Origin of the sequence: Novosphingobium sp., assembly GCF_041905565.1 — a bacterium.
Lineage (GTDB): Bacteria > Pseudomonadota > Alphaproteobacteria > Sphingomonadales > Sphingomonadaceae > Novosphingobium.
In genome coordinates this window covers 1-42,985 of the sequence record NZ_JAYRKX010000023.1, presented here as the reverse complement: position 1 = coordinate 42,985, position 42,985 = coordinate 1, and the positions used below count along the sequence as shown (strand labels likewise).

42 protein-coding genes, 2 tRNA genes and 2 pseudogenes are annotated in these 42,985 nt (G+C 65.0%); 24 read left to right on the top strand and 22 right to left on the bottom strand.

Annotated elements, in window-relative coordinates:
• Positions 1–127: 127 nt before the first annotated feature.
• The 5 genes and pseudogenes from ACE3N9_RS15225 to ACE3N9_RS15205 form a co-directional block, all read left to right on the top strand.
• Positions 128–976: pseudogene (locus ACE3N9_RS15225) on the top strand (IS21 family transposase); the annotation flags it as partial.
• Complete coding sequence (locus ACE3N9_RS15220; protein ID WP_374285066.1) at positions 966–1,364, top strand: DUF3732 domain-containing protein; 399 nt, start codon at positions 966–968, stop codon at positions 1,362–1,364. The pseudogene ACE3N9_RS15225 and the gene ACE3N9_RS15220, both read left to right, overlap by 11 nt.
• Before the next feature lie 215 nt (positions 1,365–1,579).
• On the top strand, positions 1,580–1,873 hold the full coding sequence (locus ACE3N9_RS15215) for a DUF3489 domain-containing protein (protein WP_374285064.1): 294 nt from the start codon (positions 1,580–1,582) through the stop codon (positions 1,871–1,873).
• Positions 1,874–1,890: 17 nt separating this feature from the next.
• Positions 1,891–2,310, top strand: a complete 420-nt coding sequence (locus ACE3N9_RS15210; RefSeq protein WP_374285062.1) for a DUF2924 domain-containing protein — start codon at positions 1,891–1,893, stop codon at positions 2,308–2,310.
• Positions 2,307–3,944, top strand: coding sequence for a recombinase family protein (locus tag ACE3N9_RS15205; protein WP_374285060.1), 1,638 nt, complete (start codon positions 2,307–2,309; stop codon positions 3,942–3,944). Before ACE3N9_RS15210 ends, ACE3N9_RS15205 begins: the two co-directional genes overlap by 4 nt.
• Positions 3,945–4,157: 213 nt before the next feature.
• On the opposite strand, the gene ACE3N9_RS15200 is transcribed toward ACE3N9_RS15205, so the two are convergent.
• Positions 4,158–4,244 (bottom strand) — tRNA-Leu (locus ACE3N9_RS15200).
• A 229-nt stretch (positions 4,245–4,473) separates the two neighbouring features.
• On the opposite strand from ACE3N9_RS15200, the gene ACE3N9_RS15195 reads away from it, so the two are divergent.
• Positions 4,474–4,647: a hypothetical protein gene (locus ACE3N9_RS15195; RefSeq protein ID WP_374285058.1), complete on the top strand. Its 174-nt coding sequence runs from the start codon at positions 4,474–4,476 to the stop codon at positions 4,645–4,647.
• Between the two features lie 10 nt (positions 4,648–4,657).
• Here ACE3N9_RS15195 and ACE3N9_RS15190 read toward each other — a convergent pair whose 3' ends face one another.
• Together ACE3N9_RS15190 and ACE3N9_RS15185 are read right to left on the bottom strand one after the other, a co-directional pair.
• Positions 4,658–5,353, bottom strand: coding sequence for a thioredoxin (locus ACE3N9_RS15190; RefSeq protein ID WP_374285072.1), 696 nt, complete (start codon positions 5,351–5,353; stop codon positions 4,658–4,660).
• A 168-nt stretch (positions 5,354–5,521) separates the two neighbouring features.
• Positions 5,522–5,617, bottom strand: a pseudogene (locus ACE3N9_RS15185) (MJ0042-type zinc finger domain-containing protein); the annotation flags it as partial.
• 146 nt (positions 5,618–5,763) lie between these two features.
• On the opposite strand from ACE3N9_RS15185, the gene ftsE reads away from it, so the two are divergent.
• The 5 genes from ftsE to ACE3N9_RS15160 are packed head-to-tail and all read left to right on the top strand — an operon-like array spanning position 5,764 to position 9,919.
• Entirely contained in the window at positions 5,764–6,486 is a 723-nt protein-coding gene (gene ftsE / locus ACE3N9_RS15180; protein WP_374285070.1) for a cell division ATP-binding protein FtsE, read from the top strand.
• A gap of 5 nt (positions 6,487–6,491) precedes the next feature.
• Positions 6,492–7,430 (top strand): cell division protein FtsX, encoded by a 939-nt coding sequence (locus tag ACE3N9_RS15175; RefSeq protein ID WP_374285056.1) that lies wholly within the window; start codon positions 6,492–6,494, stop codon positions 7,428–7,430.
• Positions 7,431–7,434: 4 nt separating this feature from the next.
• Complete coding sequence (locus ACE3N9_RS15170) at positions 7,435–7,965, top strand: YdcF family protein (RefSeq protein WP_374285054.1); 531 nt, start codon at positions 7,435–7,437, stop codon at positions 7,963–7,965.
• Positions 7,966–7,970: 5 nt separating this feature from the next.
• Positions 7,971–8,666, top strand: coding sequence for a lysophospholipid acyltransferase family protein (locus ACE3N9_RS15165; RefSeq protein ID WP_374285052.1), 696 nt, complete (start codon positions 7,971–7,973; stop codon positions 8,664–8,666).
• Positions 8,663–9,919, top strand: coding sequence for an NRAMP family divalent metal transporter (locus ACE3N9_RS15160; protein ID WP_374285050.1), 1,257 nt, complete (start codon positions 8,663–8,665; stop codon positions 9,917–9,919). The genes ACE3N9_RS15165 and ACE3N9_RS15160 overlap by 4 nt, the downstream gene beginning before the upstream one ends.
• 8 nt (positions 9,920–9,927) lie before the next feature.
• Here the strand turns inward: ACE3N9_RS15160 and ACE3N9_RS15155 are convergent, their stop codons facing one another.
• Both ACE3N9_RS15155 and hisC read right to left on the bottom strand, forming a co-directional pair.
• Positions 9,928–10,839, bottom strand: a complete 912-nt coding sequence (locus tag ACE3N9_RS15155) for a prephenate/arogenate dehydrogenase family protein (protein ID WP_374285048.1) — start codon at positions 10,837–10,839, stop codon at positions 9,928–9,930.
• Positions 10,836–11,930 carry a histidinol-phosphate transaminase gene (hisC, locus tag ACE3N9_RS15150; protein ID WP_374285046.1) on the bottom strand — a complete coding sequence of 365 codons (1,095 nt, stop codon included), beginning with the start codon at positions 11,928–11,930 and terminating at the stop codon, positions 10,836–10,838. Before hisC ends, ACE3N9_RS15155 begins: the two co-directional genes overlap by 4 nt.
• A gap of 108 nt (positions 11,931–12,038) precedes the next feature.
• Between hisC and ACE3N9_RS15145 the strand changes: the two genes are divergently transcribed.
• Both ACE3N9_RS15145 and metW read left to right on the top strand, forming a co-directional pair.
• Positions 12,039–13,142 (top strand): homoserine O-acetyltransferase, encoded by a 1,104-nt coding sequence (locus tag ACE3N9_RS15145; RefSeq protein WP_374285045.1) that lies wholly within the window; start codon positions 12,039–12,041, stop codon positions 13,140–13,142.
• Positions 13,139–13,741, top strand: coding sequence for a methionine biosynthesis protein MetW (gene metW / locus ACE3N9_RS15140; RefSeq protein WP_374285043.1), 603 nt, complete (start codon positions 13,139–13,141; stop codon positions 13,739–13,741). The genes ACE3N9_RS15145 and metW overlap by 4 nt, the downstream gene beginning before the upstream one ends.
• On the opposite strand, the gene fdhD is transcribed toward metW, so the two are convergent.
• The 4 genes from fdhD to ACE3N9_RS15120 all read right to left on the bottom strand — a co-directional run bounded on the left by fdhD (position 13,738) and on the right by ACE3N9_RS15120 (position 16,828).
• Complete coding sequence (gene fdhD / locus ACE3N9_RS15135) at positions 13,738–14,499, bottom strand: formate dehydrogenase accessory sulfurtransferase FdhD (RefSeq protein ID WP_374285041.1); 762 nt, start codon at positions 14,497–14,499, stop codon at positions 13,738–13,740. The two genes, metW and fdhD, sit on opposite strands and share 4 nt — an antisense overlap.
• 1 nt (position 14,500) lies before the next feature.
• Complete coding sequence (locus ACE3N9_RS15130; RefSeq protein ID WP_374285039.1) at positions 14,501–14,878, bottom strand: VOC family protein; 378 nt, start codon at positions 14,876–14,878, stop codon at positions 14,501–14,503.
• Positions 14,879–14,949: 71 nt separating this feature from the next.
• Positions 14,950–16,302 carry an MFS transporter gene (locus tag ACE3N9_RS15125; protein WP_374285037.1) on the bottom strand — a complete coding sequence of 451 codons (1,353 nt, stop codon included), beginning with the start codon at positions 16,300–16,302 and terminating at the stop codon, positions 14,950–14,952.
• Between the two features lie 49 nt (positions 16,303–16,351).
• Positions 16,352–16,828, bottom strand: a complete 477-nt coding sequence (locus ACE3N9_RS15120) for a MarR family winged helix-turn-helix transcriptional regulator (RefSeq protein ID WP_374285035.1) — start codon at positions 16,826–16,828, stop codon at positions 16,352–16,354.
• A gap of 54 nt (positions 16,829–16,882) precedes the next feature.
• Here ACE3N9_RS15120 and ACE3N9_RS15115 point away from each other — a divergent pair, with 54 nt between their 5' ends.
• Together ACE3N9_RS15115 and ACE3N9_RS15110 are read left to right on the top strand one after the other, a co-directional pair.
• Positions 16,883–18,364 carry a carotenoid oxygenase family protein gene (locus ACE3N9_RS15115; protein ID WP_374285033.1) on the top strand — a complete coding sequence of 494 codons (1,482 nt, stop codon included), beginning with the start codon at positions 16,883–16,885 and terminating at the stop codon, positions 18,362–18,364.
• Positions 18,361–18,822, top strand: a complete 462-nt coding sequence (locus tag ACE3N9_RS15110) for a DUF3237 domain-containing protein (RefSeq protein WP_374285031.1) — start codon at positions 18,361–18,363, stop codon at positions 18,820–18,822. Before ACE3N9_RS15115 ends, ACE3N9_RS15110 begins: the two co-directional genes overlap by 4 nt.
• Here ACE3N9_RS15110 and mdlC read toward each other — a convergent pair whose 3' ends face one another.
• The 6 genes from mdlC to ACE3N9_RS15080 all read right to left on the bottom strand — a co-directional run bounded on the left by mdlC (position 18,823) and on the right by ACE3N9_RS15080 (position 26,844).
• The gene (gene mdlC, locus ACE3N9_RS15105) at positions 18,823–20,370 is read right to left on the bottom strand and encodes a benzoylformate decarboxylase (RefSeq protein ID WP_374285029.1); all 1,548 of its coding nucleotides are present in this window, start codon (positions 20,368–20,370) and stop codon (positions 18,823–18,825) included.
• The gene (locus ACE3N9_RS15100) at positions 20,370–21,962 is read right to left on the bottom strand and encodes an MFS transporter (RefSeq protein ID WP_374285027.1); all 1,593 of its coding nucleotides are present in this window, start codon (positions 21,960–21,962) and stop codon (positions 20,370–20,372) included. The genes mdlC and ACE3N9_RS15100 overlap by 1 nt, the downstream gene beginning before the upstream one ends.
• On the bottom strand, positions 21,959–23,098 hold the full coding sequence (locus ACE3N9_RS15095) for an amidohydrolase family protein (protein WP_374285025.1): 1,140 nt from the start codon (positions 23,096–23,098) through the stop codon (positions 21,959–21,961). Before ACE3N9_RS15095 ends, ACE3N9_RS15100 begins: the two co-directional genes overlap by 4 nt.
• The gene (locus ACE3N9_RS15090; RefSeq protein ID WP_374285023.1) at positions 23,095–24,525 is read right to left on the bottom strand and encodes an NAD-dependent succinate-semialdehyde dehydrogenase; all 1,431 of its coding nucleotides are present in this window, start codon (positions 24,523–24,525) and stop codon (positions 23,095–23,097) included. The genes ACE3N9_RS15095 and ACE3N9_RS15090 overlap by 4 nt, the downstream gene beginning before the upstream one ends.
• Before the next feature lie 116 nt (positions 24,526–24,641).
• Positions 24,642–25,397: a nuclear transport factor 2 family protein gene (locus ACE3N9_RS15085; RefSeq protein ID WP_374285021.1), complete on the bottom strand. Its 756-nt coding sequence runs from the start codon at positions 25,395–25,397 to the stop codon at positions 24,642–24,644.
• Between the two features lie 58 nt (positions 25,398–25,455).
• A complete protein-coding gene (locus ACE3N9_RS15080) occupies positions 25,456–26,844 on the bottom strand; it encodes an MFS transporter (protein WP_374285018.1) in 1,389 nt (462 codons plus the stop codon).
• A gap of 115 nt (positions 26,845–26,959) precedes the next feature.
• Here ACE3N9_RS15080 and ACE3N9_RS15075 point away from each other — a divergent pair, with 115 nt between their 5' ends.
• From ACE3N9_RS15075 to ACE3N9_RS15055, 5 genes are all read left to right on the top strand, one after another.
• A complete protein-coding gene (locus ACE3N9_RS15075; RefSeq protein WP_374285015.1) occupies positions 26,960–27,880 on the top strand; it encodes an SDR family NAD(P)-dependent oxidoreductase in 921 nt (306 codons plus the stop codon).
• 3 nt (positions 27,881–27,883) lie between these two features.
• Positions 27,884–28,801 carry an SDR family NAD(P)-dependent oxidoreductase gene (locus ACE3N9_RS15070; RefSeq protein ID WP_374285012.1) on the top strand — a complete coding sequence of 306 codons (918 nt, stop codon included), beginning with the start codon at positions 27,884–27,886 and terminating at the stop codon, positions 28,799–28,801.
• Positions 28,802–28,932: 131 nt separating this feature from the next.
• Positions 28,933–29,673, top strand: coding sequence for a ParA family protein (locus tag ACE3N9_RS15065; RefSeq protein WP_374285010.1), 741 nt, complete (start codon positions 28,933–28,935; stop codon positions 29,671–29,673).
• Between the two features lie 101 nt (positions 29,674–29,774).
• Positions 29,775–30,668 (top strand): hypothetical protein, encoded by an 894-nt coding sequence (locus tag ACE3N9_RS15060; RefSeq protein ID WP_374285008.1) that lies wholly within the window; start codon positions 29,775–29,777, stop codon positions 30,666–30,668.
• Between the two features lie 65 nt (positions 30,669–30,733).
• The gene (locus ACE3N9_RS15055; RefSeq protein WP_374285006.1) at positions 30,734–31,405 is read left to right on the top strand and encodes a glutathione S-transferase family protein; all 672 of its coding nucleotides are present in this window, start codon (positions 30,734–30,736) and stop codon (positions 31,403–31,405) included.
• A 4-nt stretch (positions 31,406–31,409) separates the two neighbouring features.
• Here ACE3N9_RS15055 and ACE3N9_RS15050 read toward each other — a convergent pair whose 3' ends face one another.
• Entirely contained in the window at positions 31,410–32,366 is a 957-nt protein-coding gene (locus ACE3N9_RS15050; RefSeq protein WP_374285004.1) for a complex I NDUFA9 subunit family protein, read from the bottom strand.
• 231 nt (positions 32,367–32,597) lie between these two features.
• Between ACE3N9_RS15050 and ACE3N9_RS15045 the strand changes: the two genes are divergently transcribed.
• Together ACE3N9_RS15045 and ACE3N9_RS15040 are read left to right on the top strand one after the other, a co-directional pair.
• Positions 32,598–32,684 (top strand) — tRNA-Leu (locus ACE3N9_RS15045).
• Positions 32,685–32,849: 165 nt separating this feature from the next.
• Positions 32,850–34,076, top strand: coding sequence for a tyrosine-type recombinase/integrase (locus ACE3N9_RS15040; protein ID WP_374285002.1), 1,227 nt, complete (start codon positions 32,850–32,852; stop codon positions 34,074–34,076).
• 209 nt (positions 34,077–34,285) lie between these two features.
• On the opposite strand, the gene ACE3N9_RS15035 is transcribed toward ACE3N9_RS15040, so the two are convergent.
• Complete coding sequence (locus ACE3N9_RS15035; RefSeq protein WP_374285000.1) at positions 34,286–34,624, bottom strand: hypothetical protein; 339 nt, start codon at positions 34,622–34,624, stop codon at positions 34,286–34,288.
• Positions 34,625–34,638: 14 nt separating this feature from the next.
• Positions 34,639–35,031, bottom strand: coding sequence for a hypothetical protein (locus ACE3N9_RS15030; RefSeq protein WP_374284998.1), 393 nt, complete (start codon positions 35,029–35,031; stop codon positions 34,639–34,641).
• A 321-nt stretch (positions 35,032–35,352) separates the two neighbouring features.
• On the opposite strand from ACE3N9_RS15030, the gene ACE3N9_RS15025 reads away from it, so the two are divergent.
• Complete coding sequence (locus tag ACE3N9_RS15025) at positions 35,353–38,967, top strand: SIR2 family protein (protein ID WP_374284996.1); 3,615 nt, start codon at positions 35,353–35,355, stop codon at positions 38,965–38,967.
• On the top strand, positions 38,960–39,907 hold the full coding sequence (locus ACE3N9_RS15020; protein ID WP_374284993.1) for a hypothetical protein: 948 nt from the start codon (positions 38,960–38,962) through the stop codon (positions 39,905–39,907). The genes ACE3N9_RS15025 and ACE3N9_RS15020 overlap by 8 nt, the downstream gene beginning before the upstream one ends.
• An 83-nt stretch (positions 39,908–39,990) precedes the next feature.
• Here the strand turns inward: ACE3N9_RS15020 and ACE3N9_RS15015 are convergent, their stop codons facing one another.
• The 4 genes from ACE3N9_RS15015 to ACE3N9_RS15000 all read right to left on the bottom strand — a co-directional run.
• Positions 39,991–41,547, bottom strand: coding sequence for a hypothetical protein (locus tag ACE3N9_RS15015; protein WP_374284991.1), 1,557 nt, complete (start codon positions 41,545–41,547; stop codon positions 39,991–39,993).
• Between the two features lie 433 nt (positions 41,548–41,980).
• Positions 41,981–42,184 (bottom strand): hypothetical protein, encoded by a 204-nt coding sequence (locus ACE3N9_RS15010; RefSeq protein WP_374284990.1) that lies wholly within the window; start codon positions 42,182–42,184, stop codon positions 41,981–41,983.
• Complete coding sequence (locus ACE3N9_RS15005) at positions 42,175–42,759, bottom strand: thermonuclease family protein (RefSeq protein ID WP_374284987.1); 585 nt, start codon at positions 42,757–42,759, stop codon at positions 42,175–42,177. The genes ACE3N9_RS15010 and ACE3N9_RS15005 overlap by 10 nt, the downstream gene beginning before the upstream one ends.
• A gap of 63 nt (positions 42,760–42,822) precedes the next feature.
• Positions 42,823–42,985, bottom strand: a 163-nt coding sequence (locus ACE3N9_RS15000) for a lytic transglycosylase domain-containing protein (RefSeq protein ID WP_374285068.1), incomplete at its 5' end; no start/stop codon positions are given.

Here is a 42,985-nt window from a genome sequence, read left to right as displayed (position 1 = left end):
CAAACTCCACCATAACGATGAGCCCGGTGGCCACCAGCGACGCCGCATTCCGGGGTGGGGCATGCCCCACCCCGGAATACACCGTCACATACACCGGAAATTACACCACGAGCGCGGACGCTAGCGATTGTCGCGTAACACGATCCGCAAATACCTGCGTGCGGATACGGTCGAGCCGAAGTTCAAGGTTCCAGCGCGGCCGAGCAAGCTGGACCCGTTTGCGGAGAAGCTGTCAGCTTGGCTGCGGATAGAAGCCAGCAAGTCGCGCAAGCAGCGGCGCACGGCCAAGCAGATGCACGCGGATCTCGTGGTTCTGGGCTACGACGGTTCCTACAACCGCGTTGCCGCGTTCGTACGGGTTTGGAAGGCCGACCGCCAACGCGACGCCCAGACCAGCGGGCGCGGCACTTTCGTGCCGTTGGTGTTCCAGCCAGGCGAGGCATTCCAGTTCGACTGGAGCGAGGACTGGGCGATGATCAGCGTGCGGATCTACCCCGAACGCATTGTCGTCGCGGCCGAAGGGCAGATCCTGTGCGAACATGAACGGGTAATCCAGCGATCCCATGATCAGCCGGGACGGACGATCTATGACTGGCGGCATTACCTCGCGGTGATCCAGCGCAAGCCCGGTGCCCTGCGCAACGGCGCTCCCTTCACCGAGATGCCGACAGCGTTCCGGCAACTGCAGGGCCATCTTCTGCGGCATCCCGGCGGCGACCGGGAGATGGTGGAGGTACTATCGCTGGTCCTGCACCATGACGAACAAGCCGTGCTGTGTGCCGTGGAACTGGCGCTCGACGCCGACGTGCCGACCAAGACTCATATCCTCAACATCCTGCACCGCCTGCTCGACGGCAAGGACGCTACGCCGCCAAGGATCGATGCTCCGCAGGCCCTGATCCTGCGGCGCGAGCCCAAGGCCAACGTCGCGCGCTACGACACACTGCGGAACAAGGACCTGCGTCATGCGTCATGATCCCGCCAGTGCCGCCGTCGTGGTCATGCTACGCGCACTCAAGATGTACGGCATGGCTCAGGCTGTCAGCGACCTCGTCGAGCAGGGTGCACCTGCCTTCGATGCCACGGTTCCGATCCTCTCCCAGCTGCTCAAGGCCGAGCTTGCCGAACGCGAAGTCAGGTCCATTGCATACCAGATCAAGGCAGCCATCCGCGCAGTGTTTGAAGCTCTTGGCGCTGAGGTGACGCGGGCGGCGGGAAGACTTCAGGTAATCGTACTGGATCATGCCGGGCCCGACGTTTGGGGCGAAATACTTGGCGTAACGAGGATCCAGGATTGGCGCGGCGACGATAAGCTCGTTCCGGTCGACTGGCTCAGTCCGCCGGCAATCTATCCGGCGAGCTGAACGAACCTGCGCTAATGTAGGCTGACGACAGCAATCCGGACAGGCCTCATCGTCGAACAGAGCAGACATTCCATTGGACTTAACAGTCTGTGCAAGCATGGGTGCTGTCAGTGAAACGCGGCCCTCTTAGGTTGGCGCAGCCCTAACCGGCGCGACCGGCAGGGCTTTGGGTGGTGGGAGCGGCGATGGTCGCTGCTCCGCATGGAGAACCACCCATGATTGCCAATGCCGACACCAAGCTAGCCACCAAGCGCCCGCGCAAGATGGCCCGCGAACCAAAGCCCGAAGAGGCCAACAAGGCCACGCCCAAGCGGGAGAGCAAGACGAGCCTCGTGCTTGGCATGCTCCAGCGACAAGAAGGAGCAACCGTCGACCAACTGGCGGTCGCAACCGGATGGCTACCGCATACCACCCGCGCAGCGCTGACGGGCCTCAAGAAGAAGGGCCACGCAGTCACCAGCGACAAGGTCGAAGGGCAGGGCCGCATCTACCGCGTGGTGGGGCCCTGATGGGACGCAGGCCTTACATGAGCCTCGGGCGGCTGGCTGAATTGCCCGCCGAGGACCTCAAGGCCGAGTGGGCGCGCCGCTATGGCGCGCCTTCTCCGGCGCTCTCGCCTGAACTCCTGCGCTTGGGGATTGGCTACAAGCTGCAGGAGCAGCGTCTGGGCGGGATCAGTCGCTCGACCCGGACGCTGCTTCGGCAGGTCGCAGTTAGCGAAGGGGAGGCCGGTGAGAAGAAGCCGCTTCCCCGCAAGCTCACCCTAGGAACCCGCCTGGTCCGCGACTGGCACGGGGTCGGCCACACCGTGATCGTGCTGGAGGACGGCTTCGAGTACGATGGCAAGCACTGGAAGTCGCTTACTGCCATCGCCAAGGCCATCACCGGTAACCAGTGGAACGGCCCGCTGTTCTTCGGCCTTGCCGAGCGGAAGAGGAAGCCGTGAAGGCGCTCCGCTGCGCGGTCTATACCCGCAAGTCGACCGAGGATGGGCTTGAGCAGGAGTTCAACAGCCTCGATGCCCAGCGCGAGGCCTGCGAAGCCTATATCACCAGCCAGCGCCACGAAGGCTGGACTCTGGTGCCGAACAGGTACGACGATGGCGGGTTCTCAGGCGGCAATATGGAGCGACCTGGCCTCAAGGCGCTGCTGGCCGATGTCGATGCAGGACTGGTCGACGTCATCGTCGTCTACAAGGTTGACCGCCTGACCCGCAGCCTTGCTGACTTCGCCAAGATCGTCGAGCGGCTCGATGCAAAAGAGGCCAGCTTTGTGTCGGTCACTCAAGCCTTCAACACCACGACCTCTATGGGCCGGCTAACCCTCAACGTGCTGCTGTCGTTCGCCCAGTTCGAGCGCGAGGTCACGGGCGAGCGTATCCGCGACAAAATCGCCGCCTCCAAGAAGAAGGGCATCTGGATGGGCGGGCCGGTACCGCTCGGCTACCAGGTCGTCGAGCGTAAGCTGGTCCCGGTGCCGGAAGAAGCCGAGCGGGTGCGCGCGATTATGCAGCGCTACCTCGAGGTCAGAAATGTTCCAGCCCTGATCGAGATCCTTCGCGCCGAAGGCGTTGTCACCAAGGTCCAGCATCGCGCCAGCGGCCCGCACCGCGGTGGCATCCCGTTCGCCCGGGGCAGCCTGTTCCATCTGCTCAAGAACCCGATCTATCGCGGCAAGATTGTTCACAAGGGCAAGGTCTACGATGGCGAGCAAGAGCCGATCGTTGATGAGGATTTGTGGGAGCGGGTGCAGATGTACCTCGCCGAGAAGGCACCGCCAAGAAAGCGCCCGACCAATGAGCCGCAGCGGGCGATGCTGCGGGGTCTCATCATCGACCCGCTCGGACGGCCGATGGTCCCGACCTATGGCTCGAGCAAGATCAAGCGCTATGCATACTACGAGACCCGCAAAGACCTGTCCCGGCCCGGCGATCCGCCGGGAATCCGGTTCCAGCGTGGCCATCTCGAGCAGCACCTAATTACGCATCTCGAGCAACTCCTGAACGACGAGCATGCCCTCCGGCGCCTGTCCGGCATCGAGGACGCAGGTACCTTGCGCACCATGTTCGCGACCGCCCACCTCCTTGCCCTGCAACTGCGCGAGACTGGGAAGATCGAACATGCAGTGCGGAGCTTCGTCTCCTCGATCATGATTGAGGAACGGGACATCGCGGTTAAACTCAGTTCCAGTGTGCTGAGCATCGCGTTGGATGCAGGCTGGGCCTTGTCTATCCCGCTTCCAGTGCGGCGCCCGTTCAGGGAAGCCCGCCTTCGAATCGATAGCGGGTCCGATCACAAACCAGCATCCAATGAGCTGCTTGGCCTCATCGCTGATGCTATGGCGGCGCAGCGCCTCGTCCTGGAATCGCCCGAGTTGAGCCTTGCCCAACTCGCCAAGCGGGAAGGGCGGTGCCGGACCCAGCTGACAAGACTGCTGCGGCTCTCCTGGATGAGCCCAAGGATTATCGAAGCAATCGCCACCGGCACCCAGCCCAAGGGGCTAACCCGGCGCGCCCTCCTGATCTGCGATATGCCGATCGACTGGGCCGAGCAGGAGCGCCAGTTCGGTCTCGCTGCCTGATCGGCCAATCAACCAGCAAAGTGAGGTGAAGCCGGGTTCTCGCGGGCAGAGAATCCGGCATATTTTTGCCCTCTGCCGCCGCCGGGCAGAGAGTCTCTAGCTTCACCTAGGTTTTGATGCGCCGCCAAACCCTGCGGAACTGCGCCATTCCACAGGCCATTCCACAGGCGCAGTCCGCCCGGAGGCGAAAATCTGTTACCTTGTCAGACTGATTGGTGCGGTCGAGAAGACTCGAACTTCCACGGGCTTTCGCCCACAACGACCTCAACGTTGCGCGTCTACCAGTTCCGCCACGACCGCTAAATCAACAGGACGGCGAAATCGCTAGGATTCGGGCCGCCCCGGGGGGGGTAGGAGCGCGCCCTTAGCAAAGGGGCGGGGCCCCTGCAAGCGTTCTAACCGTGTTTCACCCCTGTATAGGCGTTTGCGCGGATTGCGCCGCGGCGCGAACGGGCCTTTACCCTGTGGGATGTTGGCTGCACTGGCCCTTTGCGTCGCACTTGGCGGTCCCGCCGCCGCCGTGTCTCCGATGGCGGCCCCTTCCGGGATCGGCGGGGCGCGGCAAGGGGAGGCGCGGATCGCAGCAATCGCTACGGTCGTGATCCTTGAACCCGTGACCAATGCTGCGCGCGAAAACAGCCCCGGCCCCTTGCGCGTGGTCAGCCAGACCCGCGATGGGCGGCACTTCATCGAATATCAATAAGGCATCGGGGTCAGCCGGGCTTCCAGCCGAATTCGGCCTTCACCCCGCTCTTGGGGACGGGCACAAGCGCTTCATAGATCGCCACGCTCTCGCCCGGCGCCAGCACACGCTTGGCCGGGCGCAGTTCGGCGCGGTGGACGATCCGGCCGCGCGCATCGCGCAGCACAACCAGCACGGCTGGCACGCTGCGCTGGCTTTGCGAAATGTTGGTGACCGAACCGTTGATCCCGAAGAACCAGGTGCCGTTGGCCAACTGGCGGCGATCCTGCCGCTTTTCAGGGAAATCGAGCTTCAGGCCGGGCTGGTCTTCGGCAAAGACCGGCTTGGAGAACGGCATCCAGTCCGGCAGACCGTACCACGCGGTGGCGCCAACCGCGCCAAGGGCAACCACGGCGAACAGCAGGGCGGCAATGGTCCACATCCTGGCAGGATTGCGGCGGGGCCGGAATGGGGGTTCATAGTCGAAAGTCGACGGCGCCTGATCGTAATCCGAGCCATTGGCCGGGTCGGCCTGAACCGGCACTGGCGGCAGATCCTCGTCGCCGCGCAGCGGCGGCGGCGGGATCGGCACGCTGTCGGCCTCGGCACCTTCATCCTCGGCCCGGGCAAAGGAAACGGGCGGCGGGGCGGCCGGCTCGGCTTCGTCAGGCTGGGCGAACGAGACGGGCGGGGCGGCGATGCCGGCTTCGTCCTCGACCGCGGTCATTCGCGGGGGTGGAGGTGGTGTTTCCGCTGGGGCCTGCTCAAACGGCGGAGCCTTTTCAACCGGCGTTGCTTCGGGTTCAGGGGCCTGGCGCGGTTCCGGCTGAGGCTGGGGTGGCACTGCGGGCGCGGCCGGGGGCTCGATCCGCGGACCTTCCTGGAACCAGCTGTGGCGGCACTTCGCGCAGCGCACGGTGCGGCCGTCGACTCCGACGGCGCTGTCCGGCACGACATAGCGGGTGGCGCAGGCTGGGCAGGAGATGATCATGATAGCACCGTTAATCATGTTGTGCGCCGCGGCAATAGCCCGGCCCGTCGACAGCCGCGTGCAGAGGCTTTTTTCCACATGGATTGGCCGCTATAGCCCCGCGACGCACATTTGCCGCTGACTGGACCCTGTACCCGCCCATGACCATGACCGCCGCCGGGGAAATCGTCCAGTTCGACAATGTCGGCCTGCGTTACGGCACCGACCGCGAGGTGCTGAGCGACGTGTCCTTCACGCTCTATCCCGGCAGCTTCTATTTCCTGACCGGCGCCAGCGGTGCGGGAAAGACCTCGCTGCTCAAGCTGCTGTACCTGGCCCAGCGCCCCTCGCGCGGGGCGATCCGCATGTTCGGGACCGATGCGATCACCCTGCCGCGCGAACGCCTGCCGATGCTGCGTCGCCGCCTGGGGGTGGTGTTCCAGGACTTTCGCCTGGTGCCGCACCTGTCCGCCTATGACAACGTCGCGCTGCCGCTACGCGTGGCCGGCGTGACCGAGCGGGAACTGGCCAAGCCGGTGGCCGACATGCTCGAATGGGTTGGCCTGGCCGACCGGATGCATGCCCAGCCGGCCCAGCTGTCCGGTGGGGAACAGCAGCGCGTGGCGATTGCCCGTGCGGTGATCGGCCGCCCGGAAATGCTGGTCGCGGACGAGCCGACCGGCAACGTCGATCCGGACATGGCGATAAAGCTGCTGCGATTGTTCGAAGCGATGAACCGGCTGGGCACGACCGTGGTGGTGGCCACCCACGACGTCCACCTGCTCAAGAAGGTGCCGGATTCGCTGATCATGCGGCTCGACAAGGGGCGGCTCAGCGATCCGACCGGGGCGCTGCGCTATCCGCCGCGTCCCCACGTGGCGAGGGGGTGAGCGCCGTGGGCCTGTTTTCCTCGCAATCCGAAGGTTCCTTTGCCCAGCGCTGGCGCAGCCTGACCGGGCAGGGCGGCAGTGAACTGATCCCGCAGGCGCGTCTTTCGGGGCCGACGCCGTGGGTGATCGCGATCATGGTGGCGCTGACGGTGATTGCTGCGGCGGCCGGGCTGTCGTTCAGCAACACGGCGCGCAGCGCGTCGGACGAGCTGTCCGGCGGCGTGACCGTGCAGGTGGTCGAGGCCAATTCCGAGCTGCGCGCCCGCCAGGCCGAGGCTGCGGCCCAGCGCCTGCGCCAGACCCCGGGCGTGACCGAGGCCCACGTGGTCGCCCCGGACGAGGTTCAGCGCCTGATCGAGCCGTGGCTGGGCGCGCGCATTGACGGGGACGATGCGATCCCGGTGCCGGCGCTGGTCGATGCGCGGCTGCGCGATCCGGTCGATGCCGAAGTGCTCGGTGCGCTGCGCCGCTCGGTGCGCGAAGTCGCGCCGTCCGCGCGGGTCGATGCGCAGTCCAGCTGGCTGAAGCCCGTATTCGGTGCGATCGATTCGCTGCAATGGCTGTCGCTCGCCCTGGTCGGCCTGCTGGCCTTTGCGATGTCGGCGGCGGTGCTGCTGGCGGTGCGCACGGCGCTGGGAGCCAACCGCGACACGATCGAGATTGTCCACCTGCTGGGCGGCACCGACGTGCAGATCGCCCGCATCTTCCAGCGCTCGATCGGGTTCGAGGCGGTCGGCGGCGGGGCGCTGGGACTGGGGCTGGGCATGGTCGTGGTGCTGTTCCTGGGGCAGCGGTTCGCGGATCTTGGCGCGGGACTGGTCAACAGCGGCGCGCTGGCCTGGCTTGACTGGGTGCTGCTGGCGCTGGTTCCGCTGGCCGGGGTTGCGTTGGCGATGATCACGGCGCGGATCACCGTGCTGCGCACCCTGCGGCGAATGCTGTAGCGCCGTGCTGCGCCGGGTCGCCGCCACCATCCTGATCGCCTGGGCGCTCGGCTTCGTCTGGTTTTCCATGGCGCTGCCCCAACCTGCCGGCGAGCAGCGGACCGATGCGGTGGTGGTGCTGACCGGCGGAACCGGGCGGGTGGTGCGCGGGGTCCAGGTGCTGCGCGAAGGCTATGCCGAACGCCTGTTCGTGTCTGGCGTGGGCAAGCAGGTCAAGCCGCACGAATTCGCGGTGGAATACAAGGTGCGCTCGGCGCTGATGGCCTGCTGCGTGACCCTGGGGTTCCAGGCGGTTGATACCCGGTCGAACGGGCTCGAAACCGGCGCCTGGGTGCGCGCGCAGGACGTGCGCTCGCTGCGCCTGGTGACGAATGACTGGCACATGCGCCGCGCGGTGCTGGAATTGCGGCGCCATTTGCCCCAAGGGGTCGAGGTAGTGGAAGACGCGGTGCCAACCCAGCCGAGCTGGCGCACCCTGTTCACCGAATATCACAAATTGCTGGCCCGGTGGATCGCCGGGCTGTGGGGAGGCTGACCCTCGTGCTGTTGCTGCGCAACCTGTTGTTCTATCCGGTCTTCTACATCGGCTCGATCTGGCACGTCGTCGGATCGGTGCTGCTGGTGTCGCTGGGCTCGCGCCGGCACTTTCAGAAGCTGGTCGGCGATTGGTCGCGCTGGCACCGCTGGTGCGCGCGGGTGATCCTGGGCATCCAGCTCAGGATCGAAGGCGAAATGCCTGATGGGCAAGTGCTTTATGCGATCAAGCACGAAAGCTTCTACGAAGCGATCGACATGCCCGGCCTGTTCCATCTGCCGTCGGTCTTCGCCAAGGCGGAACTGCTGCGCATCCCGCTGTGGGGCACGGCCGCAAGCCGGTTCGGCGTGGTCCAGGTCGAGCGTGACCAAGGCGCCAAGGCCCTGCGCGCGATGTTGAGCGCGGCGCGGGCCATGGCAGCCGAGGGACGGCCGCTGGTGATCTTTCCCGAAGGAACCCGCGTGCCGCACGGCACCCACGCTCCGTTGCAGGCAGGCTTTGCCGGGCTTTACAAGCTGCTGGGCTTTCCGGTGGTGGCCGTGGCGGTGGATTCCGGCCCGCCTTATCATCGCTGGCTGAAGCGGCCCGGGGTCATCACCTATCGCTTTGCCGAGCCGATCACGCCCGGTCTCCCGCGCGAGGAGGTTGAGGCGCGCGTGCAGGCCGCGATCAACGCGCTCAATCCGGTAACTTCGGCGTGAGCCCAGCCGAAATGAAGCGCTCGGTCGGCGAAGTGCTGGGGCCGGGGCTGGTCACCGGCGCGGCGGATGACGATCCCAGCGGGATTGGCACTTACAGCCAGGTCGGCGCGCAGTTTGGCTTTGGCCTGGCCTGGACGATGTTCTTCGGTTTTCCGCTGCTCGCCTCGATCCAGGCAATCTGCGCGCGGATCGGGGCGACCACCGGACGTGGCATCGCCCAGAACCTGCGCCAGCACTATCCCCCCGCCGTATTGCGGGTTGTGGTGGTGCTGCTGCTGATCGCCAATGTCATCAACCTGGGGGCAGACCTGGGGGCGATGGGCGCGGCCCTGGCGCTGCTGCTGCCGGGCAAGGCGCTGGTCTACACCGTCTGCTTTGGCGTGGTCAGCGTCCTGCTCGAGGTGTTTCTCAGCTATGACCGCTATGCCCGCATCCTGAAGTGGACCACGCTGTCGCTGTTTTCCTATGTCGGGGTGGTGTTCGTCGCCGAAGTACCGTGGGGCACCGCGGTCTATGACATCCTGGTCCCGCGTTTCACGTTGGACCGCGAACACGCCATGGCGCTGGTCGCGATCTTCGGCACGACGATCAGCCCCTACCTGTTCTTCTGGCAGGCAGGGCAGGAAGTGGAAGAGCAGCATCGCCGGCATATCAAGCCGTTGCACGTGTCGCCGCGCTCGGCGGGGCCGGAACTGCGGCGGATCCGCACCGATACGATCGTCGGCATGGGCTTTTCGCACCTGGTTGCGCTGTTCATCATCGTTGCCACGGCGGCTACGCTGCATGCCAACGGTGTGCGCGATATCGCCAGCGCTGCCCAGGCGGCCGAAGCGCTGCGCCCGATTGCCGGCGACCTGGCCTTTGCGCTGTTCGCCATCGGGATCATCGGCACCGGGCTGCTGGCCGTGCCGATCCTGGCCGGAAGCGCCGCCTATGCGGTGAGCGAGACTTTCGGATGGGTCGAAGGTCTGGATCGCAAGCCGCGAGAAGCAAAGGCATTTTATGCCGTTATCGCGCTGGCCACGGCGGGCGGGATCGCGCTCAACTTCATCGGCATCGATCCGATGAAGGCGCTCTACTGGGCCGCTGTGGTCAATGGCCTGCTGGCCCCGCCGCTGATGGTGGTGACCATGCTGATCGCGCGCAACCGGGCAGTGATGGGCGAGCTGGCGATTTCCCGCCGACTGGCCTTCTGGGGCTGGCTGTCCACGGCGGTGATGTGGCTTGTCGCCGGAACGTTCCTGCTGAGTTGACCGACCGACTAGGCTGAATGATCGCTGCGGCCGAAGTCCGGCCGGGCGTCGTCCTGCCCTTCCTCGATGATCGAGCGGCGGATGTCGCGGGTGCGGGTGAAGTGGTCGAACAATTGCTGGCCGTCGCCCACCCGGATCGCGCGCTGCAGCGCGGTCAGGTCTTCGGTGAAGCGCTGCAGCATGCTGAGCACCGCGGCCTTGTTGCTCAGGAACACGTCGCGCCACATCGTCGGGTCGCTGGCGGCGATGCGGGTAAAGTCGCGGAAGCCGCCGGCCGAATACTTGATCACTTCGCTTTGCGTCACGCCTTCCAGATCATCGGCGGTGCCGACGATGGTATAGGCGATCAGGTGCGGTAGGTGGCTGGTGACGGCCAGCACCATGTCATGGTGCTGCGGGGTCATCACTTCCACCTTGGCACCCAGCGCTTCCCAGAACTGGCCCAGCGCTTCGACCTTGGCCGGATCTGCGTCGGCTGGCGGAGTGATGATGCACCAGCGCTGCTGGAACAGGGCGGCAAACCCGGCATCCGGGCCGGAGCGCTCGGTGCCGGCCACGGGGTGGGCGGGGATCACGGCCATGCCGGGCAGGGCCTGGGCCAGCGCATCGGCCACGGTCTGCTTGGACGAGCCGACATCGCTGATCACCGCATCGGCCTTGAGCGCCGGGGCGATCAGCCGCGCCACATCGCCCATCGCGCCCACCGGCACGCACAGGATCACCAGGTCGGCATCGGCCACCGCTTCGCCCGCCGTGTCGCAGACCCGCGCCACCAGGCCGCGCTCAGCCGCGCGGGCGCGGGTTTCGGGATTGGCATCCCAGCCGGTTGTGGCGCATTGGGGTAGATATTGCCGCACCGCCAGCCCGGTCGATCCGCCCAGCAGGCCCAGCCCGATGATCGCGACCGAACCGAAGCTCACTTCGCGGTCTCCGCCATGGTGCGCAGTGCGGCGGCAATGGCGTCCATCTGCTCGGCCGTGCCGATGGTGATGCGTAGCGCCTGGGGCAGTCCCTGGCCCGGCAGCCAGCGCACGATGTAGCCCGCTTCGGCCAGGCCATTGTAGGCCGCCTCGGCGGTCAGTGCGCCCTCGAACAGGATCAGGACAAAGTTCGCCTCGCTCGGCAGGGGGCGCAGGCCGTGGTTGCCCAGCGCATTCAGCGCGGCGACAAAGCGCTCGCGCTCGGCCCGGTTATGCTCGCGCGCGTGGACCACGAACGCCTGGTCGTGCACCGCCGCCAGGCCCATCGCCTGCCCGGTGTTGGACACGTTGAACGGCCCGCGAATGCGGTTGAGCGTGTCGACCAGCGGCGCGGCGCCGGTCGCCCAGCCGATCCGTTCGCCCGCCAGGCCATAGATCTTGGAAAAGGTCCGGGTGACCAGCACGTTGCCGTGGGCCCGGGCCAGGTCCATCGCGCCGTCCTCGTCTTCCGGGGCGACATATTCGCCGTAGGCCTGGTCGACGACCAGCAGCACATCGGCGGGCAAGCCTGCGTGGAGGCGGGCCAGTTCGCCCTTGGCCAGGTAGCTACCGGTGGGATTGTTGGGATTGGCGATGAATACCGCGCGGGTCCGCTCGCTCACCAGTGCCAGCAGCGCATCGACATCGGTGCCGTAATCGGCATCGGGCGCGACCACCGGGTTTGCCCCGCAGCGCCGCGCGGCAATGTCGTAGACCGAGAAGGAATAGCGCGGGAACAGCACTTCGTCGCCTGGCCCGGCATAGCCCTGCGCGGCGAGGTGCAACAACTCGTCCGAGCCGGTACCCATCACCACCAGCGCCGGATCAAGCCCGTGCAGCGCGGCGATTCCGGCGCGCAGGTCCTTGCTGTCGGGATCGGGATAGCGCGACGGTTCAACCGCGCGCACGGCCAGCGCCGCCGGGCTGGTGCCCAGCGGGTTCTCGTTCGCGGACAGCTTGATCAGGGGCCGCCCGTCCGCGCCGGTGCTCTTGCCGGGGACATAGGCGTGGATCGCCTCGATCCAGCTCTTGGGGGTGGGCGTCTTGGTCATCGCGCGTGGCCCTTAGCAGGCTTGGGGCGGTTTGACAGCATTTGATCCTTGGCCGCTGCGCCGCGCTGGTTGACAGGCCGCGCCGGCTCGCCCAAGTCGAGCAATAATATGTCTCAAGCCGCGATCATGAATGCCAGCCGCGTGCTGGAACTTGCGCAGCCGCTGCCGCTGGATGGCGGGCAGCAGCTTGGCGGCGTGCGCATCGCCTATGAAACCTATGGCACGCTGAACGCCGACAAGAGCAACGCGATCCTGATCTGCCATGCCCTGACCGGCGATCAATGCGTGGCCAGCCCGCATCCGGTGACCGGCAAGCCGGGCTGGTGGGTGCGGATGGTCGGGCCGGGCAAGCCGATCGATACCGACCGCATGTTCGTGGTCTGCGCCAACGTGCTGGGCGGCTGCTATGGCTCGACCGGTCCGGCGAGCATGGCGGCCGATGGCCAGCCCTATGCCATGCGTTTCCCGGTCATCACGATCCGCGACATGGTCCGCGCGCAGGTGGCGGTGCTCGACGCGCTGGGGATCGAACAGCTGCACGCCGTGGTCGGCGGGTCGATGGGCGGGATGCAGGCGCTCAGCCTCGCCGCCAACTGGCCGGAGCGGGCGCGGGCCGTGCTGGTGATTGCCTCCACCGCGCGGCATTCGGCGCAGAACATCGCCTTTCACGAAGTCGGGCGGCAGGCGATCATGGCCGATCCCAAGTGGCAGGACGGCAATTACGGGGCCAGCAAGGGCCCCGAAAACGGCCTGGCAGTAGCGCGCATGGCGGCGCACATCACCTATCTTTCCGAAGAAGGGATGCACGAGAAGTTCGGCCGCAAGCTGCAGGACCGCGATGCCAAGACCTTTGGCTTCGATGCTGATTTCCAGGTGGAAAGTTATCTGCGCCACCAGGGTCTGAGCTTTACCGATCGGTTTGATGCCAACAGCTATCTCTACATCACTCGGGCGATGGATTATTTCGACCTGGCCGAAGAACACGGCGGGCGGCTGGCCGATGCCTTTGCGGGCACGAAGGCGCGGTTCTGCCTGGTCAGCTTCGATACCGACTGGCTCTATCCCACGGCGGAAAGCCGGACCATCGCCCATGCGCTGAGCGCGGTCGGCGCGCCGGTCAGCTTTGTCGAACTCAGCGCGCCGTTCGGGCATGACAGCTTCCTGCTGGATGTGCCCGCGCTTGACCGGGTGATCGCGGGGTTCCTGCAATGAGCGCGCCCCAGAATGAGTTGCGTCCCGACCTGGCGATCATTGCCGCCAATGTCGCCCCGGGCAGCAAGGTGCTCGACGTCGGCTGCGGCGATGGCGATCTGCTGGCGGCGCTGCGCGACACCCGCCAGGCCGATGCGCGGGGGATGGAGCTGGATCCGATGGGCGTCGCCGAATGCGTGGCGCGCGGCCTGTCGGTGATCCAGGGCGATGCCGATACCGACCTGTCGTTCTATCCGGACGGTGCGGTCGATTACGCGATCCTCAGCCAGACGCTGCAAACCACCAGACGCCCGGACCTGGTGCTGGATGAACTGCTGCGGATCGGTGGCAAGGCCTTTGTCAGCTTCCCCAACTTCGCGCACTGGCGGGTGCGGCTCAGCCTGCTGTGGCATGGGCGCATGCCGGTGACCCGGCTGCTGCCGATCGCCTGGTACGAAACCCCCAACATCCACCACGTCACGGTCAGCGATTTCCGCGATCTGGTGGCGGCCAAGGGGCTGAAGGTGGAAGGAGCCTGGTTCCTCTCGGGCGACCGGCTGACCAGCGCGGCGGCGGCCAGCTGGCGCGCCGAACACGCGGTGTTCCTGCTCTCGCGCTAGCAGACCTGCAGCACGCTGTCCGAGCGGGCCAGCGCCCACAGGCTGAGCCCTGCGCCGCGCGCGCGCTCAACCGCCATGCTGGTCGGCAATGATACGCAGACCAACGTGGTCGCGCCGCCGCGGACCGCCTTTTCGACGATTTCGTAGCTGCACCGCGCGGTCGACAGGATGAAACCGGGGCTGAGCGTCCGTCCGGTGCGGGCCATCGCGCCGATCAGCTTGTCCATCGCGTTGTGGCGGCCCACGTCCTCGCGCGCGCAGCCGATCGTGCCGTCTTCGGCGACCCAGGCGGCGGCATGGGCCGCGCCGGTTTTGCCGGACAGCGGCTGATGGCCGGGCAGGGCATGCAGCGCGGCAAAGATCGCGGCGGGTTCAATCGGCGGGTGGGAAGCAACCGGGGGCAGGGCGCGCGCCACTTCGGCCAGGTTCTCGATCCCGCACAGCCCGCAGCTGGATTCGGCCACGCGGGTGCGGACCCGTTCGGTCAGCCGTTCAACCCCCAGCCCGGACAACGCGGTGCGCACGATCCAGCCCTGGTCGACTTCGGCGATGGCGATGTCGGTGCATTCGGCGGCACTGGCGGCCAGCCCTTCGCTGAGCGCGAAGCCGATCGAGAAGTCTTCCAGATCCTGCGGGCTGGCCATCATCACCGCATAGGACAGGCCGTTATATTCGAGCGCCACAGGCACTTCGGGCACCCAGTCACGCATGATCGCGCGCCGGGTGCCCTGCGGTGTTACTTCAACCGGATCGGTCAAATCACATGCGCTTGAGTGCGCAGAGCTTGTTGCCATCGGGATCGCGCAGGTAGGCGAGGTACAGGCTCATCGCCCCGCCTTCGCGCACGCCCGGCGGGTCTTCGATCGCCTTGCCGCCGTTGGCCACGCCCGCGGCGTGCCAGGCATCGGCCTGTTCGGTGGTGTCCATGGCAAAGCCGATGGTCATGCCGTTGCCGGGGGTCGCGCCTTCGCCGTCGATCGGTTGGGTGACCAGGAACAGCCCGCCGTTGTGCATGTAGATCAGGCGGCCCTTGTCATCGGTGATGCCGGGGTTGCCGCCGATTGCGGCGAAAGTGGCATCGTAGAACTTCTTCGACCGGTCGATGTCGTTGCTGCCGACCATCATGTGCGAATACATGGGTTGCCTCTCCTTTGGATTCGGTTGCGACGCGCTACTGTATGGCGCGCAAGGCGCGGGTCAATCGGCCATCACCCGCGCGCCGCCATTTCGCTGTCGCCATCGCGCATCGGCAGCAGCAGGAACAGCACCAGCGCGGCCAGCGAACCCAGCCCCATGCAGAACGAAACCAGCAGCAGTTGATCGGCCCCGAACAGCTTGAACAGGTAGCCCGCGATGATCGGCGAACCCGCCGCGCCCAGCCGCCCTACGCCCAGCACAAAGCCGGTTCCGGTGGCCCGGGCAAAGGCCGGAAAGCCTTTGGCGAAGGCGGCATAGAAGCCCACGATCGCGCCGTTGCCAAAGAACATCGCGACAAAGGCGGCGGCGCGCCAGGCATCGATGCTGTCATAGCCGATGCCGAAGGCCGTCACGCCGACCAGCGCCAGCAGCAGCATGATCACGGTTGGCAGCTTGATGTCCCAGCGCTTCATCAGGAAGCCCAGCAGCAGGCCGCCCAGCGCGCCGCCGATGTTGGCATAGGTCAGCACGCTGGCCGCCACCGGCGGGGCATAGCCGGGGGGATAGTCGGACACGATCTTCACCGCCCATTTCAGGATGAAATAGAACGTGATGGTATGGAACATGTAGCCGAAGGCCAGCAGCAGCGTGACCGGGCGCAGCCGCGGGTTGGACAGGATGTCGAGCAGCTTCGGCTTCGGTGCGTCCGCCACCACCGCCGGCAGCGCGGCAATCGCCGCCTTGCCGAAAGCCGCCAGCGACCGGTTGATCTTCGCTACCGCATCGGCGGGCCGGGTGGCGCTATAGAAGGCCGGGGTTTCGGGCACCAACAGCATGACCAGCGGGATCATCACCGCTGTCACCACCGCGCCGAACAGGAACACCGCACGCCAGTCGTAATTGGGCAGCAGCCACGTCTGCGCGGCGATCCCGCCGATCACTCCGCCCAGCGGATAGCCGATGACATAGATCGCCATCGACAGGCTGCGCGCCGAAGTGCTGGTGCATTCCGCAGTCACGGCATTGGTCGAGGTCAGCATGCCGCCGATGCCAAGGCCGGTGATGAACCGCCAGATCGACAGTTCGGTCAGGCCCGTCGCGGCGTGGGCGAAATACATGCCGACCGCCATGATCGCGAGGCAGACCAGCATGGTCGGCTTGCGCCCGCGTGTGTCAGCCATGCCGCCCAGGATCACCGAGCCGAACCCCATGCCGACCAGTTCGGCCGACAGCATCACGCCCAGCGCCTCGCGCGCGACGCCCCATTCCTTGGCAATGCCGGGCGAGGCGAAAGCGCTCGACAGCACGTCGAACCCGTCCAGCGCGTTCAGCAGCACCATCAGCAGCACGACCACGTACTGCCGCCAGTTCATCGGCGCATCGTCGATGATCCGCTGCGGATCGCTGCCCTGGGCTTGCGTCATTGTCTGTTGAATCCTCGTCCCGATCGTTCTGTTCTGTGCGCTGCGCGCGCTATTCGTGGATCCGCGCCAGCAGTTCCATCAAGGTTTTCACTTCGGCATCGGTGAAGCGGCTCTTCACCCAGTTTTCGTGTTCGCGGATCGCGCGCTTCGCCTCGGCCAGTGCGGCTTCGCCGGCCGGTTCGAGGTAGAGCGCCTGCTTGCGGCCATCGGTGGGCGATTTTTCGCGGCGCAGGTAATGGCGGGCCTGCAGGCGGTTGACGATGGTCATGGTCGTCGCCCGGTCCATCCGCAGCTTCTGGCCCAGGTCGATCTGCGAAATGCCGGGGTGGTCGGCCACCAGCCACATGACCGACACCTGCTTCTGCGTCAGTTCCAGTTCGACGAAGGTTTCGGTGAAATGGCGATAGCACGCGCCGTGGGCCAGACGGATGTGGAACCCGACGATATCGTTGATTTCGCCCAGATAGGCGTCGTCTTCATGCTCGACGGTGGTCACCGCATCCAGGTCGTCGTCTCTCACCCGCATTGCTCTTGCCTATTCGTTTGTATTGCATACAATCCCAGAAAACGAGAGGATGCAATGGCCCATTTTCCGGATACCCCCAGCTTTACCGGTTTCAACACGCCTTCGCGGATCGAGGCCGACATTGCCGATCTTGTTCACCAGGGCGAAATCCCGCGCGAACTCAACGGCGCCTTCTACCGCGTCCAGCCCGATCCGCAATTCCCCCCGCGGCTGGGCGATGACATTGCCTTCAACGGCGACGGGATGATTACCCGCTTCCACTTCCACGACGGCCAGTGCGATTTCCGCCAGCGCTGGGCCAAGACCGACAAGTGGAAGCTGGAAAACGAGGCCGGCAAGGCGCTGTTCGGGGCCTATCGCAACCCGCTGACCGATGACGAAAGCGTGAAGGGCAAGATCCGCTCCACTGCTAACACCAACGCCTGGGTCCACGGCGGCAAGCTCTATGCCCTGAAGGAGGACAGTCCGGCGCTGGTGATGGACGCGGCCAGCATGGACACGGACGGGTTCACCGATTTCGCCAGCAAGGCTGGCCTGAAGATGACCGGGCAGACCTTCACCGCCCATCCCAAGATCGACCCGAAGACCGGTAACATGATCGGCTTCGGCTATGCCTCCAGCGGCCTGTGCACCGATGATTGCACTTTCTACGAGATCACGCCCGAGGGCGAACTGGTCCACGAAATCTGGTTCAAGGTGCCCTATTACTGCATGATGCACGACTTCGGGATCACCGAGGATTACGCGGTGTTCAACGTCATGCCCTCGATCGGGTCGTGGGAGCGGCTGGAGAAGGGGCTGCCGCACTTCGGCTTTGATACCAGCATGCCGGTCTATCTCGGCGTCCTGCCCCGCCACAGGGGCGCAACCGGCGATGACATCCGCTGGTTCAAGACCGGCAACAGCTTCAACAGCCACGTGATGAACGCCTTTCAGGAAGGCACCAAGGTCCACTTCGATATTCCGGTGGCGAAGAACAACATGTTCCCGTTCTTCCCGGACGTGAACGGCGCGCCGTTCAACGGGATGGAGGCGATGAGCTATCTGACCCGCTGGACGGTCGACATGGCCAGCAATTCCGACGCCTTCGAAAGCGAAGTGCGGCTGACCGACACGGCGGGCGAATTTCCCCGGATCGACGATCGCTTCACCGGCCAGCCGTACCGCTATGGCTGGATGCTGGAAATGGACATGAAGCGCCCGGTCGAACTGAAGGGCGGCAGCGCCGGCGGCCTGCTGATGAACTGCCTGTGCCTGATCGACCATGAGACGAAGCGCGAGCAGCACTGGTGGTGCGGACCGGTCAGTTCCTTGCAGGAACCCTGCTTCATCCCGCGCTCCAAGGACGCGCCCGAGGGCGACGGCTGGATCGTGCAGGTCTGCAACCGGCTGGAGGAACACCGCAGCGACCTGCTGCTGTTCGACGCGCTCGACATCGAAAAGGGGCCGATTGCGACGATTAACGTGCCCATCCGCCTGCGCTTCGGCCTGCACGGCAATTTCGCCGGCGCCGATCAGATCGGGCTGCCCGCATGATCAAGCCGGAGCTCGAATTCGTCTACGAAGCGAGCGGCGATCTGGGCGCGCCGATCCCGATTGGCGAGACGGCGGACGGGACCCGGCGGATCATCCCGATCTTTTCGGGCGGGCGGGTCGAAGGCCCGCTGATCAAGGGCAAGCTGATGGGCAATGCCGCCGACTGGCAGCTGACACGGCATGACGGCGTGACCGTGGCCGACGCGATCTATGCGCTGGAAACCGATGACGGGGTGATCATCCAGATCCGCAACAAGGGGCTGCGCCACGGCCCGCCTGAAGTGATGCAGCGGCTCGCTGCGGGTGAGGACGTGGACCCGGCGCTCTACTATTTCCGCACGGTGCCCGAATTCATCGCGCCCAAGGGCAAGTATGACTGGCTGAACAGGTCGATCTTCGTGTGCAGCGGCGCGCGCTATCCCGCCGGGATCAAGCTGTGGGTCTGGCGGGTGGCCTGATCAGTCGATCAGCAGTTCGACCAGGGTGGGGCCAGTCGCCGCAAAGCTCCGCGCCAGCGCCGCATCGAGATCGGCCACCGCATCGACCCGCCGGGCGGTGACGCCCATGCTCTGCGCCAGGCCGACGAAGTCGATCCCGCCAAGCTCGGTCCCTGGCAGGCGGTTCATCCCGAACACCTTGGCGAAATGATCCAGCGCGGCATAGCGGCGGTTGTTGAGGATCAGGAAGCTGATGTTCGCGCCCTGCTCGGCCGCGCTCCACAGTGCGGGCACGGTGTACATCGCCGAACCATCGCCCAGCAGGGCCAGCACTTTGCGCTGCGGCACGGCGCGCGCCGCGCCCACGGCGGCGGGCAGGCCATAGCCGAGGCCGCCGCTGGCGCAGGTCAGGAATCCGCCCTGGCAGGTAATCGGCAGGTGATCGTGCATCGGCGTGCGCGCGGTCGGCGCTTCCTCGACCAGCACGGCATTGTCCGGGCGCAGCGCCGCCACGCGCGAGAGGACGTAGTTTGCCTCCATCGCCGGGGCAGGCGCGGCGGCGCGCGGCGGCGGGGTGGGGGCAGGGCGGCGGCGGACCTGCCCGGCCAGCGCGGCGAGGCCCGCCGCGACATCGCCCAGCACGCCCAGCCCGCCTGGCAGGAACGAGAGATGCTGCGGATCGACGCTCAGCGCGCCGAGTGCGGCGTGCTCGGGCCAGTGCGGCCCGCTGCCTTCGGCGTGATAGGTGAACACCGGAGCGCCCGCGACCAGCAGCGCGTCATAGGGGGCGAGCAGGCGCACGATCTGCTCGCGGAAAGCGGGCAGGAACCCGGCGAACTGGGGGTGATCCTCGGGGAAGCATTCGCGCGCGGCGAACGGGGCGATCCACACCTGCGCGCCGCTCGCTTCGGAGAGGTCAATCGCCGCTTGCCAGCCGCCGCAATCCGCCGCCCCGGTCCCCAGCACCAGCGCGGGCTGCTCCGCCGCATCGAGCATGGCGGCGAGGCGGGACAGGCCAGCCGGATCGGGCAGGGTTTTCAGCGACAGGTCCGGCAGCGCTGGCATGGCGCATTCGCGGTCCCAGTCATCGACCGGAACCGAGACGAATACGGGGCCCATCGGCGGGGTCAGCGCCACGTGAAAGGCGCGAACCAGCGCGGCGGGGACGTCCTCGGCTCGGGCCGGTTCGCAGGCCCATTTGACATAGGGCTGGGGAAATTCGGTCGCGCGCGTGGCGCCCAGGAACGGGTCCATCGGCAGCAGGCTGCGTGCCTGCTGCCCGGCGGTGACCACCAGCGGCGTGTTGTTGCGATAGGCGGTGTAGAGGTTGCCCAGCGCATTGCCGGTACCCGCCGCGCTGTGCAGGTTGACCAGCGCGGGCTTGCCGCTGGCGCGGGCAAAGCCATCAGCCATGCCCAGCACCGCCGCCTCGTTCAGCCCCAGCACGTAATCGAACCCGTCGGGCAGGGCGCGCAGCATCGGCAACTCGGTCGACCCCGGATTGCCGAACAGGCAATCGACGCCGAAATGGCGGAACACGGCAAAGGCGGCATCGCGAACGGTGAGCATCAGGCGGCGCGCTCCATCAGGGCCTGTTCATCGCGCTGGGCGCGGCGGCCGACTAGCAGCATCAGCACGACGATGGGAATGGCCACCACGTTGATCGTCAGCATCGAACCGCGCAGATCGCCGGTGGCATCGGACAGCACCCCGACCACATAGGGGCCGATCCCGAGGCCCAGGATGGTCGAGACCAGCAGGTAGACGCTGGCGGTGATCCCGCGCATGCGCGGCAGCACCTGATCGTACATGATCGCGTAAAGCGGCGGCAGCCATCCGGTCAGGATGAAGCTGTACAGCAGGAACCGGGCGTAGAAGCCGGTAGCGTCGGGCGCCCAGTAGACCCAGAACGACAGCAGCGGCGACAGCCCCATGCACACCAGCGCCACCCAGGCCCGGCCCACGCCCGGAAAGCGCGCCTGCAGCCAGTCCGATAGCGGCCCCCACAGCAGCGGGCCAACAATCCCCATGCCGGCCGAAACCAGCCCGAATTGCAGCGCCGTATCCTTCATCGACAATCCGTAGGTCTTCATCAGGAAGCTGGGGTTGAAGCTCATCATCCCGTAATTCAGCACCGATTGCAGCGTGCCGACCGCCATGACCATCAGCAGCGTCGGGCTGCGGGTGATGACGCGGTAGGCCTGCCCATCGGTCAGCGCCATGTTCTGCATCAGGTTGACGATCACGAACAGGCCGAACCCCGTGACGCCCCATTGCAGCGCATGCGGGCTGAACGCGACGGGGCCGAAAGCGAGCAGCGGGCGCGGGGCAAGCGTGCTGCACAGATGGTAAAGCGCGGCCATCGCCAGCACGATCCCGGCCAGCGCCAGCAGGTTGAACCGCCAGAACCGGGCGTCCGCGCCCTTGCGTCCCAGCGCCAGCCAGTTGAACCCCGGCGTGACGGCGGCCAGCACCGCGCCGCTGGCGGCGAAGGGGGCGGGATCGGGCGGGGTGGCGATCCCGTCCATCGCGCCGCGCTCTGGCTCGCGCAGGCGTCCCATGAACAGCGCCAACACGAATCCGGGCAGGGCTGCCACCAGGAAGGCGAACTGCCAGCCCTTCAGCGCGAGCGGCGCGGTGCCGGCGGCCAGCCGCGCGTCCCACCAGGCCGCCGCCACGCCGCCCAGGATCAGCGACCCGCCCAGCCCGAGCGCAATAGCCGAGGCCAGCACCGCCATGACAAAACCGCGCCGGTGCTTGGGCCAGTAATCATAGATCAGCGAGGTTCCGGCCGGCTGCGAGGCCGCTTCACCAATCCCCACGCCCAGCCGCGACAGCGCGAGCAAGGCAAAGCCCCCCGCCAGACCGCCCAGCGCCGTGGCTGCCGACCAGAACCCGATCGCGATTGCCAGCAGCCGGGTTCGCACCCAGCCATCGGCCAGCCGCCCGAGCGGGAGCGAGAACAGCGCATAGAACAGCGCAAAGACCGTGCCGTAAAGCAGCCCCATCTCGGCATCGCCGATCCCCAGGTCGGCCTTGATCCCCGGGGCGAGGATCGCCAGCACCTGGCGGTCAAGCAGGCTGATCGCATTGGTCAGCGCGACCAGCAGCAGGGCATAGCGCGCGCCCTTGGGAACGGCGGTCGGCAGGGCCGGGGTCACAGGTTGAACCACCTCTCGGCATTGGTCTGGAAGAACTTCTTCTTCGCTTCCCTGGAAATGGCAAGATTGTCCATCGCCAGCACCTCGCTCGCCTCGTACTGGTAGGGATAGTCCATCGCGTACATCACGCGGTCCTCGCCCATCACGTCGAACATCAGCTTGACCGCCGGCTCCCAGCACAGCCCGCTGGTGGTGCCGAGGAAGTTGTTGCGCATGTAGTGGAACAGATCGTGCTGCAGCGGCTTGAGCCGTTCATACCGCTTCGAGCGGATCCCCGCCTTGTGCATGTAATCAGTGCGGTAAAGCCAGTAGGGCAGCGCCTCGAGCCCGTGGCCGGCCATGATCTGCAGACCCGGATAGCGGTCGAAGATCCCGGTCGTGACCAGCCGCAGCAGGTGATAGCTGGTTTCGACGCCGAACCCGAACACCGCGCCGTCCAGCCCGGCGCCGATCATGTCGCCCATCATGCTGTCGGGCAGGGTGGCGGGATGGATGTAGAGCGGCTGGCCGACGTCGGCGAGCGCGCGGAAGATCGGATCGAACTGCGGCTCGTCGAGGTAATGGCCCTGGGTGTGGCTGTTGATCTGCACGCCCTTGAAGCCCAGTTCCTTGGCCCCGCGGCGGATTTCGGCGGCGGACCATTCGGGGTCCTGCGGGGCAACGGCGGTCATGCCGATGAAGCGGTCGGGGTGGGCCTGGCAGCGCTCCGCCAGGTAATCGTTGGCGCGCCCGGCGATGCCCTTGGCTTCCTCGACATCGGTCAGCGGCTGCACGCCGGGGCTGGTCAGCGCCAGGATCGCCTTGTCGATCCCGGTCGCGTCCATGTGCGCCAGGCGCTGTTCGCCAAGGTCGAGCAGGCGGTCCATGATCTGGGTCGCGCGTTCGCTGGGGCTTTGCGCATAGAAGCCCCACAGGCTGACCATGCCCTTGTCCGCCGTGCCATCGCGCACCATCCGCAGGAACACGTCGACCTGTTCGCGCGTGGCAAAGGCTTCCTCGGTGGCGATGCGCAAGTAACCGCGGTCCCCGCCGGTCTTGAGTTGATGGGTCATTGCCTTCCTCTCCTTCGCCCGCGCGGGCAGGGCCATCGCGGCCAGGCTGGCGGCCAGCCCCGCGTTGACCTGCCGCCGCTTCATCCTTCGTGTATCGCCTTGGTCACCATGCAGGCGAGCACGCCTTCCGGCCCGTCCTCGCTGCCGTGGCCCGACCATTTTACCCCGCCAAACGGCGAATCCGCCCCGCCGATCATCGTGGTGTTGAGCCCGACCATGCCCGCTTCGAGGTAACGCCCCAGCCGCTGCTGCCGCTTGGCATCACCAGTCCAGGCATAGGCGGCGAGGCCATAGGGCAGCCGGTTCGCTTCCTGGATCATCGCGGCTTCGTCCTCGAAGCGGTTGATGATCGCGACCGGGCCGAACGGTTCCTCGTTCATGATCGCGGCGTCCAGCGGCACTTCGCTCAGCACCGAGGGGGCATAGAAATAGCCCTGGTTACCGATCCGCTCGCCGCCGCAGTGCAGTTTCGCCCCGCGCGCCACGGCATCCTTGATCAGGCGGTCCATCGCCTCGGGCCGGCGGGGATTGGCCATCGGGCCCATCTGGGTGCCCGCATCCAGTCCGCTACCGACCTTGATCCGCCTTGCGCGCTCTGCGAACCCGTCGCGGAAGGCCTCGAACACGCCGCGCTCGACAATGAACCGCGTCGGGCTGACGCAGACCTGCCCGGCGTTGCGGAACTTGTGGCCAACCACGGTGTCGAGCGTCTTCTGCAACTCGGCATCATCGAACACCAGCACCGGGCCGTGGCCGCCCAGTTCCATCGTGGTGCGCTGCATGTTCTCGGTCGCCAGCCGGGCCAGGTGCTTGCCGACCACGGTCGAGCCGGTGAACGACAGCTTGCGCACGATGGGCGAACCCAGCAGGTGGCGGCTGACCTCGTCCGGCACGCCGAACACGGCCTGGGCCACTTCCTTGGGCAGGCCCGCGTCATACAGGCATTGCAGCACGGCAAGCGCACTGGCCGGGGCTTCCTCGGCGCTTTTCAGGATCACCGAGCAGCCCGCCGCGATCGGCGCGCCCAGCTTGCGGCCCGGGTTGCCGATGGGGAAGTTCCACGGGGCAAAGGCGGCGACCACGCCCACGGGTTCATGCACCACGGTGCTGCGCATCCCGTTGGGGCGCACCAGGCTGCGGCCATAGAGCCGCTGGCATTCCCCGGCGTAAAAGTTGAACAGGCCGACGTTCATCATCACTTCGATGCGGCTTTCGGCCAGCGGCTTGCCCTGTTCCAGCGTGGCGATCCGGGCGATCTCCTCCTGCCGCTCGTGCATCAGCCGCGCCGCGCCTTGCAGCACGGCCGCACGCTGCTGCGCCGGGGCATCGCGCCACAAGGCAAAGCCGCGCGCCGCCGCGTCCAGCGCGCGGTCAAGGTCCGCCGCGTCCGCCAATGGCAGTTCGCCCAGCGCCTCGCCGGTGGCGGGATTGACCACGGTGTGCGTGCGGCGGCTGCCGCCGGAGACTTGTTCTCCGTCGATCAGCATGTGGAGGGAGGGGTATTCGGACATTTTCAATCTACTCCGTCACCTCGGGCCTGGCCCGGGGTCCAGCTTGTTCTTTCCAGCTCGCCAAGGAAGCGGGACCCCGGATCAAGTCCGGGGTGACGTGGCCTTTGAAGTGTGAATCAGCCCGCCTTCGCCGCCGCTTTCTTGCGGGTGCGTTCTTCGTCACCCTGCCAGCGCTGGGCGACCATTTCCTGGCCCGTGATCGGGTGCTTCATGTGGAACGGCAGCAGCTTGTGCGTCGGCCACAGCCAGTGGTCTTCGATCAACGCGTCGGGGCCGCTCGGGTCTTCGGGGTAGAGCACCTTGGGGAAGGGCACGTATTCCTCGGGGGTATAGGCCCAGCCCTTTTCAAAGTCGGCGTGCCAGTGCGGGAAATAGTTCAGGCACTTGATCCGCCACTTGCCATCATCGCCCTTGACGTAGGTGTTCTCGTAAAGGCCGCCTTCCCACCACTGGCGCGCCTTGAGGTGCGGTTCGTCGCCTTCATAGTCCTTGTGCCGCCCGGCCTGCATGGTCGAACGCCCGCGCAGCCGCGCGGTCTTGCCGTCAGCGTCGATGTCGATGATCGTCTGGATCTGCGGGTGATCGAGCAGGAAGCCGTCGATCGGCCCGTTGTTGCCATAGGTGAAACGCTTCTGGAAGCGTTCGACATAGAGCCGGCGCACGCCTTCCTTGCCCTTCCACACCCCGCCGAAGAAGCGCACTTCGCCATCGTCGGCGAACAGGTCGACCACTTCGTTGTACATGCATTTGTCGATCAGGTAGCCGTAGAGGTACTGGAGCTTCTTCACGTCCAGCTCGCCCTCGCGCACGGTCAGGCGGCGCTCCATGTCGGCCAGCTTGGCCTCCAGCGCGGCGATACGGTCTTCAGCCATCGACTCTCTCCCAATATTGTATGTGTTGCTTACAGAATGCGGGGCCAGCGCGGGCCTGTCAACGCCCCTCCGCTTCCAGCCGTTCCACTTCCTCGCGGTAGGGGCGGATGGCGCGGAACATCAGGAAGGCGGCCAGCGGCAGCAGCGTGCAGGCGGTAAACAGGATCGCCTGGCCCAGGTTGCCGGTGACCTTGTCGGAAATCGCGCCGATGAACCAGCTGCCCATCGCCCCGAAGAAAGTGAACATGAACAGGTAGAAGGCGGTGATCTGTCCGCGCATGTCGTTGGGGGCGACGCGCTGGATCGCGGCGTTCTGCGGCACGGCCCCGGCAATCCCGAAGAAGGCCGCGCAGCCGAAGGTCACGCTGGACCAGAACGGATCGGGGATCAGCAGCGCGGTGATGATCACCACCGTGGTCCCGCAGAAGCACAGGAACGCGGCGCGGATGTTGGCGTCCTTGTGGCGCTTGGCCAGCCATTCGACGAACACGCCGCCGACGACCATGCCCAGGATCGAGGCGATCAGCGCGGTCAGCCCGATGGCATCGCCGATCTGCTTGGCGTCCCAGCCGAATTCGCGCATCAGGTAGGGCACGCGCCAGAACATGATCCCGAAGCTTTCGACCGCGCTGAGCGCGAGGGCGGCGAACATCGGGTAATAGACCTTCCCCCCGGCGTGGATCGCGCGGGCCGCGTCGAACCCCATGAAGGTGATGATCTTGCGCAGCAGGCCCGCGTCCTGCGGCACGTGCACGCCTTCGCCGCGCGGGGCCAGGCGCTGCGGTTCGTGCACGGTCAGGAACAGCACCGAGGCGATGACCGAGGGCAGGGCGAGATAGATCAGCACCCATTGCCAGCTGTAGATCGGCAGGCCGAGGAACGGTTCGGCATTCCAGCCCGACGAAGCCTTGACCAGCCGCCCGCCGATGATCGGCCCCAGCGTGGTCCCGCCGATGAAGCCCAGTTGCAGCAGGGCAAAGGCGCGGGTCAGCACGCGCGGCGGAAAGGCATCGGTCAGCAGCGAATAGGACGACAGCGCATGGGCCGATCCGCCCGCCGCGAGAAACACCCGCGTGCCGACGAACTGGGCAAAGCTCTGCGCCATCCCGCTCAGCGCGATCAGCAGCCCGACGATCCCCGCGCTGGCCGACAGCACGAGCTTGCGGGGATAGATGTCGGCCAGCCGCCCCAGCGGGATGCCGACAAAGAAATAGCAGATGATCGTTGCCGGGCCGGCCAGGAAGCCAAGCTGGGTGTCGGTCAGCTGGAAGTCGCGCTTGATGTTCTCGGCCAGCATGCCGAACACCACCTGGTCGAGGAACGACATGAAAGTGGCGAGAATGATCACGAACAGCGCCCAATAGGCTGCTCCGGTCGACGGCCAGACTTTCCCCGCTGCCGAAGTCACGCCGGAATCGCCACCGGGGGCGACCACTGGTCCCGCCATATCCGCATCCCTCTCCATACGCGGGCCGTTAGTCGGTCCCGTCGAATCCTCTTGGCAATTTGTAAGTAACATATACAAAAAGGCCAGCGGGAAAATGCTCGCAAGGGAGAGTGACATGCAGAATCTGGAAGGCAAGACCGCCTTCGTCACCGGCGGAGCCTCGGGCATCGGCCTCGGGATTGCCAAGGCGCTGCTCGGCGCGGGGATGAATGTGGCGATCGCCGACATCCGCCAGGACCACCTTGATGCCGCCACGGCCGAACTGGCCGGGGGCGAGCGGGTGCTGGCCCTGCAACTGGACGTCACCAACCGCGCGCAATTTGCCGAGGCGGCCGACGCGGCCGAAGCGCGGTTCGGCAAGCTGCACGTTCTGATTGCCAACGCGGGCGTGGGGCTGGGCGGGCCGACCGAACAGGCGACCTATGCCGACTGGGACTGGGTCAACGGCGTCAACGTCGGCGGGGCGATCAACGCGGTCGTCACGCTGCTGCCGCGCATCCTCAGCCACGGCGAGGGCGGGCACATCGTCTGCACCGCTTCGATGGGGGCGCTGGTGCCGGTGCCGGGATCGACGATCTACTGCGCGGGCAAGGCCTATGTCACCAGCATGATGGAATGCATGCGGCTGGAACTGGAACCCAAGGGCGTGATCTGCAGCGCCTTCTGTCCGGGCGCCGTCCAGACCCAGATCGCCAAGTCGGGCGAAACCCGTCCGGCGGAACTGGCCGACACCGGCTATGCCGAAACCGACAAGCGCCGTCAGGCCAGCGGCGACCTGTCGCACCTGTTCCAGACCAAGGAGGAGGTCGGCCAGCGGGTGCTGCAGGGCATCCTCAACGATGAACTCTACATCCTCACCCACCACGAATTCCTGGATGGGGTGCGCGAGCGGGGCGAGGCGACGACCCTGGCGGTGCAGGACCACCTGCCCGAAAACCCCGAATACAAGGCGACCTTCCCGTTCCTGTTCCGCAACCCCGCGATCACGCAGGAAATTGCGCGGCAACAGGCGCTGAAGGCGGCAAGGAAGGGCTGAACCATGAAGGATTTTGCGGGCCGGACGGCCTTTGTGACCGGGGGCGCCAATGGCGTCGGGATCGGGCTGGTGCGCGCGCTGCTGAACGAAGGGTGCAAGGTCGCCATCGCCGATGTGCGCCAGGACGCGATCGACCGCGCGATCAAGAGCCTCGACAACCGGGAAGTCATGGGCGTCCAGCTCGACGTGTCCAGCCGCGCCGATTTCGCCGCCGCCGCGGACGAGGTCGAAGCCCGCTTCGGTCCGGTGTCGATCCTGTGCAACAACGCCGGGGTCAACCTGTTCCAGACGATCGAGGACAGCTCCTACGACGATTGGGACTGGCTGCTGGGGGTCAACCTGCACGGGGTGATCAACGGCGTGCAGACCTTCGTTCCGCGCATGGTCGAACGGGTCAAGGCCGGCACGCAGGTGGGCGGGCACGTGCTCAACACCGCGTCGATGGCGGCGTTCCTGTCATCGCCCAGTCCGGGGATCTACAATACCACCAAGGCGGCCGTGCGCGCCCTCTCGGAATCGCTGCGCTACAGCCTGCTGCAACATGGCATCGGCGTGTCGGTGCTGTGCCCGGGGCTGGTGAAAAGCGTGATCTACGCCAGCGATGATGTCCGCCCCGATGCGCTGAAGGGCGCGATGAAACCGGTCGACAAGGCGGCGGTGGAGCGGCTCCAGGGCGTCCACGAATACGGCATGGAACCCGACGTGATCGGCGCCCGCGCGATCGAGGCGATCAAAGCCAACCGGCTCTACATTTTCAGCCATCCCGATCACAAGGAAGAGCTGCGCGAAGTGTTCGACTATATCCTGGATCACTACCAGGATTACCCCGAGGACCCCGGTTACGACCAGCGCATCGCCTTCGAGAAGTTCCGCTATGATGCCGGGGCCGAAGCGCGGCGCAAGTCGCTGGCTGCGGAATAGGCCTGGTCCCACCGCTTAACCGCTAGGCCAGTCGCGGTCCCGTTTCGGGGCAGGTGACGACAAGCGATTGCAATAATTGCGAGTTAAGGCATCTTAGCGACAATTGTTAAGCATACGGGTGGGTCGCAAAGGTGGCGGTAATAGCCATAGCCAGCATGAAAGGGGGCGTCGGCAAGACGTCCCTGGCGGTTGATCTAGCGTGGCGATGTGCCGCGCTGGGCGGCCAGCGCACGCTGCTGTGGGATCTCGATCCGCAAGGCGGCGCTGGCTTCCTGATAGGGCATGACGAACCTTCCGTGCCGCGGGCCGTCGGCATGTTCCAGCGCGAAGGCCGCCCCCGCCAGCTGATCGAACCCACGGCCTATGCCGACCTGGCGCTGTTGCCGGCCGATGCCAGCCTGCGGCTGTTGCCGTTCCAGCTGGCCCGGCTCGGCCCGCGCCGCCTGGCCCAGGTGGCGGGCGTGCTGCGCGGCGATTACCAGCGGATCGTGATCGATTGCCCGGCCGGCTTCACCGAATTGACCGAACAGGTGATCGCCGCCGCCGATCTGGTGATCGTGCCAATGCCGCCATCGCCGCTGTCGGCCCGCTCGCTAGAGCAGATGCGGCGCGAACTGCTGCGCATCCATCACCGTCATCCGCCGATCCTGCCGGTGCTGTCGATGTACAATTCGCGCCGCCCGCTGCACCGCGAGCTGGCGCGGGACAGCGCCCAGGGCTGGCCGACGATCCCCTATTCCGGGCAAATGGAACAATCGGCGGTGCGGCGCGTGCCGCTGGGCGCCTTCGCGCCCCGGTCCGAAGCGGCCCGGTTCCTCAACCGGCTGTGGCTGGGGATCGAAGCCAAGATCGGGCAACGGCGCGCTGCCTGAGGTACGTACGGGCCTGATCATCCATCCGGCGGCAAAGGCGGCTGCGGAATAGTGCGCCGTGCCACTGGCCCTGCGCAGCCGCCGTGCCTATGACGGTGGGCATGGGCAAGCACGGCCGCCAGGCGATCATCGACATCGGTTCCAATTCCATCCGGCTGGTGGTGTTCGGGGGGGATCCCCGCACGCCGACGGTGCTCTATGACGACAAGGTCCAGGCCCAGCTGGGCCGGGGCGTGGTGGCGCGCGGCAAGCTTGACCGGCGCGGCGTGGCGCTGGCGCTGGCCACGCTGGGCCGGTTCGCCGCGCTGCTGCGGCTGATCCCGCTTGATAGCCTGCACGTCGTCGCCACGGCGGCGGTGCGCGATGCGGCCAATGGCCCCGAATTCCTGGGCCAGGTCCGCGCGCTGGGCCTGCCGGCTGAACTCCTCTCCGGCGAGGACGAGGCACGGGCATCGGCCTGGGGCGTGATCGGCGCCCATCCCGGCGCGGTCGGCCTCGCGGCGGACCTGGGCGGCGGCAGCCTGGAACTGGCGCGGATCGGTGGGGAACGCGTGCATGAATGCGTGTCGTTCCGGCTGGGCGTGATGCCGGTCGCGGCGATCCGCGCCCAGGGGCGCGGGCGGCTGCGCAAGACGCTGGCGGACCTGCTGGCCCCGCTCGACTGGACCCGGATGGCGCGCGGCCAGCAGCTTTTCCTGGTCGGCGGGTCGTGGCGCGCGCTGGAACGGCTCTACATGCACCTGACCGGCGCGAGCGAGGGGGCGCCGATCCCTGCCGCCGAAGCCCGCGCGCTGAAAACGGTGACGCGCGATCTTGGCGCGCGGCGGCTGGCGGCAGTGCCCGGCATCTCCAGTTCACGCGCGGCGCAGCTGCCCGATGCCGCCGCGTTGCTCTCGGCCCTGATCGCCGAAACCGGCCCGGCCAGCGTGGTGGTTTCCCACACCGGGCTGCGCGAAGGGCTGCTGCTCGAGCGTTCGCGCGACTTTTCCACCTGATTTGTCGGCCTACCCGCGCGGCTACGGGTTGAAGCGCGAATCAGGCACGGGCATGGGGGTTGACCATGTGGCAACTCTACCAGTTCCCCCTCTGCCCCTTCAGCCGCAAGGTTCGCCTGCTGATGAGCGAAAAGGGCATCGCCTACGAAATGTGGCGCGAAAACCCGTGGGAAGGGCGCGACGAATTCCTGGCGATGAACGCCGCCGGGCGCACCCCGGTGCTGCACGAGCCGGCCAAGGGGATCACGCTGGCCGATAGCCGGGCGATCTGCGAATATTTCGAGGAAACGGTCGAAAAGAACCAGCTGATCAACGGCACCGCCGCAGGCCGCGCGGAAATCCGCCGCCTGGTTGCCCTGTTTGACGAGAATTTCTTCGGCGACGTCACCGGCCCGCTGCTGCACGAACGGATGAAGAAGCGGCTGGTCTATCGCATGGCGCCCGACAGCAAGGTGCTGCGCGAGGCGATGAAGCTGGCGCACGAACACCTCTATTACATCGATCACCTGATCGACCATCGCCCCTGGCTGGCCGGCGCGACGATGAGCCTGGCGGACCTGGCGGCGGCGGCGCAGATCTCGGTCGCCGACTACCTTGGCGGGCTGGACTGGACCGGGCACGACCAGGCGCGTGACTGGTATGCCGTGTTCAAGAGCCGGCCGAGCTTCCGCCCGCTCCTGTCCGAGCGGATGGAAGTGATCCAGCCGCCCAGCCACTATGCCGATGTGAACGCCTGACCGGTCAGGCTGCCAGCCGGTCCTCGAACCGGCCGTGCTTGCGATAGCGCACCATCCAGCGCTCCAGGAACAGGCCGAGCGGACGGGCGCGCACGCCCAGCGCCTCGATCCCCGGATGCTGACCCGACGCCACGTTGCCGGCGCGCAGCAGCTGCCACTGCTGGCGGCTGAGCGGCGCCCCCGGCAGCCACCCGGTCATCGTCGCGAACAGGCCGGACAGGCCGTCGGGCATTTCGGCCAGCAGCACCTTGCGCTCCGCCGCGGCGGCGATCCGCTGGTTGAGGTCGAGCACGCTGATCTGCTCCGGCCCGCCCAGTTCATAGGTCTTGCCGCCATGCGCTGCCGGATCGACCAGGGCATTTGCGATCGCTTCGGCCAGGTCATCGACGAACAGCGGCTGGAACTTGGCCTGCGGCGCGAACACCGGGATCACCGGGAACAGGGCAATCAGCCCGCCGAACAGGTTGAGGAAGTGATCGTCCGGCCCGAACAGCACCGACGGGCGCAGCACCGTGGCCGTGGGGAAGGCCGCCAGCACCGCCGCTTCGCCCGCCGCCTTGCTGCGGGCATAGGCGGTCGCGCCTTCGGCATCGGCACCGATCGCGGACACGTGGACAAAGGCGCTGGCCCCGGCTGCCGCCGCCGCCGCCGCCGCGCGGCCCGCGCCGCTGCCCTGGACCGCATCCAGATCGCCGGAGAAGGCGCCGACCAGGTTCACCACCAGGTCCGATCCCGCAACCACGCGGGCGATCGATTCGGCATCGGTCATGTCGCAGCGCGCCAGCTGCACCTGGCCCAGGTTGCCCAGCGGCTTGATCCGGCCGGCCACTTCGGTCCGGCGGCAGGCCACCCGCAGCCGCGCCCCGCGCGCCAGCAGTTCCTGCGCCAGGTGCCGGCCAACAAACCCGCTGCCCCCCAACACCGTCACCAGCTTGCCCGAAAGATCCGCCTTGCCAGCCATCGCTTGCACCCCGTGATGTGAATCATCGCCCCGCCTATGCAGAGCTAAGGCCAGCGCATTGGCACAGCCCGGGCCCGCCCGGCAACCGTGAAGTCCCGGAATCCCGCCGGAAACGCATCCATGTTCAAGAAATCTTGTCCCAGTGCCAACAGCGCCGTTGACAACCCCCCACATGCCCCGCTAGTGGCGCCCTCCTACCCGGCGGCGGGCTCTCTGGCCCACCGCCTCCGTGCCCAGATGGCGGAATTGGTAGACGCACCGTCTTCAGGTGGCGGCGCTGGTAACGGCGTGGAGGTTCGAGTCCTCTTCTGGGCACCATTTGTTCTTTTCAGAACATCCCAAAAAGTCTATAAAAACCGCAGGAATCCTAGGGAATTGGCCCTTGGATGGTTCCGGATCGTCCCGGCTGTTCCCGGGGGTTCCTGACATTTTTGCGGGCCTTTTGCGGGCCTTTTGCAAAAAGCCGGAAAAAAAGGCCCGCACATGCCCCTGACCGAGACTCGGCTCCGCGCACTCAAGGCGAAGGACAAACCTTACAAGGTCGCCGACCAGCGCGGCCTCTATGTCGAGGTCACGCCGTCGGGCGGCAAACTCTGGCGGTTCCGTTACCGCATCGGCAAGGTCGAGAAGAAGCTTTCCATCGGAAGCTATCCCGACATCAGCCTGAAGCAAGCGCGAGAAGCGACCTACGAGGCACGCCATTCCATTGCGTCCGGTGGCGACCCGGCGTTCGAGAAGCGCAAGCAAAAGATCCGGGAGGAGTTCCTGGCAGCCCAAACATTCGAGGCCGTGGCGCGCGAGTACATCGAGCAGATGATGGTGCAGAATGGCAGGGCAGATGCGACCTTGGTGAAGGCCAACTACTTCCTCGAGCAATTGGCCCCGGCGATCGGTAGCCGACCTATCAAGGAAATCGAGCCGTTCGAGGTCCTGGCACCGCTCAAGCGTCTTGAAGCAACGGGCAAGCACGAGACGGCCAAGAAGTGTCGATCATTTGCCGGCCGGGTGTTCCGCTACGCGGTTGCTACCACCCGCTGCCAGTCCGATCCGACTAGCTTGCTCAAGGGTGCCCTCGTCACCCCTCGCGCGAAGCATTATGCGGCGATCCTTGAGCCCAAGGAGCTTGGCGGCCTGCTCCGCGCGATCGATGATTACTCTGGTTATCCGGTCACTAAGTTCGCGCTCCAGATCGCACCGCACGTCTTCGTACGGCCTGGCGAACTGCGTCATGCCGAATGGCGTGAGATTGATCTCGTGGAGGGTATCTGGAAGATCCCGGCGGGCAAGATGAAGGCACGCAGGGCACATGCCGTGCCGCTTTCCAAGCAAGTGATTAGCTTACTGACTGATCTAGCTGAAATGCTCGATCACAAGGGCTATGTGTTTCCTTCCGCGCGCAGTTTCACGAGGCCAATGAGCGAGAATGCACTGAATGCTGCTTTCCGCCGAATGGGTTTCTCAAAGGACGAGGTGACTGCGCACGGCCTTAGGGCAACCGCTTCCACTTTCCTCAATGAATCCGGGCTTTGGAACCCCGATGCGATCGAGCGTGCCCTTGCGCACGGCGACAGTAACGCCGTTCGGGGAGCCTACCATCGCGGTAAACACTGGGAGGAGCGCGTTCGGATGGCGCAGTGGTGGAGCGATCACCTCGATCAGCTTCGCTTGGGTGGAAATGTCGTCAAGATGCAGACTACTGCGGCCGCCTAGACTTGACTGTCAACTGCAATGGGCTCCTGAAAAGAACTTCGCAAACCAAAGCGGGCTAATCAGTTTCGCTGACATTTGCGATCTTCAACGTCTCGGCGTGACGTGATAAAAGCTGTCCGAGGTTCAGGAAGGAGGCGATGGCCGCAACTGGCCGTGAGCCATCTGCCTACTTTCAGTTCGGGGGCTCCACACCGGCCGTTTGCAAGCGTCTACTGGCCGTTGACTAGCACTGGCACCGCAACGTTCAACTTCGCGAGAACAATCTGCTGGTCAGGGCGCTTGATGAAAGGATCGTTGCAGGGGTTGTCGATGCGATCGACAGCTAAATTAAACTCGGTCGCATAGCGCAGCGCCTGGGACACAAGCCACTCATAACATTCATTAGCCGTAGCGAACTGTTGCGGGCTACGAAACAGCACTTTGAGCAGGTTATTACTCATTGGCGGGAAAAACAACTCGCCCATGTAGCCTGGGGGGATCTTTTCCAGATAGCACTCCACGCTTTGGCCGTCGGTGAGATGCAACCGAACTTCGTGAACTTCGATCATACCTACTCCCGGATTCATAGTCGCGGTTGCGCAGCATCGCGAGCGGCTTTGATCGCACGCGCCAGCGGCAGGTTGGTGGTGTCGTAATTCGGGAAAGCCGAACGAACCTGACGGAAAATCTGGTGCGTCGCACGAATGTTCGGCGGGCTCATCGCCAGCATCTGACGGGCAATTTGCAGGTTATCCAATAGCTGCGATCGAACGGGGTCATCTTCGCGCAAGGTAAGTAGCGCCTGCTCGGTTAGGTCGAGAGCGGTAACATGTAGTAGAATCGTGGCAGTGCCAAAAGTACCCATAGCTTCTATATGGTTGGCGCTCGTGCCCGTTTCAACAGAATTGGAACGGAGTCTCGTCGTTGAAATCGACAATCGTTGCAACTGGCAACGATGCCCCGCAGCCACCGCCATCAATGGCCGCCGTCATTTTGGTTCCGGGCCAGCCCGCACAGCGATCGTTTCCGGGTCAACCTTGATCGCACTGTCGATAATCACTGCCAAAAGCGACTTTCGAAGGACCGGAACGGGACAGTCGTCGAGAAAGAATGGCAAACAGTCCTTACATGAGTCGCTGATCCAGCGCTCTCCTGCACTAGACAGTTGGAAGCGATTCCCGGATGTTGGTTCTATGTTCAGCGATCACACATCAACGATCTATGAAGGACGACTAATGGTCGCAATAGCAGCGCCACTCCGACTTTATCATCGTTCGCAAATGCCGGACTTTTATACATGAGCCTTCGTTTTTCCGAGGCTGGACCGGAATTTCCCGAGCAGCTGGTCGATGCTCTTCTGACCGGCGATGTCGTCTTCCTGTGCGGCGCTGGGGTGAGCGCGCCGCAATTGCCTGGTTTCGGCGCGCTCGTGACACGCTGCTTCGCGGGTCTCAACGTCGAAATGAGTGCGTCGGAACAATTATCGTTCAAAGAGAGCCGGTTCGAGGAAGCACTAGGGTCGCTAAGCCGCCGGATCGTCAATCCAACCGACATGACACGCGCGGTCGTGGCGGAGTTGCAGCCGCCCGTCGATGCGGATCTCTCGCATCATCGCACCATCCTGCGCCTGTCGCGCGATCTCGAAAATCGCCCAGCAATCGTGACCACTAACTTTGACACGCTGATCGAGCGCGCTCTCGTCGAGACCGAGGATGCAGATCAGGTCCGTGCCTTCAGTTTCGCCGGGCAGGATCTACCGCCACCAGGCAGCGCCGGATTCGGCGGGATCATCCATATTCATGGTCGGATTGCCGACCCGGATCTCGGCCTAGATGAAACACCGCTGATCGTGACGAGCGCCGATTATGGCGATGCCTATATGCGATCGGGCTGGGCGTCGCGGTTCCTGTTCGACCTCTGCCGCACCAAAACCATCGTGCTGGTCGGCTACAGTGCCGGCGACGCGCCGGTACGATATCTCTTAAACGTCCTCGAAGCGGACCGGCAACGCTTTCCCGACCTGCGCCCAGTCTATGCAATCGACGGGGTGGTGAAGCGCGACCTAGCGGATGCCCGCTGGGCGGCGCTTGCGGTCGAGCCGATCGCCTATGAGTATCAACTTGATGCGGCAGGCAATCCGACAAGTCATGCGGCCCTCTGGCCGGACCTGGAGAGACTGGCGGACCTCGTCGAGCGACCGCGAGCGACGCGGCGCGACTGGGCGCAGACGATCCTCGCCAAGCCGTTCACCGACGCCAATGTCGCAGAACTCGATCACGCCGCATGGCTGTTCAATGGTCGTCAAGACCTGTGGTCGCTCGCGATCCCGACCATCGTTGACGGAGACTGGTTCGACTTTTTCGCCGACCGAAAACTATGGACAGAGCGCGACGCGTCCTGGATTATCGCCGCTTGGCTGGTCAGGGATCTTGCGTCGCCCGCCCGGTTTCGGCGAGCAGTCGACTGGCTCGAAAGACTCGGCAAGCCGTTCGCCGAGGAACTGGGGCGACGGATCAGGCAAGTGAAGGATGTGCCGGTTCCGTGGCACCGCCTCTGGCGCCTTCTCACGATCAGCCGACCCGATCGCGGCGACCTTTGGGAAGACCGCGCCTATGCACTCATGGAGGTGCTCAAGGGCTCCGTCGTGCTTTACGCCGATCTTGAACGGGCAGTGAGCTTGCTGACCCCCGCGCTCGAACTCCGTTCCGGCAGACCTTTCTTCGAAGACGAACCCACAGTTAATCCGCCGCGGCGTCTGTCCGACCTCGTCTGGCCGCGACTGACGCTTTCGGACCGCGGTGGCGCTTCAGATCTCGTTGCCGCGTTGACGGCGCTGCCGCAGCCGCTGATCCTGCTCGAGATCGCCAGCGCGAGGCTGCGCTCGACAGTCGGGCTTTCGCTCGACATCGGCACAATCGAGGGGGATTATGACGGCAATGACAGCGCAGTGCCGTCGATTGAGCCGCATGATCAGAACGAGCATCATGATGGACCGATTTTCTTGATCGAGTTGCTCGCGCGGCTGCTCACGCCGGCGGCCGCTGCAGATCGCGATGCCGTCCGCGCGCAAGCCTCGGCTTGGAAGGCCATGCCTGGTATCTTGGGGACGCGGCTTTGGCTGCATAGCTTGCGTCAGGGGGAGCTGTTCGACGCCGACGAAGCATTCGCCGGGGTGTTGGGCCTCTCGCACGATATCTTTTGGACAGTGCGCCGGGAGCTCGCGCTCGTGCTGCGCGATCGCGCCGGGGACGCAAATGCCGACTTGGTTGCCGCCGTCGAACGGCGCGTTCTGACAGAGGGGCAGGCCTATTATGACCGCTACGCGGTTGAGGACGGCCAGGCGGACTGGAGGAGCCATGCACTCGACGCGGAAGTCTGGCTGCGGCTCAACATGCTCGAGCAGGCCGGGAGACTGTCGGCCGAGGGTTCGGCGGAATTAGCAACCATCAAGGCGCGACGCGCCTATCTGGCGCGCGACGTCGAGGATCAAGACTTTTTCGGATCCTATTCGACCGGCGTCCGTATGGTGGTCGGCGATGCGCAGCCGATCATCGATGCCGCTGAAGGTGAACGGTTGCAGGTTGCGCGCGAAGTGCTCGGCAGCCATGATATCGAGAAGCGGCAAGGCTGGAGCGCGTTTTGCCGCACCAACCCGAGGGGCGCGTTTGATACACTCAAGGACGCGCCGCTCGATGCTGCAAACGCGCCGCTATGGCGAGGCCTGATCGGCGCGCTGTCTTTTTCCGAAGGCGAGATGGATCCCGACCGCCGACAGCTCGTCGTCGAACTCTTTGCCGCGATTGAGCCGGCCGAAGCACCATTTCTGGCACTGGTCGTCGACCGCCTTGCAGATCTTTACTGGTCCTCGCCGCGCCAAGCTGAGCCCGCGATCGCCGCTTGGTGGCATAGGCTGTTTGAGACGGCTGTGGCGCGTGACACCGAGCCTCTCGACTCCACGCGCGATCTTTATGCCGACCTGATCAACACCCCGGGCGGGCGCCTAACCCAGGCCACGCTCATTGACATCGAGGCCCGGCGCAAGGCGGGTGAATCAATCGATCCGGAACTGCTGGTAGCGCTCGATGCGGCTGCTGCGGCACCGGGCCGTCAGGGCACCATGGCACGGGGCGCACTCGTGTTCGCGGCCGGATTTGTGCTGACGATCGAGGGGCAGACCGTAGCGCCGTTGCTTGAAGCCGCGCTGGCGGGTGACGGCGACGAGGCCATCGCGCTGCGCCGGGTTCTCGTCACCGATTCACGCCTGTCATCGGTCGCCTCGAGGACTTTTAGCGCTGCAGTCCTGCGCGGTGTCAGCGAGCTCACCGGTCGTGGCCACGATCTAACCAACGCCGCCGCCAAGATCATCGCGCCAGCGTTGTCGATCCTGCGCGGCGAACAGACCGAGGCGGACTGGGGCATGGGCGTCGCCGACGCCGCCAGAGCGCTCCGCACTGGACCATTGGCTTTGCGCACTGGTGTGGCTGAACTGGTGAAGCAGTGGATCCATCAGATCGATGAGGATCGCGCGGTCGCCTGGCGGACGGGCATAGGTCCGCTGCTGCTCGCAGTCTGGCCGCGAGAGCGCAGCTTTCGCGAACGAGAGTTCAGCCGACACTTTGCCGATCTGGCCGTGGAGAGCGGCGACGCCTTTCCCGAAGCGCTTGAGCAGCTCCTACCGCATATGTCGCTCCTAGAAGGGCATGGTGGCACCCACGTGATCGAGCGGTCCGGGGCACCCGAGAAATTTCCACGTGAGACGCTCATCTTGCTGTGGAAGTTGTTTGGCCCCGGCACGACCAGCGACCTGTATGGCGTGCCGAAGATCCTCGATCGGCTGATTGCAGCGCTCCCCGCGATCGAACTGGACCGACGACTGCAATGGCTCGACCAGAAAGCCACGCGCTATGAGTGATCCGGAACCGACCCGGATCACCTTCGAGACCGTCGACCCGACTCTATCGCTCGATGAACAGAAGCGGCTAGTCGCTGATTCCGGCCGCCGACGGCATCTGAGCTGGGGGATGGATTTCGACAGCCGAGCGCTGTCACTCGACCCCGAAATTCCCGATCATTGGGAAGATCAGGTGAAGGAGCTCCACCGGCGAAACCTACAATCGGCGCGCGGCGGCATGGTCGCGGAATTCGGTGAGCGCGGCATCGATGCCAAGATCGACAATTTCGTAGCGATGGGCGTCAAGCCGTTCTCGGTACTCGCGCATCACAACGCATTGTTTCATCAGGTGCGGCAGGCCTTTGTGATCGGCTCTTACTATCCGGCGTTGGTTGGCGCATGCGCGCTTGGCGAGCGCATCCTCAATCACTTAATGCTGGACATGCGCGGCCATTTCACCGCGACGCCGGAATACAAGAAGGTGTATAGAAAAGATTCCTTCGACGATTGGCGCTTGCCGATCGACACCCTCGAAGCGTGGGGCATCCTGTTACCTGATGCCGTCGTCGAATACCGCGCCCTAATGGGTTTGCGCCACCGATCGATCCATTTCAACCCGGAGACAACGAACGCTCTGCGTGATGACGCACTTGCGGCGATCATCCATATGCGCACAATCATCGAGCAGCAGTTCGCGAGCCATGCCGTCCGCCCCTGGTTCATAGCCAATACGCTTGGCCATACCTTTATCCGCAAGGACTATGAGGACCACCCCTATATCCGCGCGTACTTCCTCCCAAATTGTCCGTTCGTAGGGCCGCTGTTCGGCATGGCTCCCGGGAAGGGCGGATGGGAATTTTTCGACCTGCCCGATTACGGCGATGGAGACTGGACGGACGATGAATTTGCAGCGGCTTACAATGACCGTGATCCCACCCTGGTCGCCGGACCAACGGGGTAGTCCACAAGGGGAGACTTGATGAGGGCGCGGCCAAATGCAGTGCGAGGATGCGGGTTTCCGGCAAGCGATAACAGGTCGTCCCCTTAAGGCTCATCGTCACCTAGGTCTTGTAGCCGGGCATACCATGGAAGCAGATCGCCCAGCGCATCCTGAAACGGATAATCTTTGGGCTCGGTCTTCGCCGACTCCGCGTCTTGATGGAGGCTGGAGAAGATCCAGCCGACTCGGTCCCCCGAAGCGATCTCGACCGTTTCCAGCAGCGACTCCGCAGTCGCGGTTCGCAGCACGTCCTCGAGCTCAGAGATGGTGCAGAATGCGACGGGGAGTCGATCCTCGCGTGAAATCGCATGGGCACTGGCATCCGCGAGAACATGGGCACGCTCAAGGATCTGGGGAATGATGGTCGCCCGCCCCGCGAACCATTCATCAAGGGTAAGGATCAAAAGCTTGACGTCATCGGAGAGGCGCGTCGGCGCTATGCCGAGCCGGCTGTGTGCATAGAACCGCCAAAGCTGCATTATGCCCTTGGCAATCTCCTCGTAGCCGCGATCTTCGCCAGGTGCTTCACCGAAGCGGGCGGCTACGCTCATCCGAGATGCTTTGCACTCAATCGCCAGTGAAACTACGCGGTGCCGATCACACATGAGAATGTCCGGGGTAGCGATCGGTCCTAAGGGCGTGCGATAACTAGTCTCCGGGTCAAACAGGACCGCTGGCAACATCCGCCTCAGCAGATCGAGCGCGTAACTCTCAAACTTTCGGCCAACTTCATCGCGAACGGCCCCGCCCCCGCCGACCACATCGTAAAACAGTCCGTTGGTCACCCGGTCCATGATCAGGTCCGGCAAGGGGGCAATCATCGTTCGCGCGCGATGGCCGACAAGGAGACAGGGATGTCGCCGGAGGATGCTAGGCTTATATGCGGTCGCGGTCTCTATCACGCGAATGTTCGCCGCTTGAGCCCGTGCGACGGCGATAGGGCAGGAGATACGCTTGAGCGTCTCCTGCAGGGTGGTTCGGGTGATTCCCCACTCGTGGATCAGCTCCATGTCCGTGGCCGGACGAATGCCGGGCTCGGGATAAAAGACCGAAAGCAGCGAGAACCCGACAAGGGTCATATCGGAGGGGGTGAGATTGGCGGCTTGTTTCAGATAGGCGGCGCACTCGCCCTGACCATAAATAAAGGCGCTCCGATAGAGAGGGGGTAGCCCGACATAACCGCGCTGCCAAGGAAACTGGCGAGCACCGATCCTGCCAAGTTCAACCAAGATGTTTACGTCCTCGCGACGCGCGAGATACTCTGCGCCCTCCAACGAGCGCAGCAGATTAACCAGATCGCCAATCGCGTTCCAGTTTCGGCAATCGAAGGATCGAAAAATGCTCTTGGGGGTCGTCAGGAGCTCGTTCGCAAGCGTCTCGAGTTCCCACGGATAAATTGCGTGCGGGCCGAGAATGCCATCTGTCGCAGCGTCTGGGGGGTAGCCGTTGAGGAAGCGCCCGGCCTCGGCAGCTCGACCCGTTTGCAGTGCGTTCAACGCCCAGAGCATGCGCAAAAATACGATATCGTCGGCTGTCGATAGGAGTTTCGAAAGGCTGCTCCTCAACCCCGGAAGTTGATCAATTCTGGTTGCGGTCGCCACAATAACAGTCCCTTAGCAGAATAATTCGGCAAGCGGGCGAGTAAGCATTACGCGAGTAGGGGGTACGGAATTAGCGGTCTTTCATCAATTCGTATGGAATGGTCGAAGGTAGGGCGGCTCCAGAAGCCGACACGGATTTTGAATGTCCGCTATCCCATTTCCCGGCTGAGAAGCCGACTAACCGGCTCGTCCAACTTCTCGTCAACTAATGCGGAGCGGGAATTCGCCAAGGACGCACTCTGGCCTCGCGGGCTCGGACCAGGGTGCGGCGTCGTCGTCGCTGACCCGCAGGCACTCTTGCGGCTCTCCTTGCCGAACGCCGGCTGGCGCCCAGTCCCGCGCGCCTGGCGTTCTGCGGCGTCGAGCCTTGCAAGGGTGCCGTTCCTTGTTGGCTTGCGGTGCAAGCCGTGGTGGCGCTGCCTCTTGGGGATTGTCAGATGAAGCGATCTGATCCTGGCGCGCTACCTAGCCGGTCGTACCGCTCGGCCACTGTGCGCCACATCGCGACGCCAGCGTCATCGCCTTCGAGTGCCAATCGTCCGATTTGGCTCGCGATATATGTTGGCCCGCGATCGCCGTGGTTCTTTTCAACCCACAGCGCGATACCCCACAGTTCCTGTTCGCGGGTCAGCACCATGGTTCGCGTCGCCCGCTCCAGGTCCTCGCCAGACCCTCGCTAACCAACTGGTCGCCAAGCGATCGTCCATTACGGACGACGACCCTCAGCTTGCGGCCATGCTGGTCTTCGTCACGGTTTCCGATCGAATTAAGTTCGAACGGGCCTTCGTTGAGCAGCTCCCGAAGCCGGTAGGTTGCCTTCATGCCGAGCTCGTATTCCGAGTCGCACTTTGGCTCGCTGATCTCGGGAGTATCGATGTCGGCGATCCTGATCTTCACTCCATCCAACCAGAACGTGTCTCCATCGACGACGCAGGTCTTACGAACCATGCCGCAGAGCTCGAAGTGCGGCGAGTTGCCAGCCGAGAGGAGCGTCAGTGGAGTTGATCCACCTTGATCGCCGTTAGATGAGCCTATGCCCGCCAGCGGCCAATTCAAGGCCAGCATGCCGCCAGCAAAGACAATCGAAAATGCTCCCAACCCCAAGATCAGCTCCTTCCTGCGCCGCTTGCGGCGCTGGATATTCAACTCGTCCCTAAAGTCGAAGTGCACAACGTTACCATCGTCTTCATTGTGAACTGGCCTCTTCGGCATGACCTAGACAATATCCCTCTTCCAAGCCCTTCTGATTCTCGAATTACGATAGCGTCCCTCGCATCAGATTTGCGAGCCGATTGTGCGCCATCGCGCCAATACGTTTCGGACGTAGCCAGGCGTCTCCGAATTTCGGGGGATGCCGCCGGCCCGTTCGACCGCCCTGGGGCCAGCATTGTATGCTGCCAGCGCAAGATGGATCGCGCCGAACTTGTCGAGCATCTCT

What these genes read in the sequence shown, in the direction of transcription:
- ACE3N9_RS15070 (WP_374285012.1), top strand. Translation starts at nt 27,884, where the DNA reads ATGAAGGATTTTGCGGGCCGGACGGCCTTTGTGACCGGGGGCGCCAAT.
- ACE3N9_RS15110 (WP_374285031.1), top strand. Translation starts at nt 18,361, where the DNA reads ATGATCAAGCCGGAGCTCGAATTCGTCTACGAAGCGAGCGGCGATCTG.
- ACE3N9_RS15190 (WP_374285072.1), bottom strand. Translation starts at nt 5,353, where the DNA reads ATGACCGCGGTCGAGGACGAAGCCGGCATCGCCGCCCCGCCCGTCTCG.
- ACE3N9_RS15020 (WP_374284993.1), top strand. Translation starts at nt 38,960, where the DNA reads ATGAGTGATCCGGAACCGACCCGGATCACCTTCGAGACCGTCGACCCG.
- metW (WP_374285043.1), top strand. Translation starts at nt 13,139, where the DNA reads ATGAGCGCGCCCCAGAATGAGTTGCGTCCCGACCTGGCGATCATTGCC.
- ACE3N9_RS15055 (WP_374285006.1), top strand. Translation starts at nt 30,734, where the DNA reads ATGTGGCAACTCTACCAGTTCCCCCTCTGCCCCTTCAGCCGCAAGGTT.
- ACE3N9_RS15080 (WP_374285018.1), bottom strand. Translation starts at nt 26,844, where the DNA reads ATGGCGGGACCAGTGGTCGCCCCCGGTGGCGATTCCGGCGTGACTTCG.
- ACE3N9_RS15195 (WP_374285058.1), top strand. Translation starts at nt 4,474, where the DNA reads ATGGCGGCCCCTTCCGGGATCGGCGGGGCGCGGCAAGGGGAGGCGCGG.
- ACE3N9_RS15115 (WP_374285033.1), top strand. Translation starts at nt 16,883, where the DNA reads ATGGCCCATTTTCCGGATACCCCCAGCTTTACCGGTTTCAACACGCCT.
- ACE3N9_RS15090 (WP_374285023.1), bottom strand. Translation starts at nt 24,525, where the DNA reads ATGTCCGAATACCCCTCCCTCCACATGCTGATCGACGGAGAACAAGTC.
- ACE3N9_RS15125 (WP_374285037.1), bottom strand. Translation starts at nt 16,302, where the DNA reads ATGACGCAAGCCCAGGGCAGCGATCCGCAGCGGATCATCGACGATGCG.
- ACE3N9_RS15035 (WP_374285000.1), bottom strand. Translation starts at nt 34,624, where the DNA reads ATGATCGAAGTTCACGAAGTTCGGTTGCATCTCACCGACGGCCAAAGC.
- ACE3N9_RS15145 (WP_374285045.1), top strand. Translation starts at nt 12,039, where the DNA reads ATGTCTCAAGCCGCGATCATGAATGCCAGCCGCGTGCTGGAACTTGCG.
- ACE3N9_RS15075 (WP_374285015.1), top strand. Translation starts at nt 26,960, where the DNA reads ATGCAGAATCTGGAAGGCAAGACCGCCTTCGTCACCGGCGGAGCCTCG.
- ACE3N9_RS15025 (WP_374284996.1), top strand. Translation starts at nt 35,353, where the DNA reads ATGAGCCTTCGTTTTTCCGAGGCTGGACCGGAATTTCCCGAGCAGCTG.
- ACE3N9_RS15210 (WP_374285062.1), top strand. Translation starts at nt 1,891, where the DNA reads ATGAGCCTCGGGCGGCTGGCTGAATTGCCCGCCGAGGACCTCAAGGCC.
- ACE3N9_RS15220 (WP_374285066.1), top strand. Translation starts at nt 966, where the DNA reads ATGCGTCATGATCCCGCCAGTGCCGCCGTCGTGGTCATGCTACGCGCA.
- ACE3N9_RS15085 (WP_374285021.1), bottom strand. Translation starts at nt 25,397, where the DNA reads ATGGCTGAAGACCGTATCGCCGCGCTGGAGGCCAAGCTGGCCGACATG.
- ACE3N9_RS15050 (WP_374285004.1), bottom strand. Translation starts at nt 32,366, where the DNA reads ATGGCTGGCAAGGCGGATCTTTCGGGCAAGCTGGTGACGGTGTTGGGG.
- ACE3N9_RS15120 (WP_374285035.1), bottom strand. Translation starts at nt 16,828, where the DNA reads ATGCGGGTGAGAGACGACGACCTGGATGCGGTGACCACCGTCGAGCAT.
- mdlC (WP_374285029.1), bottom strand. Translation starts at nt 20,370, where the DNA reads ATGCTCACCGTTCGCGATGCCGCCTTTGCCGTGTTCCGCCATTTCGGC.
- ACE3N9_RS15095 (WP_374285025.1), bottom strand. Translation starts at nt 23,098, where the DNA reads ATGAAGCGGCGGCAGGTCAACGCGGGGCTGGCCGCCAGCCTGGCCGCG.
- ACE3N9_RS15030 (WP_374284998.1), bottom strand. Translation starts at nt 35,031, where the DNA reads ATGGCGGTGGCTGCGGGGCATCGTTGCCAGTTGCAACGATTGTCGATT.
- ACE3N9_RS15215 (WP_374285064.1), top strand. Translation starts at nt 1,580, where the DNA reads ATGATTGCCAATGCCGACACCAAGCTAGCCACCAAGCGCCCGCGCAAG.
- ACE3N9_RS15130 (WP_374285039.1), bottom strand. Translation starts at nt 14,878, where the DNA reads ATGTATTCGCACATGATGGTCGGCAGCAACGACATCGACCGGTCGAAG.
- ACE3N9_RS15005 (WP_374284987.1), bottom strand. Translation starts at nt 42,759, where the DNA reads ATGCCGAAGAGGCCAGTTCACAATGAAGACGATGGTAACGTTGTGCAC.
- hisC (WP_374285046.1), bottom strand. Translation starts at nt 11,930, where the DNA reads ATGACCAAGACGCCCACCCCCAAGAGCTGGATCGAGGCGATCCACGCC.
- ACE3N9_RS15040 (WP_374285002.1), top strand. Translation starts at nt 32,850, where the DNA reads ATGCCCCTGACCGAGACTCGGCTCCGCGCACTCAAGGCGAAGGACAAA.
- ACE3N9_RS15060 (WP_374285008.1), top strand. Translation starts at nt 29,775, where the DNA reads ATGGGCAAGCACGGCCGCCAGGCGATCATCGACATCGGTTCCAATTCC.
- ACE3N9_RS15010 (WP_374284990.1), bottom strand. Translation starts at nt 42,184, where the DNA reads ATGGTGCTGACCCGCGAACAGGAACTGTGGGGTATCGCGCTGTGGGTT.
- ftsE (WP_374285070.1), top strand. Translation starts at nt 5,764, where the DNA reads ATGACCGCCGCCGGGGAAATCGTCCAGTTCGACAATGTCGGCCTGCGT.